The organism is Leptolyngbya sp. FACHB-261 (assembly GCF_014696065.1).
GTDB lineage: Bacteria > Cyanobacteriota > Cyanobacteriia > FACHB-261 > FACHB-261 > FACHB-261.
Genome location: NZ_JACJPL010000028.1, coordinates 1 through 56811 on the forward strand (window position 1 = coordinate 1; position 56811 = coordinate 56811).

General features: G+C 50.7%; 56 protein-coding genes and 1 rRNA gene (1 of these 57 only partly in view). 18 read left to right on the forward strand and 39 right to left on the reverse strand.

The window, feature by feature from the left end; genetic code table 11:
- Positions 1–93, forward strand: a 5S ribosomal RNA gene (gene rrf / locus H6F94_RS33745); the annotation flags it as partial.
- Between the two features lie 159 nt (positions 94–252).
- On the opposite strand, the gene H6F94_RS31795 is transcribed toward rrf, so the two are convergent.
- The 7 genes from H6F94_RS31795 to H6F94_RS23930 all read right to left on the reverse strand — a co-directional run bounded on the left by H6F94_RS31795 (position 253) and on the right by H6F94_RS23930 (position 3608).
- Entirely contained in the window at positions 253–576 is a 324-nt protein-coding gene (locus H6F94_RS31795) for a glycosyltransferase (RefSeq protein WP_313949370.1), read from the reverse strand.
- 504 nt (positions 577–1080) lie between these two features.
- Positions 1081–1365 carry a hypothetical protein gene (locus tag H6F94_RS31800; RefSeq protein ID WP_199320639.1) on the reverse strand — a complete coding sequence of 95 codons (285 nt, stop codon included), beginning with the start codon at positions 1363–1365 and terminating at the stop codon, positions 1081–1083.
- A 168-nt stretch (positions 1366–1533) separates the two neighbouring features.
- A complete protein-coding gene (locus tag H6F94_RS23915; RefSeq protein ID WP_199320640.1) occupies positions 1534–2295 on the reverse strand; it encodes a glycosyltransferase family 9 protein in 762 nt (253 codons plus the stop codon).
- A gap of 30 nt (positions 2296–2325) precedes the next feature.
- Positions 2326–2469 carry a hypothetical protein gene (locus H6F94_RS31805; protein WP_199320641.1) on the reverse strand — a complete coding sequence of 48 codons (144 nt, stop codon included), beginning with the start codon at positions 2467–2469 and terminating at the stop codon, positions 2326–2328.
- 19 nt (positions 2470–2488) lie between these two features.
- Positions 2489–2776 carry a hypothetical protein gene (locus tag H6F94_RS23920; protein WP_190804793.1) on the reverse strand — a complete coding sequence of 96 codons (288 nt, stop codon included), beginning with the start codon at positions 2774–2776 and terminating at the stop codon, positions 2489–2491.
- On the reverse strand, positions 2718–2954 hold the full coding sequence (locus H6F94_RS23925; RefSeq protein WP_190804794.1) for a glycosyltransferase family 9 protein: 237 nt from the start codon (positions 2952–2954) through the stop codon (positions 2718–2720). Before H6F94_RS23925 ends, H6F94_RS23920 begins: the two co-directional genes overlap by 59 nt.
- Before the next feature lie 327 nt (positions 2955–3281).
- Positions 3282–3608, reverse strand: a complete 327-nt coding sequence (locus H6F94_RS23930) for a hypothetical protein (RefSeq protein WP_190804795.1) — start codon at positions 3606–3608, stop codon at positions 3282–3284.
- A gap of 992 nt (positions 3609–4600) precedes the next feature.
- Here H6F94_RS23930 and H6F94_RS23935 point away from each other — a divergent pair.
- The 3 genes from H6F94_RS23935 to trpE all read left to right on the forward strand — a co-directional run bounded on the left by H6F94_RS23935 (position 4601) and on the right by trpE (position 7785).
- Positions 4601–5392 (forward strand): phosphodiester glycosidase family protein, encoded by a 792-nt coding sequence (locus H6F94_RS23935; protein WP_313949371.1) that lies wholly within the window; start codon positions 4601–4603, stop codon positions 5390–5392.
- 188 nt (positions 5393–5580) lie between these two features.
- Positions 5581–6000 carry a photosystem I reaction center subunit II PsaD gene (locus H6F94_RS23940; protein WP_190804796.1) on the forward strand — a complete coding sequence of 140 codons (420 nt, stop codon included), beginning with the start codon at positions 5581–5583 and terminating at the stop codon, positions 5998–6000.
- A 282-nt stretch (positions 6001–6282) separates the two neighbouring features.
- Positions 6283–7785, forward strand: coding sequence for an anthranilate synthase component I (gene trpE, locus H6F94_RS23945; RefSeq protein ID WP_190804797.1), 1503 nt, complete (start codon positions 6283–6285; stop codon positions 7783–7785).
- 33 nt (positions 7786–7818) lie between these two features.
- On the opposite strand, the gene H6F94_RS33345 is transcribed toward trpE, so the two are convergent.
- From H6F94_RS33345 to H6F94_RS23970, 5 genes are all read right to left on the reverse strand, one after another.
- Complete coding sequence (locus H6F94_RS33345) at positions 7819–8289, reverse strand: SH3 domain-containing protein (protein ID WP_190804798.1); 471 nt, start codon at positions 8287–8289, stop codon at positions 7819–7821.
- Positions 8290–8421: 132 nt separating this feature from the next.
- Positions 8422–8844, reverse strand: a complete 423-nt coding sequence (locus tag H6F94_RS23955; protein WP_190804799.1) for an FHA domain-containing protein — start codon at positions 8842–8844, stop codon at positions 8422–8424.
- A gap of 159 nt (positions 8845–9003) precedes the next feature.
- Positions 9004–9885, reverse strand: coding sequence for a fructosamine kinase family protein (locus tag H6F94_RS23960; RefSeq protein WP_190804800.1), 882 nt, complete (start codon positions 9883–9885; stop codon positions 9004–9006).
- Positions 9885–10367 (reverse strand): low molecular weight protein-tyrosine-phosphatase, encoded by a 483-nt coding sequence (locus H6F94_RS23965; RefSeq protein ID WP_190804801.1) that lies wholly within the window; start codon positions 10365–10367, stop codon positions 9885–9887. The genes H6F94_RS23960 and H6F94_RS23965 overlap by 1 nt, the downstream gene beginning before the upstream one ends.
- Before the next feature lie 65 nt (positions 10368–10432).
- Positions 10433–10786, reverse strand: a complete 354-nt coding sequence (locus H6F94_RS23970; RefSeq protein WP_190804802.1) for a phenylpyruvate tautomerase MIF-related protein — start codon at positions 10784–10786, stop codon at positions 10433–10435.
- Positions 10787–11056: 270 nt separating this feature from the next.
- Between H6F94_RS23970 and H6F94_RS23975 the strand changes: the two genes are divergently transcribed.
- The 3 genes from H6F94_RS23975 (at position 11057) to H6F94_RS23985 (ending at position 12656) form a co-directional block, all read left to right on the forward strand.
- On the forward strand, positions 11057–11227 hold the full coding sequence (locus H6F94_RS23975) for a hypothetical protein (protein ID WP_190804803.1): 171 nt from the start codon (positions 11057–11059) through the stop codon (positions 11225–11227).
- A gap of 11 nt (positions 11228–11238) precedes the next feature.
- Positions 11239–11469, forward strand: coding sequence for a phosphate-starvation-inducible PsiE family protein (locus tag H6F94_RS23980; RefSeq protein ID WP_190804804.1), 231 nt, complete (start codon positions 11239–11241; stop codon positions 11467–11469).
- Between the two features lie 92 nt (positions 11470–11561).
- Positions 11562–12656 carry a tetratricopeptide repeat protein gene (locus H6F94_RS23985; protein ID WP_190804805.1) on the forward strand — a complete coding sequence of 365 codons (1095 nt, stop codon included), beginning with the start codon at positions 11562–11564 and terminating at the stop codon, positions 12654–12656.
- Between the two features lie 48 nt (positions 12657–12704).
- Here H6F94_RS23985 and H6F94_RS23990 read toward each other — a convergent pair whose 3' ends face one another.
- Positions 12705–13097 carry a hypothetical protein gene (locus H6F94_RS23990; RefSeq protein WP_190804806.1) on the reverse strand — a complete coding sequence of 131 codons (393 nt, stop codon included), beginning with the start codon at positions 13095–13097 and terminating at the stop codon, positions 12705–12707.
- Positions 13098–13350: 253 nt separating this feature from the next.
- Between H6F94_RS23990 and H6F94_RS23995 the strand changes: the two genes are divergently transcribed.
- Positions 13351–13731 (forward strand): signal peptidase I, encoded by a 381-nt coding sequence (locus tag H6F94_RS23995; protein ID WP_190804807.1) that lies wholly within the window; start codon positions 13351–13353, stop codon positions 13729–13731.
- 45 nt (positions 13732–13776) lie between these two features.
- Here the strand turns inward: H6F94_RS23995 and H6F94_RS24000 are convergent, their stop codons facing one another.
- Both H6F94_RS24000 and H6F94_RS24005 read right to left on the reverse strand, forming a co-directional pair.
- Positions 13777–14085 carry a hypothetical protein gene (locus H6F94_RS24000; protein WP_190804808.1) on the reverse strand — a complete coding sequence of 103 codons (309 nt, stop codon included), beginning with the start codon at positions 14083–14085 and terminating at the stop codon, positions 13777–13779.
- A gap of 425 nt (positions 14086–14510) precedes the next feature.
- A complete protein-coding gene (locus H6F94_RS24005; protein WP_190804809.1) occupies positions 14511–16586 on the reverse strand; it encodes an erythromycin esterase family protein in 2076 nt (691 codons plus the stop codon).
- 637 nt (positions 16587–17223) lie between these two features.
- Here H6F94_RS24005 and H6F94_RS33635 point away from each other — a divergent pair.
- Positions 17224–17415, forward strand: coding sequence for a histidine kinase dimerization/phospho-acceptor domain-containing protein (locus H6F94_RS33635; protein WP_199320642.1), 192 nt, complete (start codon positions 17224–17226; stop codon positions 17413–17415).
- A 123-nt stretch (positions 17416–17538) separates the two neighbouring features.
- Here the strand turns inward: H6F94_RS33635 and H6F94_RS24015 are convergent, their stop codons facing one another.
- Positions 17539–17919, reverse strand: a complete 381-nt coding sequence (locus H6F94_RS24015) for a DUF1830 domain-containing protein (protein ID WP_190804811.1) — start codon at positions 17917–17919, stop codon at positions 17539–17541.
- Positions 17920–18764: 845 nt separating this feature from the next.
- Here H6F94_RS24015 and H6F94_RS24020 point away from each other — a divergent pair.
- The 3 genes from H6F94_RS24020 to H6F94_RS24030 all read left to right on the forward strand — a co-directional run bounded on the left by H6F94_RS24020 (position 18765) and on the right by H6F94_RS24030 (position 22904).
- Positions 18765–19001: an RNA recognition motif domain-containing protein gene (locus tag H6F94_RS24020; protein WP_190804812.1), complete on the forward strand. Its 237-nt coding sequence runs from the start codon at positions 18765–18767 to the stop codon at positions 18999–19001.
- Positions 19002–19065: 64 nt separating this feature from the next.
- Positions 19066–19272 (forward strand): hypothetical protein, encoded by a 207-nt coding sequence (locus H6F94_RS24025; protein WP_190804813.1) that lies wholly within the window; start codon positions 19066–19068, stop codon positions 19270–19272.
- A gap of 686 nt (positions 19273–19958) precedes the next feature.
- Positions 19959–22904: a hypothetical protein gene (locus H6F94_RS24030; RefSeq protein WP_190804814.1), complete on the forward strand. Its 2946-nt coding sequence runs from the start codon at positions 19959–19961 to the stop codon at positions 22902–22904.
- 354 nt (positions 22905–23258) lie between these two features.
- On the opposite strand, the gene H6F94_RS24035 is transcribed toward H6F94_RS24030, so the two are convergent.
- The 3 genes from H6F94_RS24035 to H6F94_RS24045 all read right to left on the reverse strand — a co-directional run bounded on the left by H6F94_RS24035 (position 23259) and on the right by H6F94_RS24045 (position 26092).
- Positions 23259–23636, reverse strand: a complete 378-nt coding sequence (locus H6F94_RS24035; RefSeq protein WP_190804815.1) for a hypothetical protein — start codon at positions 23634–23636, stop codon at positions 23259–23261.
- Positions 23637–24438: 802 nt separating this feature from the next.
- Entirely contained in the window at positions 24439–25098 is a 660-nt protein-coding gene (locus H6F94_RS24040; RefSeq protein ID WP_190804816.1) for a class I SAM-dependent methyltransferase, read from the reverse strand.
- Positions 25099–25621: 523 nt separating this feature from the next.
- Entirely contained in the window at positions 25622–26092 is a 471-nt protein-coding gene (locus H6F94_RS24045) for a hypothetical protein (protein ID WP_190804817.1), read from the reverse strand.
- Positions 26093–26569: 477 nt separating this feature from the next.
- Between H6F94_RS24045 and H6F94_RS24050 the strand changes: the two genes are divergently transcribed.
- Positions 26570–27190, forward strand: coding sequence for a hypothetical protein (locus H6F94_RS24050; protein ID WP_190804818.1), 621 nt, complete (start codon positions 26570–26572; stop codon positions 27188–27190).
- Positions 27191–27269: 79 nt separating this feature from the next.
- On the opposite strand, the gene H6F94_RS24055 is transcribed toward H6F94_RS24050, so the two are convergent.
- A complete protein-coding gene (locus H6F94_RS24055; protein ID WP_190804819.1) occupies positions 27270–27503 on the reverse strand; it encodes a hypothetical protein in 234 nt (77 codons plus the stop codon).
- A 616-nt stretch (positions 27504–28119) separates the two neighbouring features.
- Here H6F94_RS24055 and H6F94_RS24060 point away from each other — a divergent pair.
- A complete protein-coding gene (locus H6F94_RS24060; RefSeq protein WP_190804820.1) occupies positions 28120–29352 on the forward strand; it encodes a tetratricopeptide repeat protein in 1233 nt (410 codons plus the stop codon).
- Positions 29353–29447: 95 nt separating this feature from the next.
- Here H6F94_RS24060 and gvpJ (H6F94_RS24065) read toward each other — a convergent pair whose 3' ends face one another.
- The 5 genes from gvpJ (H6F94_RS24065) to gvpJ (H6F94_RS24085) form a co-directional block, all read right to left on the reverse strand.
- Positions 29448–29837 carry a gas vesicle protein gene (gene gvpJ / locus H6F94_RS24065; protein ID WP_190804821.1) on the reverse strand — a complete coding sequence of 130 codons (390 nt, stop codon included), beginning with the start codon at positions 29835–29837 and terminating at the stop codon, positions 29448–29450.
- Between the two features lie 18 nt (positions 29838–29855).
- A complete protein-coding gene (gene gvpN / locus H6F94_RS24070; protein ID WP_190804822.1) occupies positions 29856–30761 on the reverse strand; it encodes a gas vesicle protein GvpN in 906 nt (301 codons plus the stop codon).
- A gap of 24 nt (positions 30762–30785) precedes the next feature.
- Complete coding sequence (locus H6F94_RS24075; RefSeq protein WP_190804823.1) at positions 30786–31946, reverse strand: DNA recombination RmuC family protein; 1161 nt, start codon at positions 31944–31946, stop codon at positions 30786–30788.
- Between the two features lie 99 nt (positions 31947–32045).
- On the reverse strand, positions 32046–32264 hold the full coding sequence (gvpJ, locus tag H6F94_RS24080) for a gas vesicle structural protein GvpA (RefSeq protein ID WP_190804824.1): 219 nt from the start codon (positions 32262–32264) through the stop codon (positions 32046–32048).
- 64 nt (positions 32265–32328) lie between these two features.
- Entirely contained in the window at positions 32329–32547 is a 219-nt protein-coding gene (gvpJ, locus tag H6F94_RS24085) for a gas vesicle structural protein GvpA (RefSeq protein WP_190804824.1), read from the reverse strand.
- A gap of 571 nt (positions 32548–33118) precedes the next feature.
- On the opposite strand from gvpJ (H6F94_RS24085), the gene H6F94_RS24090 reads away from it, so the two are divergent.
- The 3 genes from H6F94_RS24090 (at position 33119) to H6F94_RS24100 (ending at position 36437) form a co-directional block, all read left to right on the forward strand.
- Positions 33119–34927 (forward strand): ABC transporter ATP-binding protein, encoded by a 1809-nt coding sequence (locus H6F94_RS24090; RefSeq protein WP_190804825.1) that lies wholly within the window; start codon positions 33119–33121, stop codon positions 34925–34927.
- 154 nt (positions 34928–35081) lie between these two features.
- Positions 35082–35726, forward strand: a complete 645-nt coding sequence (locus H6F94_RS24095; RefSeq protein WP_190804826.1) for a pentapeptide repeat-containing protein — start codon at positions 35082–35084, stop codon at positions 35724–35726.
- Between the two features lie 84 nt (positions 35727–35810).
- On the forward strand, positions 35811–36437 hold the full coding sequence (locus H6F94_RS24100) for a rhomboid family intramembrane serine protease (protein ID WP_190804827.1): 627 nt from the start codon (positions 35811–35813) through the stop codon (positions 36435–36437).
- Between the two features lie 76 nt (positions 36438–36513).
- On the opposite strand, the gene H6F94_RS24105 is transcribed toward H6F94_RS24100, so the two are convergent.
- From H6F94_RS24105 to H6F94_RS24170, 14 genes are all read right to left on the reverse strand, one after another.
- Positions 36514–37440 (reverse strand): glutathione S-transferase family protein, encoded by a 927-nt coding sequence (locus H6F94_RS24105; RefSeq protein ID WP_242041390.1) that lies wholly within the window; start codon positions 37438–37440, stop codon positions 36514–36516.
- Between the two features lie 565 nt (positions 37441–38005).
- Positions 38006–38284 carry a hypothetical protein gene (locus H6F94_RS24110; RefSeq protein ID WP_190804829.1) on the reverse strand — a complete coding sequence of 93 codons (279 nt, stop codon included), beginning with the start codon at positions 38282–38284 and terminating at the stop codon, positions 38006–38008.
- 129 nt (positions 38285–38413) lie between these two features.
- On the reverse strand, positions 38414–39049 hold the full coding sequence (locus H6F94_RS24115) for a hypothetical protein (protein WP_190804830.1): 636 nt from the start codon (positions 39047–39049) through the stop codon (positions 38414–38416).
- Positions 39050–39137: 88 nt separating this feature from the next.
- The gene (locus H6F94_RS33640; RefSeq protein ID WP_190804831.1) at positions 39138–39290 is read right to left on the reverse strand and encodes a CGNR zinc finger domain-containing protein; all 153 of its coding nucleotides are present in this window, start codon (positions 39288–39290) and stop codon (positions 39138–39140) included.
- A 299-nt stretch (positions 39291–39589) separates the two neighbouring features.
- Positions 39590–40303 carry a diacylglycerol/polyprenol kinase family protein gene (locus tag H6F94_RS24125; RefSeq protein WP_190804832.1) on the reverse strand — a complete coding sequence of 238 codons (714 nt, stop codon included), beginning with the start codon at positions 40301–40303 and terminating at the stop codon, positions 39590–39592.
- A gap of 128 nt (positions 40304–40431) precedes the next feature.
- Positions 40432–40725 (reverse strand): hypothetical protein, encoded by a 294-nt coding sequence (locus H6F94_RS24130; RefSeq protein ID WP_190804833.1) that lies wholly within the window; start codon positions 40723–40725, stop codon positions 40432–40434.
- Positions 40726–40861: 136 nt separating this feature from the next.
- Complete coding sequence (locus H6F94_RS24135) at positions 40862–43516, reverse strand: MGH1-like glycoside hydrolase domain-containing protein (protein WP_190804834.1); 2655 nt, start codon at positions 43514–43516, stop codon at positions 40862–40864.
- 24 nt (positions 43517–43540) lie between these two features.
- Positions 43541–44500, reverse strand: a complete 960-nt coding sequence (locus H6F94_RS24140; protein WP_190804835.1) for an NAD-dependent epimerase/dehydratase family protein — start codon at positions 44498–44500, stop codon at positions 43541–43543.
- Between the two features lie 167 nt (positions 44501–44667).
- Complete coding sequence (locus tag H6F94_RS24145; RefSeq protein ID WP_190804836.1) at positions 44668–45519, reverse strand: cold shock domain-containing protein; 852 nt, start codon at positions 45517–45519, stop codon at positions 44668–44670.
- A 13-nt stretch (positions 45520–45532) separates the two neighbouring features.
- Positions 45533–46909, reverse strand: coding sequence for a dihydrolipoyl dehydrogenase family protein (locus tag H6F94_RS24150; protein ID WP_190804837.1), 1377 nt, complete (start codon positions 46907–46909; stop codon positions 45533–45535).
- Between the two features lie 308 nt (positions 46910–47217).
- On the reverse strand, positions 47218–49464 hold the full coding sequence (locus H6F94_RS24155; RefSeq protein ID WP_190804838.1) for a CHASE2 domain-containing protein: 2247 nt from the start codon (positions 49462–49464) through the stop codon (positions 47218–47220).
- A gap of 34 nt (positions 49465–49498) precedes the next feature.
- On the reverse strand, positions 49499–50260 hold the full coding sequence (locus tag H6F94_RS24160; RefSeq protein ID WP_190804839.1) for a DUF928 domain-containing protein: 762 nt from the start codon (positions 50258–50260) through the stop codon (positions 49499–49501).
- A gap of 290 nt (positions 50261–50550) precedes the next feature.
- Complete coding sequence (locus H6F94_RS24165; protein WP_242041391.1) at positions 50551–53355, reverse strand: CHAT domain-containing protein; 2805 nt, start codon at positions 53353–53355, stop codon at positions 50551–50553.
- 19 nt (positions 53356–53374) lie between these two features.
- Positions 53375–55873, reverse strand: coding sequence for a beta strand repeat-containing protein (locus H6F94_RS24170; RefSeq protein ID WP_190804840.1), 2499 nt, complete (start codon positions 55871–55873; stop codon positions 53375–53377).
- Positions 55874–56475: 602 nt separating this feature from the next.
- Between H6F94_RS24170 and H6F94_RS24175 the strand changes: the two genes are divergently transcribed.
- Positions 56476–56811, forward strand: partial view of an NB-ARC domain-containing protein gene (locus H6F94_RS24175; RefSeq protein ID WP_190804841.1) — the 5' portion only. It continues 1053 nt past the right edge of the window; 336 of the gene's 1389 nt are visible here — the first part of the coding sequence; it begins with the start codon at positions 56476–56478; its stop codon lies off the right edge, out of view.

Genomic DNA, 56811 nt, shown 5'->3' on the forward strand with positions numbered 1-56811 from the left:
CCACTCTGACCCATCCCGAACTCAGGTGTGAAACGTTGTTGCGGCGACAATACTTGGAGGGTCACCTCCTGGGAATATAGCTCGGTGCCAGGCTGTTTTTAAACAAAAAGAAAAGCTCTCTCCAACTACGGGGAGAGCCTTTCTTTTTGGATATAGGTCATCTGCATAAGCAATTAAGCGCGAGGAGTTGAAACCCTAAGCCGGGGAACTGAAGGGGTGGCTTTTAGCTGATGCCATAGAGCCTCATAACGATTAGTCAATATGCTTCACTGTGAACTGGCTTAATGCAACTTCGCGACCTCGTTGACCAAGACGAACCCGTAGCTCCGGGGCATCGCGCATACGACGTAGGGCAATAGCAAGACCGGTAACATCATCTTTATCAATTAGAGGGCCTGTTTCCCCATCGATTACAGCTTCAGGTACACTACCTACCCGGGTTGCGATAACTGGGCGAGCGCTAAGCATTGCCTCAACTATGGTTAAGGGGAAGCCTTCGGACCGAGAGGTCAAGGCTACAACATCGAAGTACTGTAGATGATCCCTTGGGTTATCTACCCAACCGGCTAGCTCCACTCGATCAGTAATCTAAAGCTCAGCTGCAAGCTTTTCTAGAGCGGTGCGCTGCTCACCCTCACCGACGATGACAACCTGTACTCCATCTCATCTACTTGTGCTAGTGCCCGTAGCAGAACATCATGGGCTTTCATGGGGTCTAGCCGACCAATACTACCGACAATCAGCTCACCAATCTTTAGTTGTGATTGTGGTTCATTAGTGATGTCAGGAACACAGTTGGGAATAGAAGAACAGTACCTCGGCCCAGTGCATAGAAGTCTTCCATTCGACGAGCACTAGTCTCGCCTACAGCGATATGCGCGTCTACTCGTAGTGACAGTAAGCGTGTACGCCACAGCATGAACGAATCAGTTGTGCGCAGGGGTAGCTGACCAACTCGCACTACACGCCCTTTAGGTAGTGATAGCGCTGCGAATAACCCTATCGAACCTGCCCAAGGAGTGCAAAGGTTGATATGCACTATATCTGGCTGTAGCTGCCACAGTCTTGCAAAGTGTGCAGCTACAGATGTAGACCGGTTGGAGGTAGGACAATGCGGACAACTTGTGGTCGCCCAGCGGCGATGATATCAACTACCTGTTGAGAGACACCTACAACAGTCAGGTCAATGTTATCTGATGCATGAGCGATGAGGTGGCCAAGGCTGATCTCAGCTCCGCCAATACCTGTTGAGTCTGTGTAGGTTACTACGCGCAAGGAACGGTCAAGCTTGGACAGAGATGTGTCAGCCTTGCGGGCATCGATTGCTGGATTACTTTGAATCTCATTGCTTTCGTATAGTCGCATAGAGTTCCAGGTGGCTCTGGTTGATTGCAGGCCATGTGAAGCAGTGGGCGAATTTTTGACCGGCAGCAGCTAAAAGACGCGCTATTGGCTCAGCGAGTAGCTTGGCTGGTGCGGCTGCTAAACCATCAACATCACGAGGTGTAACCAGGCGAGCAATCTTCTCGTTATCTAGATCTGGGTCTGGCGGGTTGTGGAGCTTATCCCAGTACTGGTTAGCTTGCTGATCACAAGCGCTGATAGCAGCACCTCTAATCCCTTAACAGGATGAAGAAAACCAAAAAACACAACTACCATCGCATCATCAAGCCATCGGCGGGTTTCACGCAGGGCAGTAGCAATCGGCGCTCGCCAACCTGTCAATCTTAAGAGTAGGGGCAGCAAAAAAATGGCTTGTTCAAATCCATGAATTGTCAACAGGTCATCACTGCGTTCCCGATCTTTGGCAACGCCAGTCACCACAACAGGCCAACCCGTTGTTTCGGCAAGCTGCTGTGCCGCCGCTGCAAAACGGTCCCAGGCGTAGGTGCAAACTTGGCAACTGGCCCAAGGGTTGAGTAGCAAATACGGGGACTGAAGGCTGAGGCCATGCTGGTTGAGCAGCGCTGTTGTAGCTTGACGGGTGGCCTCGGAGACTTCAACCTGGAGGCTGCGATCCTCTACCGGGAAGCCAGCTGCCTCAATCAGCTGCAGGTTCCGCTCTACCTGATGCGTCTGGTCGGGAGCGGAGACAACTTCGGTGGTGAGCACGCCGCCGCCCCACTCTTTAGATTCGCCCAAGCGTAGTGGAATTCCTGCTAGATAGCACAGGTAACCGGCTGGGTGAGGTGTCTGGCTAAAGCTTGTGAAAATGATAGCGGCATCAAACTGACGCTCGCGTAGGGTCTTGACCAGTTCCCACTCCCGATCCGGGTCAAAGGAGAGTCGGCCCAAGTCCTGCCAGAGTACTCGCCAAGTCAGAACCTAATCGACCCAGGGCAGCAGAGCTGCAGCCTGGGCTCCTGCAGGGCTAGCCATAAGCGTGATCTGGGCCTGGGGTAATGCTGCTTTGAGGGCTCGTAAAGCAGGGCTGGTCATAATTACGCCACCGATATTATCCAGCCGCATAACTAAGAGCCTGCTGACCTCAGCCCAAGGCCCCTTCAACATAGGATTTAACGGCATAAGCTTTCAGTAAAGGTTCAGCGGCAGCCAAGACATCAGTAATAGGAATCGCTTCTAAACAAGTGGACCAGGAACCCAGCGGACACAGACCGCTATACCAACAGGACTGTGACGTGAAATTACTAATGATGCGCTCTGGACACTCAGGATGGCCTTGCAGGTTAACGTGCGGGTGTGGTTGGCCATAGCGCTCATGCCAATAAGGACCAAACAGGGTGATCGCGTTGCCGGACTGCTCCACGCTCGACATTGATAACTTGATGAATTAGTGGATCACCTAGCAGGAGTTCACACCCTGGGTCAAAGGTCAAGACGGTAAGCTGTGCCTCAGGATATGAGCGTCCTAAAGCTTGAATTGCGCTCAGAGCAATTAACACATCGCCAATGCCACCCAGAAGATCTATGAACAGAATCCTATTAATGTGCATAAGAATCATCTGAGCATGGCTTGATTAGGTATAGGCGTTACTTAAAAATCAAGTAGCGCTATTTCCTAAGCAAGAGGTTGTCTAAGCAGGAGACTGATTTCTAATCACCCTTAACTCTTAAAAGTGGACGAATTGAGTGAACTATGCATTGGGCAATTGCCTAGAGGATATTAGCTCTGCTCAGAATTTATTGGGCGTCTGCACAATTGTCGCCACCCTGATCTAGACGCAATTCGCTTCCCTACACAACAGGATGGGAAGCGAATTGCGTCTAGCTTGAGCTATGTAGCTTCAGGTTCGAGGATTAGCTCTATCCAAGCCACTACCCTAACCCGGCATACGACCGATAATGCCTAGTTGGCTATCTGGAGCAGTGATGATGTCATCTTGGTTCTCTTTGGGAATTGGGACATCGACATTTTCATCATCGTGAAGAGCGCCATTTCGGTCTGTGTGCCCATTATTGGCATAGTCAGCTCGCGAAGTATCAGGACCAGCATCAAGTTCAAGAAAACTATCGCCTCGTTTTGCTGTGCCAGATGTCGCGGTTTGTTTACTCTCGTCTGAGGCAAGTTTCTCTTGCTCGGCTCGCAGGGTTTCGCTAGGAGCAGCAGCGTCAGATACATCAATAAATTTCTTTTTGTTCGAATCCACTTTGCAAATCTCAACTCGTTTTAATTAGGGGCACTATCTAAGCTTAACGAAACAAAACATTTAAAACAAGGATCCTCTTATTAGTACCAATATTGGATCTGCGTAATATAGATTCATCCATCCGAAGATGTAGGGCGTTAAACAATCGTCAGCAATGATTTCTTGATAAGGAATCAGAGAAACAAATGGCGTTCACATCAATCAATAGATTGATTAAATATAGATTAGGTATTTATTAAGAAACCACTAATGGCTAGGAAATCACTAATAATCATTTAGAAATTTTGTCGAACACACCCATCAGGAGGTACAAATTATTGCTCTTCACAACCTGGAGACAGTTATTTCAGGCAAAGGCACCTACAGCCTGGGGATGAGCAGGCTTCTGGCAGCAGCCTACCGATCGAGTGCTGGAACGGAGTTGTCTGCACAATTGGAATTTCCTAGCCCCGCTAGCGCCATCTGAGCGAAGACATCATTACAGAGACTCTTATAGGAACTTCAGCTCAGCCAGCACGTCAGGCAGGAGGTCGAGCTCCATCCTAAAAAATGGGCCGAGCTCTAGGGTATTCTGAATCACTATGTCCTAAGGAGTATTTCAACGGTGGCATCCGGACTAGTCAGCCTGCTTCTGAATTGGGTACTGATTCAATCGAGTCACTTGAGGTGTGAGGTTCAAAGATATTGAAAGTTCCAGATCCACGTAGTAGAAACTTTTTGCAGCTTTGGGGTGGCGTGTTCGCCCTATTAGGTCTGCTTGCCCTAGTGTTCATGGCAAACAGCATGAATCGCACAAGTAGCCCATCTCTACTGCCCAGTGAGGCCGAAAATAATGGTGTACGCCCCTAGCTGACCTGGAAACTTCAGTGAGGAAAACCTGGTTATTAAGCTTATTGAGCTTGGCCGCTGTTAGTTTAGTAGGAGTGGGTTTCTGGCTGTTCCTAATTCCTCACTTCGCGTTTTCTTCTGCGCCATCTCCAGTCCCTGTAGCTGTGGCATCTCCGCCCGCGCAAACTCTTCAGTACAACACCCATTCTCTAGAACAGAGCCTTATCCATACCCTCTTGATTCCATCTGGGAGTCGCTTTTCAGTCCTTCCCGCTTTGTCACAAAGCGTAGAGCCACTGGCAGATTTTGCGCAGAAGTATCAGGCTGTAGCTGTCTTGAATGGAGGTTTTTTTGACCCCCAGAATCGCAAATCTACGTCTTATCTTGTTCTACAAGGCCAAATAGTTGCAGACCCAAGGCTGAATGAGCGCCTCATGAATAGCGATCGCCTAGCGCCTTATCTGCCTAAAATCCTAAACCGAAGTGAGTTTCGGCGTTACCGCTGTGAAGCAGTCATTCATTACGATATTGCACTACATTCAGAGCCCCTGCCGCTAGGTTGTCAGTTAGTGGATGCTATTGGCGGTGGTCCTCGCTTATTGCCAGAACTCACTTCAGTTGAGGAGGGGTTCACCGATTTCGCGAATGGTCAAATGATCCGCGACGCGATTGGCAGCAGCCAACCCAATGCCAGAACTGCAGTGGGCATCACTCAAGACGGCAGTGTTCTTTGGGTGATGGTCGCACAAACACCAGAGGCTCCTGCAACCTCTGGTTTATCCCTACCAGAACTGGCTAATTTCATGAAGAGCTTAGGAGTTCAAAAAGCCATGAATCTGGATGGGGGCAGTTCTTCGTCTTTGTATTACAACGGTCAAACTTTCTATGGAAAAGTAAACCAGCAGGGAGAACCGGTGCAACGTCCGGTTAAATCCGTTTTACTCTTGCAAAGCTAAGGGTTAGAACTCAGTAGAGCCCCCTTTGAGCATGATTCCTAAAGCAATGGCACGGCCTAAGCTCGGACCTCCAAGGGTTTACATGTCTCAAACTGTTACAGTTCCTCACAACCTCACCTGAGAGGGGACAGCCGAGTGATACGATGCCTGCTAAAGATTTGAAGACCACAGGATTCGGAGAGAACCTCATGGTACAAACGCTTACAGGGCAAACGCCTCTCTTTGGTGGAAACACAGGCGGTCTGCTCCAGAAGGCCGAAGTCGAGGAAAAATACGCAATTACCTGGACTAGCAAAAAGCAACAGGTTTTTGAAATGCCCACCGGTGGAGCTGCACAAATGCTCGCTGGTGAAAACCTTCTGTACTTGCCCCGCAAGGAGCAGTGCATTGCCATGGGCGCTCAGCTACGGGGCTTTAAGATCACGGACTACAAAATCTATCGCATCTTCCCCAATGGCGAAATCCAGTATCTGCACCCCGCTGATGGTGTCTTCCCTGAGAAGGTCAACGCAGGTCGCCCCTACGTTGGCAAGAAGGATCGCAGGATTGGTCAAAATCCCGACCCTGCTAAGGTCAAGTTCTCCGGTCAGTACCCCTACGAAGTATGAGCTTCAAACCTGATCTCAGCAGAGGCCGATGGCGCCAGTCCTTAAAAAGGGCTGAGGTGGCGGCTATGCTGAGGTTAAGGATTTGCAGGATGGGCTAACATCCCCATCACTACTGCAATCAAAAACTCCCTTAGGCACTGCCTAAGGGAGTTTTTGATTGTTGGCTCATTGGTGTTTGGCTGATTGGTATGAAGTCGCCTGCGCTTGCCCTCGGTATAGCTTTACGGCTCTGAGGTATCTGCTGGTTTTTAGCTGCGTCTTTCCATTGCAAGATCTAAGGTCATGAATCCCAACTACTCCGAGTTCCTCTCACTAGCTGCTCAAGGCAATTTTGTCCCGATTTATCAGGAGCTAGTCGCTGACCTAGATACCCCTGTTTCAGCCTGGTATCGAGTCTGTGCTGGCCAGCCCTACAGCTTCCTGCTCGAATCCGTTGAGGGGGGCGAGCGCTTGGGCCGCTATAGCCTGTTGGGTTGCGACCCCCTTTGGGTACTAGAAGCCAGAGGTGAGCAAACGGTGCAGCGCTTTCGTGATGGCACTGAGGCTCACTTCAGTGGCGATCCCTTCCAGCATCTAGCTGCCTGCTTGGAACCTATCCAGCCTGTGCGCCTCAGCCAACTGCCTGCTACGCTCAGTGGTTTGGTGGGCTTCTGGGGCTACGAGCTAATTCACTGGATCGAGCCCCGCGTTCCCGTTTACGGCTGCGGCGCCGAGGATTTGCCAGATGGCCTATGGATGCAGGTTGACAGCTTGCTAGTCTTCGACCAGGTCAAGCGCAAGATTTGGGCGGTTGCCTATGCCGACCTGCGCGAGTTGCCGCCAGAAACCGCCTACGCTCAAGCCTGCACCCGCCTGCAAACCTTGGTCAGCAAATTGCAAACGCCCCTCAGCCGTGAGCGCACGGCTCTAGCCTGGGCTGACCAACCAGGACCACCGATCGAGCCCAACAGCAATTTCACCCCAGAGGACTTCTGTGCAAGTGTGCAGAAGGCTAAGGAATACATCAGAGCAGGCGATATCTTTCAGGTAGTGCTGTCACAGTGTTTAAGCACCCCCTATAGTGGCGACCCTTTCAACCTCTACCGGTCGCTGCGCCAGATTAACCCCTCGCCCTACATGGCCTACTTGCATTTTGGCGAGTGGCAAATCATCGGCTCCAGTCCTGAAATCATGGTCAAGGCCGACAAAGTTGAGAACAAAACCATTGCCACTGTGCGACCTATTGCTGGCACCCGTCGACGGGGCCAAAGCCCTGAAGAAGACCTGGCTCTAGAGCAGGATCTGATGCAAGACGCTAAGGAGCGGGCCGAACACGTCATGCTTGTGGACTTAGGCCGCAACGATTTGGGGCGTGTCTGCCAGCAAGGCAGCGTCCAGGTTGACGAGCTGATGGCGGTGGAGCGTTACTCCCACGTTATGCACATTGTCAGCAATGTCGTCGGAGAATTGGCCCCTGGTAAAACGGCCTGGGATTTACTCAAGGCTTGCTTCCCAGCCGGGACCGTCAGTGGCGCACCCAAAATCCGAGCGATGGAAATTATCCATGAGCTAGAACCGACAAGGCGTGGCCCCTACGCTGGCGCCTACGGCTACTACGACTTTGAGGGACAACTCAACACCGCAATTACTATTCGCACTATGGTTGTGCGTAGCATTAATGGTCAACGGACCCTTAGCGTTCAAGCCGGAGCGGGGGTCGTGGCCGATTCTGTACCCGAGCTGGAGTATCAAGAAACCCTCAACAAAGCCCGTGGCATGTTGGAGGCTATCCGGCGCTTGCTCTAGGTCCCAGGCTGATCCTTTAGCCCTGGGCTAGTCCTAAGGAATCTTCTCCAGGTTGCCGCCACTGACCCAGCCTTCCTCCCCGGTGCTTTCCTGGCGTACTCGTTGCCAGCGGCCATCTGGGCTTTCCTCTAGCACAACAACCGATTCCTCATAGGCAACCCCGCCGATCCGTTCAGAGTCTCGGGCAGGCCGGTCACGCAACTGCAAGCCAATTTCTTCGGTGACACTCGCGCGATACTGGCCTGGGGCTAAATCAGGCGTTGGGGTTGCGGTCGGGGTTGGGGTTGCAGTTGCCCTTGGTTTAGAGGCAGCAACAGCTGGACTGGGAGCCGGTTTCGTAGCCGCTACCGGTGTGTCATTGGGAAAAGTGGGTCGCGGCGGCGGTGCTGTGAAGCGAGATACCAAAAAACTCACGAGGGCCAGCCCTCCAGCGGAAACGGTGCCCACAGCCAGCAGCACCACTAAAACCACTGTGGCAACACTCCGCCATTTCACACTTGCCACAGACTACCCTCACATCTCTCTGAGCCGAGTTTATCAGGGACAATCCCCCTCAGCGATCCTATTGGGCTGGTGAATTTTGTTGGGGGTCTCAATGTGTCAGAGCCAATCCTTCACCCTGACTATAAACTCTCGCTAGAACTCTGGATCGCCAGCCATGTTGGGGCTGATTAGCGTAATGTCGAACTCATCAGGCGGGACGGTTATGATGGCGTCGCGCTCCAGCAGAAAGTAAACTGCCTGAACTTGAGGACCAAAGACAACGACATCTTCATTTTGTAGGTCGTGGGCTTGCAGCTTTCGACCGTTGATCAGCAACCCATTGGCACTGCGTCTACCAGCCGAGTTGCCATCAATAATCTGATAGCGATAGTTGCCATCCTCTTCAGGCTTTTGGATGAGAGTAGCGTGGTGACGAGAGACGAACTGAGAAACCAAGCGAATATCGCATTTGGGATCTCGACCAATGGAATAGGTGGGATTCTCTAAAACGAACTCCCGCCGTCCTTTGTCGTCCTCAATAATCAATAGGTGGTTCTGATGAGGTTCTAGCGCCATCGAAAGATAGGGGAGGAATTGATAGAAAACTGCTGTTCTTATTGGCTACAGCACACTATGCCACGGGCCTTGCAAGCTTCATCAAGTGCTTATCTTAAATCTATAAGATCAGACCTCCTAACAATTTAGCGAATTTACCCCTTGAGCTGATTTAAACTACTAAATCTCGCTTAACAGACGGTCAATCATGTTGTCCGCTTGAGATAGATAGTTGCCCCCGAATAAATTCAGGTGATTGAGAACGTGATAGAGATTGTAAAGGATTTTGCGGACTGAATAGCCTGAATCAAGCGGTAACTCTGCTTGATAAGCTCGATAGAACTGAGCCGTGAATCCCCCAAATAACTCTGTCATTGCCAGATCAGTCTCTCGATCTCCATAATAGACGGCTGGATCAAAGATGACTGGATTGCCCTGTGTATCTGTTCCCCAGTTGCCTGACCATAGATCTCCATGTAACAGCACCGGATCCGGACTGTAGTCTACAAAAAGTTTATGAAGTTCTGCCAGCAAGCGTTCACCCTTGCGTTGTAGTTCGCCCCGATGTCCCTTGCTAGCGGCCAAACTTAACTGATAGCCCAAACGGTGCTGCCGCCAGAACTCGGTCCACTTGTCAGAGTAAGTATTGACCTGCGGGGTCGCGCCAATCGTATTGTTGATGTGCCAACCGAAGCAGGGGCCTTTTACCTGATGCAATCGGGCCAGTTGACGGCCTAGTTCTTCCGAACTGCTCGCCTTACCGCTACCTAATTCCAGATACTCCAGCACCAAATAAGCAGAGTCAGCCTCTGTGCCCCAGCAGATGACTTGGGGTACCCGAATGACCCCAGCCTCAGCTAATTCGTTCAGGCCTGCTGCCTCTGCTTTAAACATATTGAGCTGGGCAGCTGCATTGAGCTTGACAAAATAAGCTTCGCTCTTGCTCCGAGCGACATAGGCCGCATTGATACTGCCCCCACCCACTGAACGTTGTCTTTCGACTTCAAAGGGACGGCCCGTTGTGGCTTCAATCTGTTGACTAATTGCGGCCCAAACAGACATCAGGCTTTGCTCTCGACTGGTTTGAGCGTTTGTAGTAGCCCCTCACAGGCATCGAGTAACAGATCAATCACGTAGCCGAATCCTGCTTCGCCTCCATAATATGGATCCGGTACCTCTTGATCCGGATGACGGCTGCAAAATTCACACATCAGGCGTACTTTGTCCCGATACTGCCCGTTGGGGTCGAGTCGCAGAATGTCCCGATAATTGTCTCGATCCATCGCCAGAATCAAGTCAAATTCTGCAAAATCAGTAACCTGAAATTGACGAGCTCGTCCCCGCAGGACAATACCCTGCTGCTTAGCTGCTTTAGCCATCCTCGCATCAGGCGCGCTACCAACGTGGTAACTTGCAGTCCCTGCCGAATCACAAATAATCTGATCGCCCAGATTGGCCCGTTGGATTAAATGATTCATGATGTTCTCGGCAGAAGGAGAACGACAAATATTACCTAAACACACGAATAGCAACTTAGTTGGCATAGCCTTATTCTCAGAGTTAGTTTTGCCCAAGTGATTTTGAGGCTGAATAACGGAACCTTCCCAAACTATCCAAACGTGAAGCCGTTCCAGCCCCAGAGTTCACCCCTAGCATTGGTAAATTCGATATAAATTCGATTCTTGGGAACTTCCAATGCCTGCTCAATCTGCTGACAAAAATCTTGGCTCATTGAGCTAGTTTGAGCAGCGGTCATGTTGCCAACACTCTTGACTTCAACGTAGCAGCTTGGCTCAAAACTGCCTGCAAAGGTCATAGCTGTATCCGGCTCAAATACCGTCATCACATAAGACTCTGGTTTACTCAAGTGCTTTGTAAGACTGGCAGAAAGGCTTCTGAGCAGATCTCCTATCTGGATCTGCTCCGGAGCAGGAACTGAGGTTTGAACTTTGATGAGTGGCATAATCTCCAGTTGGTTGGCCGACGGCTTCGAATTCCGCTCAACCTCGGTGCGGTTAGCCCAAGGGCTATGCTACATCAAGAGCTTTTCAAATTGGTTGAGCTAGATCGCCGGTCGTTTGCCGCAGCTACAGACTCAGCGGGCAGCAAATACTTAACTCATTTGCTTACCCACTGGAACTGAGGTACACCGAACTCAGACACCTGCAGTACGGGCATGGTTTGGCCGCAAACGATCAGGAGAGGGGATAACTGTCGGAAACCATTGAACAAGATGCAATGGCGAGCATCGTTTAATCGGGTTCGGATCGTAGATTGGCTAGAGAGCTTTCAGGATCTGATCGTGATTTCCCTGTGCCTTAGCCTGTTCGGGGTCATAGTGGTGCAACTCTGGGTCCTGGTTGTGACCATGATTTACGACGCCAGTTTTCAGGAAGTCTCTTAATCTTGATCCTGGTGGAGCTCTTCCAGCTCCTAATTATTTATCTGCGAGAGCATCGGATCTCTGTAAGTGTAGCGGTGGAGGTCGCGATGGTGTCTGTGCTGCGGGAGGTGATTGTGCATGAGGTACTCAAAACTGACTGGATTCAGCTGTTAGCCGTAGGGACTTTTCTGTTAGTTCTGGGCTGTTTGCTACTCATTCGCGCTTGGAGCTTGCTGAAGCAGCTGCCTGCTTTTTCTAGGTGATTGCTGCCAAGCTAGGCAGGAATTGTGTGAAGCCATGTAAACTGTTTAGCGGTCGCTGGTAAACACCCCCATGCGCTTGAGGAGGTTCGGTCATGCGTCGCGAAATCACAGCAGCAGTGCTGAGTTGTCTGTGCTTAGGTTGGGGCTCCCCCGCTTGGAGCCAAGCCAGATCTCCTCAAGCCACCCAGACTTCTCCAGAGCAACAGGCTCAGGTGCGCAACCTACTCAATCTGGGTCGCCAACGGACGCAAGCGCGTGACTTCAACGCTGCTCTCGCCGCTTACCAGGAGGCCGCCCTTCTAGAGCCGGATAGCGCCCGCTTGCAAGGAGCCATTGGCTTCATCCTGACCCAGCAGCAGAATTTTCGGGATGCTGTCATTGCCTATCGCCGCGCCATCGCCTTAGACAACAGAAATGTTAACTACCCAATTGCCTTGGGCTACTCATTGGCTCAGCTATCAGACCTAGCTGGGGCAGCAGCAGCTTATGAGACAGCTGTGCAGTTAGAGCCACGCAATACCAGAGCCCTAGCGGGCTTAGGCTACGTGCAGGTTCAGGCAAAAGACTATGCAGCAGCAGTGCCGACCTACCGTCGTCTACTGGCACTTAGGTCTCGGGATGTGACTGTGATGCAGAACTTTGCCTACGTGCTTCTGCAAGCAGACCAACCCGGCGCTGCGGTCACACTTTACCAACAGGCAGCACGCTTAGCTCCCCGCGATAGCGCCATTCAGTACAACATTGGCCAGGCTTTGGTCCGCCAAGGCAAAGACGCAGAGGGGATGTTAGCCTTCCGTCGAGCCAGTCAGTTAAACCCGCGCAACCCTGAGCCATTATTTGCGATGGGTAACCTGCTACAGGCCCAGGGCAATATCGATGCGGCCCTGACCGCTTATCAGCGGGCTGTCTCTCTGCAACCCAATTTCCTGGAAGCGCAAAAGGCTCTGGGCGATTTGCTGCTAATCCAGGATCGGCTGAGTGCTGCTATCGTCGCGTTCCGTCAAGCTGTAAACACTCAGCCTGATGATGCCGAGGCTCAATACAAGCTGGGCATGGCTCTGGGGCGACTAGGAGAACGAAGAGAGGCAGCTACTGCCCTAGAGCGTGCAGCAGCACTCTATACGGCTCAGGGAGATTCAGAAGCATCTAGCAAAGCTCAACAGGAATTACAGCGGGTACGGAGCTAGGTCACCCAAGAAACCGCTTTATCTGGCCGACAGTATTGGCTGACAAAACTACTGATCGCCCGTTACCTTATCCAACAGTTCCTTAGCACCCTCAACGATCCCCTGGCTGGGCTTAGACTCTCTGTACTCCTGAAGATCTTTTTCGTAGAGTTCTTCCTGAGTCTTTTCATTAGAAGCAGCTTCAACTGCTTCTTCATAGGCTTCCTCGCGATCACCAGTAGACTGGCTGTACTCGTAAGAGCGGTCGATCTTTTGGCTAGTCGCTGACTCAGTTGCTAAGTTCACACCTGCATAAGCAGGCTGGTTAATCGCAAGGTACAGACCGAGGGCACTGACCAGAATCATAAAGCCCAGGGTTAAAAGGTTTTGGCGGAACACCCGTCTCAGCACCTGCTCAATGGAGCGCAAAACTTGAGCAGCTGATTGCAGATTCGATTGCATAGTATTTTCCTCCTCGTTTTCTACAGAACGTGCAGGCTTGAACCGACTGTAGGTTGCAGCCACATCCAACAACCTGCCAACACAGAACTGTGAGGTATCCTACGGGAGACCAGATTGATAATGCTTCTGCCCAAGGGTGAGGATTTGCACCTACTGCATTGCAGAGAGTAAGAAACTGAAGCGCGAAAACCCAACACAGTAGCTTTAGACAAAGCTTTTGAGCCAGTATCAAAAGAACGTTCCAGGATGATTAATGCAGCCTAAAGTCGTGACAGGTCACGCTAGTTTGGAAGGTCAAAGCCGTTGGGGCTGGTTTATCGGGCACTTCATCACGCCAGCCGATGACCCCCGTTCGACTTCGGCCCTAGAGGTCAAGTGGGCCACTCATCCTGCTGGAGATGGCCGTTCTCAATGGGCAAGCAATGCTGAAGCCACGAGTCTGTCAGTTCTAATTCGAGGCCGGTTCCGTTTGCAGTTTCCTGAACAAGAGGTGATCCTGGCTCAAGAAGGTGATTATGTACTTTGGTTACCAGGGGTAGCTCACTACTGGCAAGCAGAAGAAGATTCTACTGTCCTGACCATTCGTTGGCCCTCAAAAGCAGGCGATAGTATCCCCACACCTCCAAACTCTTGAGAGCAGCTTTTTTTGCACTTCATCCAATGTTCTAGGATGAACAACTTACAACCCAATCGAAGGCCAGATATTGCTAAGTTCGCCAAGGCTTAGCGAAAATTGATGGTAGAGAGCATCATCCGGGATATCCGACCTGAACCGGTCAACGTTGCCTCGCCAAATACTTTTAACCTGAGCAATTAGCTCTTCATCGTAGTCTGTGGCAACCAGCAAAGCTTTGATGAGATAGAGCTGAGAAATTCGAAAAGCCTTGTAAGCTTGCTGTAAATCACTGGCTGTGTAATTACGATCGAGTGTTGCTTTTACGACTTGCTCAATCGCTGCTTCTGCCTCATTGGGGTTAACTTTGGACACAAGCGGATTCTCCTAGAGGTCGGTTCAGCCAACTTTGCCGTCTTAGGCAGTCAGTTGAGAACTGGTTTGCTAAAAGTCAGAATTAATTAAACCGGTTTTTGCTGCCTTTTGCCTATGTTAACAGTAGTTCTAAAGCTTTACAGCAGAGAGTATACAATTTACCAAAAACTAATAAATCGGACTTTAGAGCCATTGCCATACAATGGCTGCTAGCTACTGCACAGAGAATGAGATTCCGAATCATATCGGATCACCCTTGAATCAACGCGCTCCTAAGCTCTGCTTTGGGTACAGATGGCTGTAGTCCTTGCTACACTTTGTCCTCTTGCCACTTGTTCTGTACAGAGCTTTATGAAGCTGTCTGTTCTCTTGCAACTTGTAGCAGCTTACCGAGCAAACCAGCTATTAGTCACTTGACTGGTTCTTCACAGAGCAGAGGGAAATGTCTCTGGTGCTTCGTCAGTTTCTGAATTGGCTTCTAGATTAGTAGTGCGCTCAAGCGGCTCTACGCCTCGCGTTTCATCTAAGTGGAGCACCGCATCAAACTGTTCGGGTAATCGGGCATAAAAGTAGTGACTAACCCGCTCAGTTTCGGGACGGTAAATGACACCGATCGCTCGCTCCAAGTGAGGCTGTCGTAAGCTTGCCACCGCCGGATTATTCTCGCGCAAGTTTAGCCAGAAGCAGGGAACTTCCACCTCATGAAACAGTGCTTCGTAACTGCCTTTCAGCGCTGGGCGGACCCGTTTAAGTTGGGCCGATTCACCCCAATTGGAAGCGGCTGTGACTGTACCTGTGTAGGTGCTGAAGCCAATCAAAATTGCTTGATCACCATACCGTTCACGAACGAGTTGGCCAACATTGAGCTCCCCTTCTGCGCCCATGTCCGTTGCTCGCGCATCGCCTAAATGCGAGTTATGTTCCCAAACAACCACTTTGGAACATCCTCTCTCTTGGTCCAAATGAGCAACTAGCTGATCTAAGGTCTCAGCCATGTGACGGTCTCGCAGATTCCAGGAGGAAACCCGACCACGAAACATGGAGCGGTAGTATTCCTCAGCGTTCTTGACCAAACGAGCATTTTGCTCAGCGTAGAAAAACTCATCTTCAGCGACCTGGCTGTTGCGCTGAGTATACTCAGCTGTCCGATGCTGCAATTCCAAGAGCTGATTGACCACTTCATCCTCACACGACTCACTCAGGCCAAAATTGGTCGCGTAACCGTACTCCTGGCTATCTTCGCCGAAGTGCTCAAAGCACGAATAACGTTGGCGTGCCTGCTTAGCAGCCTCCGGATCGACCTTATCGAGGTAATCGAGAACCTCTGCCATCGAGGAGTGCAGGCTATAGAGATCAAGGCCATAAAAACCAATCCGGGTTTTCCCCTGGTCTAGGTTGTGGTTGTAGTCGTGTAACCAATTGACAAAGTCCAGCACATCCGTGTTGCGCCACATCCAGCTAGGAAAACGCTTGAAGCCGTCCAAGGCTTCAATGCTAGTGGCTGCATCGCTGCTTCCTTGCACATAGCGGTTAACCCGGTAAGCATCAGGCCAATCCGCCTCAACCGCTACCGCAGCAAAGCCTTTTTCTTGAATCAGGCGTTTGGTAATCTGGGCTCGTTCCCGGTAGAACTCGTGAGTGCCATGGGATGCATCGCCAATCAGCACAAAGCGAGCATCTCCAATCAGGTCCATTAGGCTGTCGTAGTCATTGGGTTTGCCTGTAAGTGGCTGTGCAACGCGGCGGATTGCATTGACCTGGCTCCTCATCACTTCTGGCAGGTCTGGCATAGCTTTAAACCTTCTAAAAAAATTGCCTAAGCTGGGCGCTTGAACCATTCGCTGGGATTCGTCAGATTTGCCCGACATAGCCCGTTTAAGTAGTTCGCAGACCTCTCGATCGCTGGTTTGTGGAAAGTTCTCATACCAATAACCAACGGCGTAAAAGGGTTGTGGCGTCTTAGCGCAAACGACCTCATCTACCTCTGCCTTAAACTCATTGCAGGTTTCAGGCGCTGAGACTGGGACAGCAACGATTAGACGAGCAGGCTGCTGCTGTCGTAGCGCTACGACAGCAGCCCGCATTGTTGAGCCAGTCGCAAGGCCATCATCTACCACAATGACTGTGCGCCCTTCTATCTCAAGGCGAGGGCGACCACCTCGGTACACGTGCTCTCGCCGTTCCAATTCCTGTTGTTCTACCGCAGTTACTTGTTCAATCGCAGCCTTCGAAATCCGCAAATCGTTTATTACTACCGAGTTGAGCACTCGGATACCACCTGTAGCGATAGCACCCATTGCTAACTCTTGCCGACCCGGTGTGCCTAGTTTGCGAACCAGGAAGACATCCAGCTCAGCATTGAGTGCCTCTGCTACCTCGAAGGCAATCGGCACACCGCCACGTGGCAAACCAAGGACCAGAACCCCTGGACGATTAGCATAAGATGCTAGCTTCAGGGCTAACTCCCTACCTGCTGCGGTTCGATCTTGAAATCGCATCATGCATTGTTTCTGTTCAGCCACTGCTTTAATTCAACTTCAAGTCAATCCTGGCTTGCCCGCTAGATGCGCTATTAGTTAAGCAGATTAGCTTACTTAACCAAGTCACGGCTCGAAGCATTTTTGAGCTAACTCCGCTCACTTGAGTTCTTTATCCCCCTTACAGATCCAAGTTATGAAAGCAAATCCTGGATCTTCTTCGCTCTAAAGAGAGATCTAAGCAGTGTTAGTAACCTAAGATATGTTTCTTCGATTGTAAACACAATCACAATAGCGAACTCTGTTATCTCAAGTTTCTGAAGTAGCATTGCTGCCTATCCTTCTAAACTGAGAACTCCTGCCAAATTCCCAAATAGCAAGCTGTGACACACTCTTTTAAAGACCTGTAAAGAATGATGTCACACCTTATGTTAAATACTTATATTTATTCCGTTAGGACTTGTCAACAACCCTTCCTCGCTACAAAATCAAAAACCTAGCGGAACTTGCTTCTGAGTTTCCCACTAAACTCCTGTGCTTATTAACACCAGCGATTATGTGAAGTGTAAGTGATTCAGTGTAAAGTTTTTCGGCAGAGACTAGTCTCAAGATTTAAGTAGGATTCTGCCTTCATGAGTGGTATTAGATGTAACTTTTGGGTTTGGCTAGCAAGGGAGCAGAACAGCTCAGTAACAATAACGCTGCGTCTCTTGCCAGTCTCTCTCACGAACTGCGCACTGCTTTGACCTCAATCATAGGCTGGGCTCAACTACTCCGTGCACAGAGGCTAGATGAAGTGCTCAAGAGCCAGGCTTTAGAGATCATTGAGCACAATGCCAGAGCCCACTCCTAATTAATTGCGGAAGCGCTAGGAGATTTGGGCTCTAGAACTTAAAAACAGACGCAAGACCAGCTCTGGCCTCCATGCCATCCTGCTGACGTGTATAGAGGAGTACCTAAAGTCTTGAAAATCGAGTTATAGGATAACCGCCGCTGCCGGTCCAATGAGGGGAGAATTCTGTAAAGTCACAGCTAAACCATGGTGCTGTGAGCTTCTGATTCTCTCAGTCTTATGTTCATGATTTGCTGTGCCTCCCGGATTCTCTTGAACTTGCAGTTGCGAACAGCAAATCGTATCTGAGAGGATGGAACTCATCACTGTGCCAGTATGAACTTCAAGGCTGGCCTGAGGAACGGATTCAAAGAGGAGATGCTGACCTGGAAAGACTACCCGTTCAAAATACCAGTGAGGGATGTTAGTGATGCGCACAATTTGAATTTTGCTGCTCGCATTAACATAACAACAAGTGATCTTTTCTGGGATTGCATTGGGAACCGGATCAAAAGTTTGAGACATAATCGTCTTTGCTGATAGAAGTTAACAAACAGTCAATGTGGTCATTCAACCCGTCCACTCCCTGACGAACCTCTGTCTACAGGTAGATGAATGACTCAATCTTAGGAAAGTATTGCTGGCGACATTCGTCCTACACTTTCCTTTTGAACACTCAGTATCTAGATTGACCACAGACACAGAATACAAATCACCTTCATGGCAAAGGAGATCTCATTGGACTGTCGCTTGGCAGAAGGTCTGCAGGCCAGTTATGTTTTCAGAACCAGAAAAATCGATCGTTAGAGGTTGAGTGCGTACACTATAGAGGCTGTTGGCGATGATGTAGGAGCTTTTTTCAACTGCTTAATCAAACTGTACAGTTGAGGAACCGTGAATAGCCCTAACAGTTTCAGCAGGCCTTGCATAAGGCAGAAACGCTTAACTGCGAGGAATCTAGACTTGCTTGGTCATTTACTGACAAACTCTTCACCTGATATATTCATATTCACTGTTCCTCTTAGTCCTGCTGGTTTTTCCGCACGTAACTAGCTTTATTACTAGTACCACACCAGCTTCTCAACCAACAAGCATCTACACCAATCCTATAACGCTTACTTTCCCAGTTCTCCGGACCCGCTGCCATGGTCACTTATATTCAACTTGTGCGAGTTTAGGCTCATCCATAAAGGCAGTGAATTGAATCTTAACGGTAATTAAGCATTTCGGTAGATATGATTACCTTCCCGTCCCGTTTAACCTTCAAACATGTGTTGGATATGTGGCGCATTCTTGGACGGCAATTCTTAGACAGTGGTTGGTTTAAGCAACAGTAAATTGAACAAGGGCCAGTACAGGAGAGTTAAGTGATGAGCATTTATATCGGTAATCTTCCTAGCAACGCAAATGAAGATGGTCTAAGAGTACTATTCAATCAGTACGGTGAGGTCAAGCGGGTTCAGTTTCCTACAGACGATGGAACCGACCAGGTCTTAGTGGAGATGCAGGAGGAGACTCAGGAAGCTGCTGCGATTGCAGGACTCAATGGAACTGCCTGGATGGGCTCAAACTTGCAGTTGTTCACTGGCCAGGCTTGGAGTAAATAGAGGCGCTGAGCCATAACGGCAATACGAAGCTCTCAGATCCATCACCCCATTGTCCTGCGTAACCATGTCTACCACCACGCTCACCTTTACCCCTACTCGAACCCCTTTGGAGCAGTCTCCAGAATTAGTACCGTCTCCCGAGCCAGATCCAGAACCTCCCCTTCAACCAGAACCTGAACCAACTCCCGAGCCAGATCCAGAACCCGTTCCTAACCTACCTCCTCAGGTCTTGCCTCCAGAGCTTGACCCCGAAGCTCCCTCTCAGACTTAGCTACAAGTAGTAGGTAACACCTCGCTGATGGGATGGTAGACCCGCTCTCCCTTCCGCCTGTCAGCTTAACTCCTCTGACCGGTTCCCCCTCCTCTGCCTGCTAGCAGGATTGCAGGAGAGAGCATCGCCATTAAAATCCACTCGACCAGCCAGGTGAATGGCTGGTCGTTTTGCTCTATACCCTTTCTCCTTCCAAGATCTATCCACAACTTATCTGCCTTTAATGCCTTCTTGATGCGAGACAAGGCTCAGATCTTTAGAACTAGTTTAAGGAGATAGCTAAGAGTAAAAACACTGGAAATTGATAAACTGAGGACTTGCGAAACCATTGATTTACCGTTCGACCTTATAGACAAATACTGAGAATTTAGAGATTTGTCTGTAGAAACACTTACGTTTCGCTTATTGAGTCTTTATAGAATTAGCGTATATTCACCAAAAGCCCTTCTACATAGAAAATCTACGGCTTTTCAAGTAGTCCTACGCTGTTGTGCTTGGGTTAACGCGATTTTATGCGTGTTCTCTCTGTAGAGGGTGAGCTAAGGGAGTGTTATTCATAGAGATAGGCCAAACGGAAATCCGCTATATAGCTGAGTCGCAACCTGATTAAATCTGGTTGCAGGGCAAATGTGGTGAACCGTTCGATTACCTAAAACACTCACTTACTAAGCACAGCACTAGTCATCATGACGCTACTCAGCAATTCTGTTCAAAATATCTCCACCGGTGCTTCTAACCTGAGTTCTACTAACACTGTCTCTACCTCGGGTGCGACTGTTACTACCTCAGCAAATATCAGTGCCGATTTATCAACGAGCAGTGTTGCTGTCGAGCCTGTTGTTGCAGCCACCTCAAATATTCTTGGTAGTACGATAACCACTGCTACAAATCTGCCAAATAACAGCACCAGCACAATTGGTGCTGTAGATGCTGTAGGCAGCGGAGTTGTCAATACAGCTATCAACACAATAGGAAGCGCCACAACTGAAGCCAGTGGCTTAACCAGCGGTACTACCAGTGCAGTTGACTCTGTAGCCCAGCAAGTCGTTCCTAATACAGGTAATGCAACTAGTGGTGTAGTGGGTGCCGTTACCTCTTTAGTAGGAGGAGCAACGGGTGCGACGGGTGAGGTAATCGGTGGTGTAACTGGTGCTATTGACTCTCTAACTGGTGGTATTGGTATTACACCTGAGACTGGCGTCTCAACAGGTGTGGTCACCGGTCCTGTTGATAATTCAGTAGGCGTCGTTGGCGGTGTCGTTGATGCTGTAACTGGGGGTTCCACTCCCGGCAGTGCAGTCGGTGGCGTAGTTGATGGTGTAACCGGTGGCGCTACTGGAGCAGTCGATGCCGTGACTGGTGGTTCAACCCCTGGCAGTGCAGTCGGTGGCGTCGTTGATGCGGTAACTGGCGTCGTTGGCGGTGCAGTTGACGCTGTGACTGGTGGTTCGACCCCTGGTGGTGTCGTTGATGGCGTAACTGGCGCCGTTGGCGGTGTCGTCGGCGGCGTAACCGGTGGTTCGACTCCTGGTGGTGTTGTTGATGGCGTAACCGGTGGTGCTACTGGAGCAGTCGATGCCGTGACTGGTGGTTCGACCCCTGGCAGTGCAGTTGGTGGTGTCGTTGATGGCGTAACCGGCGTCGTTGGCGGTGTCGTTGATGGCGTAACCGGTGGTTCGACTCCTGGCGGTGTTGTTGATGGTGTTATCGGTGGTGTAACGGGTGGTTCCACTCCTGGTGGTGTTGTTGATGGCGTGACTGGCGTCGTTGGCGGTGTCGTTGGTGGTGTAACGGGTGGTTCGACTCCTGGTGGTGTCGTCGGTGGTGTCGTCGGTGGTGTGACCGGTGGTTCGACTCCTGGTGGTGTCGTTGATGGTGTCGTTGGTGGTGTGACCGGTGGTTCCACTCCTGGCGGCGTTGTCGATGGCGTCGTCGGTGGCGTAACCGGTGGTTCGACTCCTGGTGGTGTCGTTGATGGCGTGACTGGCGTCGTTGGCGGTGTCGTCGGCGGCGTAACGGGTGGTTCGACTCCTGGTGGTGTCGTTGATGGTGTCGTCGGTGGTGTGACCGGTGGTTCCACTCCTGGTGGTGTCGTTGATGGTGTTGTTGGTGGTGTAACCGGTGGTTCCACTCCTGGTGGTGTTGTCGATGGTGTTGTTGGTGGTGTGACCGGTGGTTCCACTCCTGGTGGTGTCGTTGATGGCGTCGTCGGTGGTGTAACGGGTGGTTCGACTCCTGGTGGTGTCGTTGATGGCGTCGTCGGTGGTGTAACGGGTGGTTCGACTCCCGGTGGCGTTGTTGACGGTGTCGTCGGTGGTGTAACGGGTGGTTCGACTCCTGGTGGCTCAGGTGGAACTGGCGGAACTATCGGTGGTGTTGTCGGTGGTGTAGTCGATGGCGTAGCAGGTAATGGGACCGGCAGTAACGGTGGCTCGACTCCTGGTGGCTCAGGTGGAACTGGTAGTACCGGTGGTAGTGGTGGAACTGGAACAGGCAGTACCGGTGGTAATGGTGGTATTAGCGGTGCTAATGGTTCTGGAAATCCTGGCATTTCCAATAGCGTCCCAACTATTGCCAATCCAATTGCCGATCAAGCAGTAGAGGAAGGAACAGTATTCAACTTTGTTCTTCCCAGCAACAGCTTCGCAGATGCTAACGGTGATAGCCTTGCCTACACAGCTACCCTTTCAAATGGCGGTGCTTTACCAAGCTGGCTGAGCTTCAATGCAACAACCCGTACCTTCAGTGGCACTCCTCCCACCGCTGGTAATGGTGCTACCTTCAGCGTCAAGGTCACTGCTACTGATTCCTCCAGCGCCAGTGCCAGCGACATCTTTGACCTGACGGTTGAGAACGTCATTTTAGGAACAGGGCGCAAAGACCTACTACGTGGCACCTCCAACGCCGACGTCATCCGTGGATTCGGGCAAAACGACATCCTCAATGGCTTTGGTGGCAATGACCGGCTCTTTGGCGGCGCTGGCAACGACCGTCTAAACGGTGGGCTTGGCAATGACAAGCTGAGCGGCGATGCCAGTAACGATACCCTCATGGGTGAGGCGGGTGACGATCAACTCCTCGGCGGTGCGGGCAATGACCGTCTGCTTGGTGGATTTGGCAATGACCAACTCTTCGGTGGCGCGGGTAACGACCGTCTTGAGGGTGCTGCGGGTGATGACTACCTACAAGGCGATGGAGGCCAAGATTTCATTCTAGGTGGCGGCGGCAACGACACTCTCCTTGGCGGTGCTGGCAATGATCGCCTCGTTGGAGACACTGGGAACGACCAGTTAGACGGTGGTGCTAGCAATGATCAGCTCGTTGGTGGCGCTGGCAACGACCGTCTCATAGGCGGTGCTGGCAAAGATCAACTGACTGGCGGTGCTGGCAATGACTTGTTCGTATTGGCTGCTGGCCAAGGAGGCGACATGGTCTTCGACTTTAAGAACGGTCAGGACATGCTCTCTCTAGCAGGCACGCTCACCTTTGATCAGCTGAAAATTACTCAAGGCACTGGCGTTAACCTAAAAGACACCTTCATCGCTGTCGAGAGCACAGGCCAATTGGTAGCAATGCTCAAGGACGTAGATTTCAGCACAATTAACTCCGCTGACTTCGCTCCTCTTGCCTAAACTGCTTTCACTTGAAGGTTCTGTTCTAGCTGTTACTGTCCAGTAGCCTTGATCACAGAACCTTCAGGGAGATGACCTCTCATCCCCTAAACGTTACAAAAGTAGCAGTAAGGCATACTCTACGAAATCTTAACCCCTAGTGCTACAGTGCTAGGGGTTTTTGCTAGTTTCAGTGGTAGGAGTTTTTCAGGCTGGAATTCGGTTCTCTCACTCAGCTCCTGCGAAAGGACCTTTAGCAAGAGAATGCAGGCGATATTTGCTTGACTAGCGAGGTCAGCATAAAGGCTGGGTAGGCTGAAGCAAGCATGCCTGAATAAGCCTGATATGGTGTCAATGTCAGAGACAAAGAGCTAGCTAGCGGCTGAAGCGTGGCCAATTGCTGTTTTGCACGCTGGTACTATTTTCATTGTCTCCACCAGCAGCACCTGGAACGGATTGGAAAGCTGACTCAACTTTACTGTCTCTATCTACAGCAGAAGCAGAAAGTGGTTGTACTGTTACATGTTGCTCAACAACACCTTGATTAACAGTTGGACTAACAACACCTGAGCTAGCCGGAACTCCTGTTTCAATTCCAATAACTGCCTCAAGCTGTCTACTTTCACCACCAATCCTTAGGCTAGGAGAGACCGGTTCTCCCACGCGGATAGTTCCGTTAGCTTGAGGAACTACTTGGCTTTCTCCCATCTCTGCTTCAGAGTTCAAACGGTTTGGCACTGGTTTTTCAAACACAAAAGTTCTACCAACGACAGGCAGAGAGTCTGCTTGTGTCTCTGTGCTTGCCTTGTTGACCTCCACAGCTAGCAAATCGACTGATTCAGAGCCAGAAGCACCGTCAGCAATAGAGCTGGGAGTAGCGGTTGACTCCAGCTGAGCCTCGACAGGCTGACCATCACTGTTTAGCTGGTCGCTTAGCCTATCACTCGAATCAGAACTTGACTCGGGACTCGGCCTCATCGAGATGGCTTCTCTAACCTTGACCACTGGAGGAGGCGTGATCAGAGCGGGCCGCAGTTCCTCTGTTCTTCTCACACCACTTCCGAAGCTGCTGCGCTCCGAGCGATTTATGGGGGAGGCGACCCTATGAGCTGCTCTTGTTGCGGATGCCTGAGCTTGCGGCGGTCTTTGTGGCGCGGCTTGAGGGGCGCTACGAGACCATGTAGGTAAGAGAACCGCCGTAAGCATCAGGGGAAGTGCCAGAGGTTTAGTCAGGCTCCCAAGGTCGGGATTCTCAACCCACCAGCCAGAGTCAAAACTAAAGCTCTCTGGGTGCTGTAGCAGGAGAAGCGGCTCCATCACTGAGGCCCTCAAAACGACGACATGCTAACCAAACATTCAGAGCCCTGAGGCTCTGTTACATGTTACGTCGATCTGGCAGTGCTATCCCGACTCTTGACCGCTTTGAGGAAGGCAAAACTGGCTCAAGCAGTCAAAGCCCGAATCCCAATTATTGAATGCAACAGGTGAACGGTTTGAGGATGTCTTGAAAGGAGACACCTTGGTTCAGATGGCCGCATGGCTTTAGGGAGCTGCCTCACCCCGCTTGGCGCTGATAATTCAAAATTCGTCCTTTAAAAGGCAGACCTCGTATTTCTTGGGCATCACACCTGTGTGTTGTATGCGAATACCCGAGTGCGACCATCTCTCGGCTGAACTTTGCGTGATTGCCGCGGTCAGGATCTACAATCATCACCTCCACCTGCTCATTAGAGTGGAGATCAATAAATTTTGATAAGAGACCAGGATGATTCTGTTCGTACAACACGTCGCTACCGATGATGAGGTCAAACTTTTTGAGTAAGGGGTTTTGTGTAGACCAGTCACCTGCCTGAAAATTGATAGGGGAGAAATTATTGAGAGCTACGTTTTCTGCTAAAAAGGATTTCGCCATGGGGTGATGATCACTGGCCGTGATATCTGCCCCACGTTGATGGACCACGATACTGGCCAAAGCAAGGCCACATCCAATTTCTAAAACCCGTTTCCCTGCTACGGGAAAACTACTCATAATTTCTGCAAGAACCAGACCTGCCGGCCAAACAAGCCCAAATAGCGGCCAAAGGGCAGATGAAATGCCAAGCTTTTCCGCCTCTCCATCTGGGTCTGAAAATTGTTGAGAATCCTGAAGTGACCGGATTCGGAAGTCTACGTTACCGATAGTAATAGTCTCAAATTTTACTTGGTAATCTTGCATTGTCTGCTCTCCCCTTGGTCAAAGTATGTTTAAATGATCCGATTCAGATGAGCATGACTTATAAGACCTGAATAGCGGCGAAAATCATAACCCTACATAGCCCAAAAGATTTTTGAGCTTTTTTGTAGAAGTTGAGTAAAAAGTGATCACCTTTTGGCCTGGAAAAACAGAGGCTATCTCGGCACCTTGGTTTTGCCAGTCAAGTCATTCTTCAGACCATGATGCTTAAAGATCCTTACCTCATTGGTTACCAGCTAGGATATCAGGGTCGGGATCTCCCAGACGAATTGTTCACTTTCTTCAGCTGGGTTGGTTGGCTTCAGGCTTGAAGGCATGGACAGATGCCACTAACCTAACGGCATCAGTGCAGGGATACCCTCAGTGCAAGTTGAGAGATCAGGAGATTAGTTGGGTAAGGTCTTTAAATTATTTTTGAGTTCCAATTACTTATACAGAACAAATACAGATTATTAACAGTGAATACCCCTTTCAGAAACAATATTATTGATTATAACTCGTGTATTTACTGCGGCAATACAATTGTATTGGGACCAGAACGTTTTTGAATATGACAACCTGCTGCATCAGTTCCGAAAACAAATGTCTCCTTAAATGATGCTGTGCCTTTCTGCCCCATCACGTTAACCCGCACTAACTTTTGTCGAACCTCGTCGCGGAAGGCATCATTAAATATCACGTAAACTCCATTCCCTAAGTACGTTTCTGGGCTGAGTTTATAGACTCGCCCTGTCTGTCCATTGGTTGTGGTCAATTGCATTCCCTCCACTGCTTTATTTTGCGAGTCAACGACTTTAACCGTTGACCATGCAAATATACCTGTACAGGCGATCGAGCTTGCCGGCGGTGAGTTAGTGGGAGAGCTTGTAGCGTCATTAGAAGAGCGAGTATCATCCTTGTTAAGAGCACATCCATTAGTTCCATTAACAAGAATGAACAACACAACGAGCAAGCAAGAGCGTGAAATACTGAACACTTTGTTATTTCTCCTGTAAAGCAAATGAACAAGCCTCAGAACTGAGAGAATCTACAGACAAAGATAGTTTCGAGCAGCGAAGAGAATAAAAGGTTGGCCAACCTTTTATTCTCTTCGCTGCTCGATAGCCTATCAAGCACAGACTCTGAAACATATCTCAACAAAACATGCGTAGGCCTACCCATCAGAAGAGAGTAGATTCCCCCTAGGGCATAGCCAAGTTTCAAGCCAGAATAAAGACATTAAATCTCTCGCATAAACTCCCGCATAAAAACCGCTAGCTAGCACTTTAAATTACTTGCCCCGGTCAACTGACCGGGGCAAACTATTTTGAGGTAATAGTTGTCCTTGGGGCAAACTCTGACCAATTTCACTTGGGTCTCAGTATAGGCAAATCATCCGGATGGGCGAACCACTTAGAGGAACCCAAGGTGAATTTTTAGCGTCATGCTGGAGTATCGTTAACTGCTCTGTGCTATGTACGCTACCAATTCCTCCGGTCGTCAAGCCTCTCTGACCCGTCGGATCTTAGTGTTGATCGCAAGTTCTGTACTCTTAGGCAGCTCGCCCATCGTATTGCCAATGGCGGCGCAAGCCCAAAGTCGCTTTGACTTGGAACTCAGCCGGGGTACACCGATTCGCACCGCTAGCACTGAGGACAAAACCCTCTACCTCAATAACAACCGCAGCTACGATTACAACTTGCGGGTACGTCAGGCGATTCGGATCGGCAGTACGTTTGGGGGCACCAGTATTCCAGCAGGGTCAACGATTCGGGGCCGCTTTGAACCTGCTCGGGGTGGTCTGCGCTACGTTGCTCGCGAAGTCGAGATTAATGGTCGTAGCTACCGTCTTGATGCAACTTCTGACGTGATTGCAGATGTCAAAGACCCTCGCGATACCTCCGCTGGTGCCATTGCGGGTGATGCAGCGATTGGTGCTGCTGGCGGTGCAGCGATCGGTGCCATCTTTGGCAATCGCCCCAGTCTAGGCAGCATTCTAGGTGGCGCAGCAGCTGGGGTCGTAACGGGCAATGTTACTGCTGAGCGCATCGTGGTCATCAGACCCGAAACGACCATCACGCTCTACAGCCGTTAGACTAGAGCATCCAATCTGTTCAATCCAGTCCCTTCCCTGACCTCTCCACACAAAGCTAGGGAAGGGGCTTTCACGTTAGTTAGCGTAGGACATCCGATTGTGGGGGTGTAGCAACGTAGGAGTTCTGCTTCGCCGAAGTGCCTAGGTAATAGCCCAAACCAAAAGTCAAGGTAGTGAGAACAATGACACCTGCTGCCCATAAAAGGCGACGGCTCAAGGACGTCTTGCGGTAGGTCAGATAACGGCGATACTGCACTTCGTCAGTGAACCGATAGCTCAGCTTTTGGCAATCATCAGGCAAAGGGGAAGACATGCTCTACTCTCTGATTCAGTACTGGATGGTCAGCTGGCCCAACCCCACTTTGTGAGGGCCAGCATAGATTGGTCAGCCACTCAATAAGCACTGCTCCCACTGGTAAACACCTAAATTCTTAGACATTCTTAGACAGCTTTAGGAGAACTCAAGGTGAACCAGTGAGAGCAGCATCCTGCCAAGCCTTGAAATCCTCGAGACGGCTACATGCCGTTGTCCTTGAGCAATCGGTCGCTGGCCATTACCAAGCTGGTGCCGACCAAAACAATTAGGATGAGGGCAGACATAGGGGCTCCTGAAACTTCACAGAGAACAGAGTTGACCGAATGCTCAGGAGCTTAGGGTGGTCCAAGTGGGCATCGAGCACCGAAACACTCGAGGGACAGCAATGGGTTCCAGCTCTGGAGGTAACAGCTGACCTGAGCCATTTAGAGATCAGTCTACCGGTAGATGCAAGTTTGAGAATAAGTAAATTTCCCTATTTTGGGGAATTGACAGGCTATTAGAATTTTCTGGACCCAGAAGTGAGGAGCTCAGCCTCACGCTGTGAGATTCGAGTCGTTCCGAGTTGGCAAGCCACACGTTATTCTGGAACCGCGCCCCCTGACAATGCTCTATGCGCTTCTCCCTTGCTGTCCTGGTTACTTGGATCCTGCTTGCGCCTCTTGCCTCGGTTACTCTTGCTGACCCCGTACCAGTACGGAAACACCCCGTCCATCCTGAGCCTCTGCCGCCGGTCTACGTTCCGCCCAATCCCAGTCCGAACTATCCTCCTGACGTCCTACCTGTTGCTCGGAGTCTTAGTCCACTGGAGTTGAGGGCTCTTAGAGAACAAGCTGAGCGCCTTCAGGGCTTGGGAACTGCCCAGGTGCGAGCGAAAAATACCACCACTGCTTTCACAACCTGGCGAGAGGAACTGGCTATTCGTCACCGCATTGGTGACCGCACAGCAGTAGCCAACACACTAGGCCGCATTGGTGTAACCGCTAGACAAGCTCAGCAAAGCGTCCAGCTTCAGTTTGCGTCTCAAGGACTCCAACAGCTGCTCACCCAAGCTGATCAACAGGGGCCACCCTTAGGGCTAAACACACTTCGGGCTATTGCTAGTGCCTATGAGCAGATGGTTCTAGCCTTGCCTGCGATTGCTGTTCATGAGCGCTTACTGGCTCAGCAACGAGCTAGAGGCAACCGAGCTGGAGAGATTGCCAGTCTCACAGCTCTAGGCCGATTAAATAACGCTAGTTTTCGGTTTGCTGAGTCGGCTGCTGCCAACGAGCAGTTGCTCCAGTTGCTCCGTGGTCAGGATTCAGTTGGCGAGTTAGCTACCCTCAGGGAGCTAGAGCATTCTTATAGTGAGCTTGACGATCATCGTCGAGGTTTGGTTGTGCGGCAAGCTTTAGTCGCCCTCTATCAGCAACGCCAGGACTTAGCACAACTGCCGCCTTTACAAATTCGCCTAGCAGAAGACTACCTGGCACTTGATCAACCCGATCAAGCCCTGCAAACTTACCAGGAAGCCTTCGCACTGTCTCGCTCGCTTAGCCAGTTCTACCGCGCCAGCGAGAGTTTGGCCCAGCTAGCCCAACTTTACAGCGGCCAGAAGAACTACCCGCAAGCGCTTAGAGCTTACAATCTGCTGCTCCAAGTGCAACAGCAATCCGATAACCGCTTAGGCCTGCTAGACACCTATGCAGCCCTTGGGGATCTATACGCTGCCCAGGAGCAGTACACCCCTGCTCTTGCCGCCTACCAGCAGGGACTTGATATTGCTCAGAGTTTTGGCAATCATCGTCTGGCCCCTCTGCGCGACCGAATTGCCCGAGTGCAGGCAGCTCAGGACCAACCCTAAGTCCGCCCTAAGTTCTTAGAGCTACAAAATCATTGGCACCAAAAAACCTGCCGACGTATCAGCAGGTAGGAGAAGGAGCAAGAGGGCATAGAACCTCAATCTTGGGCAAACCGTTCGGGTTCAGCCAGGGACGGCTTTGGTTCCGGGACTTGGGACTCAGCCAATCTACGCTCAAGGCTATCAATGCGAGCCAAGAGTTGTTGGTTTGTCTGAACCAACTCTTGAGCCCGGGAGCTCAGGTGCGGGTCTGACTCCCACCAGTTAATGCCGATCTCTCGAGCTTTATCAACTGAGGAGATCAACAACCGGATACGGATGCTGAGTAACTCAACTTGGCCTACCGAAATCGTGACATCCCCAGCAATCACAATGCCTTTATCCAGAACCCGCTCAAGGATATCGGCGAGGCTAGAGGCGCTGGTTGCGGTCTTCAGAGGGCTGCCAGGACGGGGGGCAGGGGTATTGGGGAGAGTAGAGGCAGGCATGGGGGCACCGAAGACAAATTACGGCAGTTGATCGAGCAGGTTGCTCAAAACTTCTTTGGCATCCTCAAAGTTCCCCAAACTGTAGCGAGAGAGCAACACATCCTCGCACAGGTGACGGAAATCGTCATTTTTGCCCGAGATAATGATCTCGTGCTCTTTGGCGATCCGCCCAATCATGAGGCAGGTTCGCAGAGAAGACGGTTGCGATTGGCCTGCACCAGCCTTAACTCCATCGAACTTCTGACGATAGGCGCGGATTAGATGGGCAATCTTCAGCGCTTCCGTGGTGGTTAGACCCACTCGCGTCACCAGGATTGCTCGCTCTGTATCTAGATCAGGCAGACCGATATCAATGGTGATCATCCGGTCTAGCAGCGCATCTTGGGTTTTGTGCGCTCCACAATAATCTTCAGGATTCGACGTGAAGATTGCTCGGAAGTTTTGATCAACGCGCACATATTCTGACTGATTGCTATTGGGTGGTAGAACCAGCAGCCTTTCTTCCAAAACGCTCAGCAAGACGTTATTGGCTTCAGGACGCGAGCGGTTGAATTCGTCGTAGACCAGTGTGAAGCCTTCCCGTGCAGCCAGAGTTAAACGGGAATCTACCCACTTGTGGCGCATGTCATCTTCTACCTTCACTACCGAGTGAATGTAGTTATCAACAACGCGCTTGCGGGTGTAACCCGACTGCCCACCGATCAGGTCAGAGGAATTTAGGTCGTCATCACCGTACAGCAACATCATGGGGCGACCCATCAATCCGGCTAGATGCATCGCGATTGTGGTCTTGCCCGTCCCAGCAGGACCCCGAAGATGGACTGCAAAGCCTGATTGCAAGTAACGCAGCGCCCGACGGCAGATGCTATCGGTGAAGGCAGTGTTGACGAATTGACGCGGACGCGCCTGAAGCACAGTTGCCATGAGTAAATAAAGCGCCTTGGCTGCTTAGGGACTGGAAATCGTAACTTCTTCGGGATTGACCATCTGCCGCAGAACGATCAGGATTTCAAAGGGGTCTACGCGCAGCTCTTTGGATCCTTGAGCCAGCAAATCACGGACCAATTCGCGGTTACCGACGACTTGCAGCAAAGACACTTCACTCTCCAGACGGGAAATGAAGTTGTGCACAAATTCTCGGATCTGGGAAGTGGCTACCGGAGTCTGTTGGAGATCTTCGGTTCGGCTCAGGTTTGAGGTGATGGTTATTGGCAGTGAAGACCGGGACAGCTCAGCCATTGATAGCTCTTCGAAACCACTGGTCTCGCTGCTAGCGAATCGGGCGCTGCTGCCGCCATTGCTGTGGCCGTTAGTGGGATGACCATTGCTGGCTCCAACTGTCGGGCTAGTTGCCTCACCCCAAATGCTCTCATGCAAAGCAGTTCGAAAGATTCCCATCTCTTCGCGGAACAGTTGGAAGGCTGCTACCCGGCGCTCGCGATAGAGGACTAGCATTTGCTGGCACTCGTTCAGCATCTGCTGGATCTGCTGGGCTCGCTCTTGACGCTCTTGGGCGCTCATCACCAAGAACGCTTGAGTTTCTTGCTTAAGTTCGCTGACCCGTTCCTGTAAGGCAACGATGAATTGAGCAAAATCCCCCAAACGCTGCTGTTCAACTTGAAGCCGGAAGGCAATGACATCCTGCTGCAATAACTGGTGAAATTGAGCCAGTTGCTGGCTCAACTGCTCAGCCATCTCTGAACGGGTGGAACTGAAGCGAGAAAGCAGTTCAGCCGTTTCAGTTGATAGAGCTGCGTGAAACTGAGCGAGTTGCGCGGCGAGTTGCTCAGCGACCTCGGCACGGTTAGCTGTAAATTGGGCAAGCAAGTCACTAGCTGTGAATGCTAAAGATTCAATAAAAGCACGTCGTTCAGCCGCAGCAGTAGCAGCTTGGGCCAGACGATGCTCCTCAGTTTGTTGTAGAAATGTCTCCACCGTAATAGATCGGCAGCTAGCCTCAGCAGCCCGTTCGACCTGATCCTGAGCGGCATTGGCTAGGAACTCAGCGTGTTCCTGAAGCCGTTGAGCACGGGATGCCTCAAACATCGCCTGAAGTTCTGCCTGTCGCTGTTTGCGGGCTTCTGCCCACTTTTGCGCCAGAGAAGTCATGGCCCTTTACCCCAAATAGTGCATGTAGAGTTACGTCTGTGAGAGTAAAAAGAAAAGAAACGTAGGGGTATTGGTTTATATACCCCTACGCAAAATCTTTTAAGCAGCAGGGGCAGCAGCAGTGGCGGTGAGGCCAACGGCTTCGGCGTACTTCAAGTAGGTTTCGACAGAAGCAACGACAACACGGGCCTCAATAGCCAGTAGTTCGATACCAACTAAAGAAACACGGACCCAAGCATCAACAACAATTCCTTTGTCAAGAATGCGGTCGATAACTTCTGCAAGGCTAGAGGAGGAGTTTACTTTTTCAACAGCCATGATGTCTCCGGAGGATGATTGTAAGGGGCGAGTTAGAACGGGTCGAGTACTGTACGAGCTGCAATTAAGCAGCAGGGGCAGCAGCAGTGGCGGTGAGGCCAACGGCTTCGGCGTACTTCAAGTAGGTTTCGACAGAAGCAACAACAACACGGGCCTCAATAGCCAGTAGTTCGATACCAACTAAAGAAACACGGACCCAAGCATCAACAACAATTCCTTTGTCAAGAATGCGGTCGATAACTTCTGCAAGGCTAGAGGAGGAGTTTACTTTTTCAACAGCCATGATCATCTCCGAAGTATTTGTGAGCTCTGGAACTGAGGTAAATGCACGGTGTCTCGACGTGATATTTAACTCAGTTCTCTAGGTAGCATTCCCCCGGTTTTCTAAGAACTAACGCAATAGCTTAAGATTTTAATTTCGTATTAGTATGCGGATTTTGCCTTAAAAGCATGAATAATCTAGGCCTGCGCCTTCTATAAAAGCTAGTAAGATGCGGCTTGTAAAAGATCAGTTAAGTTAATGCACAGTTAATTAAAAGCAGCTTTAAGTCTTGGAAATTTTCCGGATTTCTACTGTATGACTTGTAGGGTCTTTCCGCTTCACGAGTGCGAGATTTGCCTCTGAGGATATGACGCTAGAAACCCCCCAGAGTTGCAGGAACCCCAGTTGCAGGAATCCTAATTGCAGAAATCCTGGGTGACGTGCCTGCTTCTGACCTGACAGATACAGTCCGAGACAGGCTGGTTAGCACGCCTGAACTGGATTCGAGTATGGCTTGGGCCTGAAGCAAGGATACGAGGACAGGGAACAGACATACAGTAAATAACGAGCCTGATGTTTGAGTTGCCCTGCCATGTCCGTTTCCACAACCTCCAAAAAAACCCCTACCAGAGACCTGCGACCTAGTAGGAGTGACTGGCGGCTCCTGCTCGACATCTGGCCTTATGCTCGCAAAAGCCGACGCCTGCTACTAATCTCTTTGATTCTGTTGGTGCCTCTGTCAGTGGCTGGGGCGATTCAACCATTGCTGGTGCAGAGAGCGATTGATGGTCCGATTAAGAACCATGACCTGGCAGGGCTGAATGGGTTGGCCATACTGTTGGCTGTGACAGTTCTGGTGCAACTGGCGTTTCAGTCGGTGCAGGGCTATTTGGTGCAAAAGGTCGGGCAGCAGATTACCGCCGCCATCCGGGAAGACCTCTTTGCCCATGTCCTATCCCTCTCTTCAAATTTCTTTGACCGTACTCCTGTGGGACGGCTGATCACGCGCTTGACTAGTGACGTGGAGGCGCTAGGCGATGTCTTTGCCACAGGTGCGGTAGGTATCGTATCGGACCTATTTTCGTTGGTTGTAATTGCGATCACAATGTTCAGCCTGCGCTGGGACCTAGCTCTGTTGCTGACGGTGATGCTGTTGCCAGTGACAGGCGTGATCCTTTACTTCCAGCAGCAGTACCGCAAAGCCAACTACAAAGCACGGGAGGAACTGTCCACGCTGAACTCGGTGCTTCAGGAAAATATTTTGGGCGTCGGAGTGGTACAGATCTTCCGCCGAGAACGCTTCAATGCTCGCCAGTTTCATCAAATCAATGAGCGCTATGTCCGGGAAGTTGATAAGACAATTTTTCACGACTCAGCGGTGTCAGCCACCTTGGAGTGGGTTGGGCTGGCTGCTATTGCTGGGGTGCTGTGGGTAGGCGGACTACAGGTCATTAACGGCAACGCCTCGGGCACTGTAGGTGGCTTGACCTTCGGCACGCTCTCAGCCTTTGTCCTGTTCTCGCAGCGTCTGTTTAACCCACTGCGCCAGCTTGCGGAGAAGTTCACGACTATCCAGGCAGGCTTCACTGCCGTTGAGCGGATCAATGGCATTCTGCATGAACCGATTGAGATCCGGGACCCGGAGAGACCTCGCTCATTGCCTGCGGAGGGTCGAGGTGAGATTCGGTTTGAGCATGTTTGGTTCGCTTATAAGGATGAAGACTACATCTTGAAGGATCTAGACTTCACGATCCGTCCTGGCGAGAAGGTTGCTCTAGTCGGACCAACGGGGGCTGGCAAGAGCTCAATTATTCGTTTACTGGGACGCCTCTACGAAGCCACTAAGGGCCGTGTACTAATCGATGGCGTTGATGTGCGCGACATTACTCAGACCGAGCTACGCAGCCATGTTGGTGTAATTCTCCAGGATGGCTTTTTGTTCACGGGTGACATTAAAGACAACATTGCCTTGGGCGAACCTTACTCCCTAGAAGAAGTGCAGGCAGCCGCTCAGCGCATGAACGTAGACGGCTTTATTCGTCGTCTGCCTAATGGTTACCTCACACCTGTGCGAGAGCGAGGCAGTAACCTCTCGGGCGGGCAGAAGCAATTGCTGGCCTTCGCCCGCGCTGCAGTTCGTAACCCTCGGATTCTAGTGCTAGATGAGGCAACAGCAAGCCTCGATGTTGGTACTGAGGTTCTGGTGCAAGAGGCGCTAGAAAAACTGCTGGAGGGCCGCACGGCTATTATCATTGCCCACCGTCTCTCTACAATTCGCAACGTCGATCGGATTTTAGTACTCAAGCAAGGGCAATTAGCCGAATCGGGCAATCATCGAGAGTTGTTAGAGAAGGGCGGCCTTTATGCCAGCCTTTATAAATTGCAAATGTTAGGTCAGTAGTGAAGGTATTGTTTCGTTTGGGGTTTAAGGATGGGCTAAGTTCTTGAGCAGGTAATTCTTGGATGGGTAATTCTTCTAGCGCGGCTACTCAACTCGTGTGGCGTAGCCTCCTCAGCTCTTGACGATCCAGGTGAGGCGAGTCAACTATGGGGACATGCAAGCTGAAGAACTGTTAAGACGGTATGCGGCAGGAGAGCGGAACTTCCGAAGTGCTGACCTCTCTGGTGCAGAACTCAGCGCAACCGACCTCAGTGGCGCTTACTTGAGCGAAGCCAATTTGAGGGGAGCCTTTTTAACTGAAGCCAATCTGGCCGGTGTCAATTTGAGCAAGGCAGACCTAAGCGGTGCCGATCTGGGCAACGCTTGTTTGAGCAGTGCCAATCTGACTGGAGCCTGTCTGAGCGAGGTTTACCTGGGCCGAGCACGCCTAAACCAGGCTAAATTAACCGAAGTCTCTTTGAGCCGCGCCTATGGCTGTAGCGCCAACTTAGCGGGAGCGTACCTAATGGGCGCAGACTTAACCGACACCGATTTTAGCAGTGCTGACCTGAGCGATGCCTATCTTAGTGGCGCAGGTCTAGCTGGCGCTAATCTTCGCCGAGCCGACCTGAGTCGGGCAAAGCTCAGTGGTGCCAGCCTGAGCGAGGCCAATTTGAGTGAAGCTCGCTTGGCTGGTGCTGACTTGAGCGAGGCATATCTTGGTGGCGCTGACCTCAGTGGTGCTGACCTGAGCAATACTAATTTGAGCGGCGCTTGCCTGAGCGGCACGATCATGCCGGACGGAACCATTCATTGGTAATCCAACTGAGTTTGAGCTAGCTCCTCACCACCTTAACCGCCCATCAGCCGCCCATCAGCTGCAGGAGAAGTCGAAGGCTAGAAGATGAGCAGTTACGAACTAGTTCAGATTTCTCCTGACACCATTGCGGCTAGCATCCCTGAAGTTTTCAAAACTCAAGCCAAAATTCTTGGCGGGTTTGTTGCCGTCCTATGGGTTTTAGAAATCGTTGACTCACTGCTGTTGCGAGGAGCGCTTAACCGCTATGGCATTCGGCCCCGCCGAGTAGTTGGTCTACGGGGAATTTTGTTTGCCCCTTTTTTGCATGGCGATTTAGGTCACCTAGCAGCCAACACGCCCCCTCTACTGGTTTTGGGCTGGTTCATCATGCTGCGGGACTTGAACGACTTCTGGATTGCCACACCTGTTGTCTGGTTAGTGAGCGGCCTAGGTGTTTGGCTATTGGGAGCATCTAACTCCAATCACATCGGCGCGAGTGGTCTGGTGTTTGGCTATTTGGGATTTTTGCTGTTGCGCGGTTATTTTGAGCAGAGCCCATTAGCAATTGCTTTTGCAGTGGCCGCAGGTTTGCTTTACGGTAGTTTGATTTGGGGTGTCTTGCCCAATCAACGGGGAAAGTCGTGGCAGGGCCATCTATTTGGCTTTATCGGCGGAGGTCTAGCTGCTCGTTTTTTACCCGAGTTACAGCAGTATTTTGCACGATTTCTATAGTTTTTTGGGTTCTAAAACTATTGAGGTTTTATACAGATAGACTAGTTTCCTGAAATCGATAGCCCTGGGGTCATTGTTACGCCGAACCAACCCTGTCTCGACCATGTGCTTCCAGTAAGTTAGTCATGTCTGGGCCAGCAGGAATAATGCCGCTCGGATTGAGGGGAAATAAGTTGCCGTAGTAGTCTTTCTTGACACTCTCCAAATCGCAGGTATTAGCAACGCCCGGAAGCTGATAGAGGTCGCGCAGATAAGCACCCAAGTGTTGATAGTCTTGAATTCTGCGGCGGTTGCATTTGAAGAGGCCGTAATAAGCGCTATCGAAGCGGAACAAAGTGGTGAACAGACGCACATCCGCAAGTGTGACTTGCTCCCCGCACAGGTATCGATTAGTGGCTAGAGCAGCATCAATTGCATCAAGAGTCGTGAACAACTCAGTGCAAGCTTGGTCATATGCTTCCTGAGTTTGGGCGAAACCACAACGATAAACACCGTTATTGACAGCGTGGTAGATCTTTTCGTTCCATTGGTCAATCTTTTCCCGCAGAGCCTCGGGGTATAGATCAAGATCGGGGTGCTTAGCAACCTCATTGAAGGCCGAGTTCAGAATCACGATAATCTCGGCACTCTCGTTATTGACAATGGTTTTGGTCTGTTTGTCCCAGAGCACAGGAACCGTGGAGCGCCCGTTGTAACCTGGTGCCGCCAACTGGTACAACTCAGCGAGGCTGCGACAACCTTCTTCTTCGTGGTTCCAGATCCACCCCCCTTCTAGTGGAGAGGGCGAGACGATAGAAACGTCAATTGCCTCTTCAAGCCCTTTGAGGGCCCGCACAACCAGGGTTCGATGCGCCCAGGGGCAACTGAGCCCAACATAGAGGGTATAGCGCCCCGTTGTGGCTGGGTAAGGGCTGATTGCCTCAGTGCCAATAACCTGCCTGAATTGGCTACTGGGGCGAATGTACTCGCCCGTTTGATTGCGCGGCGCCAGTTTCGACATCATTAGATGCCAGAGCGTTGTCCAGACAAATTTGCCGAGCCGAATAATAACCTTTGAAGGCAGCGTGCCTTTTCTCTTGGGTTCAGGCGACTGGGACTTCAAGCTCCCAAGATTTTCGTCTTTCGAAGCAAGTGTGGGCTGCGGCATGGCACCAGTGCACTAGGACTAGGGATTAAGCAGCTAAGACGCGAAGTTTAGTCTCCTAGCCGACTAGAAGTAATCTCTGGCATCTTAGCTACTTTCTCAATTGTGGCATACAAGCGATTTTGTCTAGTACAATGACTCGAACTAAATTTTTAGCTAAATAATCAATTGAGGTATTTAGAGCAGAGTTTTCGAAGTTGAATTAATAACGTTCTCAATGATTCAATACTCTAAAAGAGATCCTGAGCCTCAGATTGTGAATCTCTTTTTGATCAGCCTTGAGCTGGCCCAAGATCAATATATGAATCACGTTTAGACAGAATTTAGAGTTTGCCTTTCAGACGAGAAACGTGGGTTTCTGTGAGCATGAGAGAACTCTCCCTAAACGAGGGTTCTCTCATGCATAAACTCTCTGAATATCATCTCAGTCGAGGTTTGTCCAAGACCTTTCATCGAGTTCTGGTGCTCGAAAGATCAGGCCAACGGAGGTAAGACAGCCGAACTCTTGGTGCAATTCTTTATGCAGAGACAAGAGCAGCTTCTCACAGAAGCTCATGCGTCCATTGGGTAGTACGGCAAAATGCACTTCTGACTGCCATCCTAATTCTTCAAGCCGGGCAACTAGCTCACCTCGAAGGCTAATCCATGCTGTCCATACTGCTTCGTTATCAGGATGTTCGGGGTCAAAGAGAATGGCTTCCATACGCAAAGCAAAAATGATTACTTCTTTAAAGTTCCCCAGTTCTCCTCTAATACAGAGGTTAGATGTTTCAGCTGAGTTTATAGAATTGCTTCTCAAAAAAGCAGCGAGGGCTCAGTTCTGATACTTTCCTTAAAACTGAAGAGACTTCCAGTGCTCAGGAAACCCAAACTCTCGCTCGGGCAGCACTTCCCAAACCTGAGTCATGAGAGCTTCGTACCTTTGGGCGTCAAAAGAGTCGAGGTCACCCTGGAGCCACTCGAACTCAAGGCTCTTGCCAGCACAGTCACAGTAGAGGAGTGGAGGGGCCTCTCCTCCCTTGACAGCATGCTCGACCGAAAGCGTCGAACTTCTTCTGCGATACGGCTTGGGCAGTCTAGCCTTGTAAGTCTCATCTGGCTCCCAATCGGGCCAATTTTCCTGATCTGGCGTAAAGAAGTCCAAAGTCAGGTTCAATCTCTCGTTGGGGCTGTGAAGTTGTAAGGCGACAGTAATTTCATCCAGGAAGATGCCGCTGTTGCCCTGGCTGTCTGTGTCTGGATCCGCAAAGGTGTTGCCTCTACTTCTAGCTTCCTCGATTCGGAGCTCGACCGAGGCGACAGGCGTACATTCGTAGAGCACTGGTCCCAGAATGGCTTGCATCCCTGTGGCAGCTCCGATGTAGGGCAACCAGTGCTGGAAGTAAGCCTCAATGGCAACTCTGGGTTCTTGATCGATTTCGGCCATGCGCTTGAGATCTCTAAGGGGGTATACCTCTAGTTTGACCATGAGTCCGCTTCCTATGACGCAGAGACCTCTAGCCTTTTGCAGAAGAGCTATTTAATGCCTATGAGGTCTTCGTTCCTTTCGTGCACGCTCAGTGCGATGTAGCCTTGGCCCGGTTGCCGCAGATAGCCATACTGCACCAGCGGCGGGCGTGGCTTTTGGTTCGGTCGTGGAACCAGAATGTGCAGTTTGCCCCTTCGCAGCAGCGCAAGAGAGTTATTTGACCCAAGCCAGTAAAAGCCAAACAGCCCGGATCTGTTGATGTTGGCTCCGGATCCTATTTGAACAAATCTCGCTGGTTTGCGTAGGCTACCTCGTAGCTGCCCAACATTAAGCGAAGCCCATCAACTCCAAGCAACTCCGTTGAAACTCCTGCAAAACGTTCTCCTAACCGCAGTTACCGCAATTGCATTGGGCTGGTCCTGTGGCGTCTTGTCTACCTATCTGCCGCCCAGCGTCCCAACTCAGCAAACTCAATAGGCCAGCAAACTCAATAGGTTAGCAATGAGGTCAAGGCTTCGATTCAAGGTTATGCCCTTGAGATCATGCCCCTCTGCTGATCACAACCCACACCACCCCTGCTGCGACTAGCGGCACACTAAGGTTGTCTGTTCCATGAGGGGAGACAGCCTCAACTAGGGTTGCGGCACTCGCCCCCAACAGCGCAGCCAATAGCACTCGCCCCGTTTCTACAGGGATGGCCAGTGGGCAGAGGGCTGAGCCGGGTAACGCCAACAGTACCCAGGCCATAGCCACGGCACTGGAGATGAACATTGCTGCTGAGCCCTCCCAGGACCGTTCGCTTTGGCCGACCTGGTAGCGATGTCGCCCATAACTCCTGCCAATCAATGCAGCTAAGGCATCGCCCCAAGTCATCGCCATCACGCCAGCAGTTGCAATGGGTGCCTGGTCTATAGGACCTGCGGGTCGCCATAGTAGGCCAAACAGCAGAGTGACAGATAAAGCAAAATAGACCGTGCCAGGAGAACTGTCCTCGGAGTCCATGGCGCTAATCAGCCGGTAGCGGTAGAAGAGATAGTTAAGGCCAATAAATGTGGCGAAGGGCAAAATGCCAAGCTGCCAATGTTGAAATAGGGCTAGTACGCCGAAAACCCACATACCCGCTCCGATGTGAATGATCTTGCGCGTGAACCTCGGTTGAAGACCAACCAGTTTGCGTAGAAGCTCTCCAACTGCGAGCAGGGCAGCAGAGTAAATGTAGGAGGCAGCAAGCCCGAACCAATCGCTGGCCATCATCTCCTAGACATTAATCTGGACATCAATCCAAACACCAATAATGTTTCAGCTCTGTTGTAAGGGCTAGGGTTTTGCATCTCGTCTACTTTTGCATCTCGCCTACTAAGGACAAAGTCTCTATGCAAGTACTAAGATGCACTATCTCCGTTGCTCTCCAAGCGCTCCACCCGTTCCCTTAAATCAGCCACGTTGCCCAATAGCAAGCGGGCAATCTCCTGCAAATCCCCCGTCTGCTCAGCTTGCGTCCTTATGGCGTCAGCCAGCCGTTCTGATTCTTTCGCCTGAATTTCGACTGTAAGCTTGAGTTCTCCGATCTGACTTGACTGCTGCTGCAACCGTCTTTCGTGAATTAGGGCAACCCTGATTAGCTCAGTGACTACGGTCATGGCCTGCTCTATGCTTCGATCAGGGCTGTTCGTCATACCTTAATTTCCTACCACTACGAAAATCCCTAACCCTTGCAAAACTGGGTGATATCAGTTTTTTAGTGCTGCGGAGAAGTGTACACCAATGCCTTTTCTATTGACTACTGCATCAACTTGATGAGGTTTCTTGATGCTATCCGCATTGCTGAAGAAGTTCTGCAATTAGACCTGTCCAACCCGTTTGGTGACTTGCCCCTAATCCGGTACCGTTGTCTCCATGAAAGTACTCATGGAAGAGAATTAAGTTCTGCCAGTGGGGGTCCGTTTGAAACAACTGATTACCGCCATAAACAGGTCTAAATCCTGACGGATTTTGTAGAAAGATGCGCGAGAGCCGGTGAGCCAGTTCTGTTGCAACCTCTAAAAGCGTCATCATTTGACCTGAGCCAGTTGGGCACTCCACCTTGTAGTCATCGCCGAAATATTGGTGGAATGTATGCAGCGATTCGATGATTAAGTAGTTAATTGGAAACCAAATGGGACCTCGCCAGTTAGAATTGCCACCAAACAAGGCGGTGCTAGATTCGGCAGGTTCGTAATCAACTCGATACTCCTGTCCATCTACGTTCAAGATGTAGGGATGCTCAGCGTGGAATTTGGAGACAGCACGGATGCCATAGGGACTGAGAAATTCTGCTTCGTCCAGCATCCGACTTAGAATACGGGGAAATTTTTCTCGGTCAAGAATTGCCAGAAGCCTACGCTCAGCCACACCTTCACGCTGCATACAAGCAATTCCACTCGTGAGGTCATGTCGATTTTGGATAAACCACTCGGTTCGTTGCCGGAACCCTGAAAGTTTTTCCAGCATCTCAGGTTCCATAATGCCAACAGCGAATAAAGGAATTAGCCCGACGATTGACCGTACCTTTACCAAACAGTGTTTGCCATCAGGAAAGTTCATGGCGTCGTAATAAAATCCGTCGTCTTCATCCCAAAGGGTAAGCGCATCTTTACCAATGCCATCCATAGCACTGGCAATGCGCAGAAAATGTTCGAAGAATTTACTGGCAATGTCCTCGTATACTGAATCTGCTTCTGCTAACTCCACAGCAATTGTCAGCATATTCATGCAGTACATCGCCATCCAACTCGTGGCATCTGCCTGCTCCAGGTAACCACCCCTTGGCAGTGGTGAGCTGCGATCGAACACACCGATGTTATCCAGTCCTAAAAAGCCGCCTTGGAAGATATTTTTGCCGCCAACATCTTTGCGATTTACCCACCAGGTAAAGTTGAGCAGCAGTTTTTGAAACACCCGTTCCAAAAACTTGCGATCGCTGCGACCGTACATTTTTTGCTCCATCTTGTAAACGCGCCAAGCGGCCCATGCTTGCACAGGTGGATTGACATCGCTCAATGCCCATTCATAGGCTGGCAATTGCCCATTAGGATGCATGTACCATTCCCGTGTGAGCCGTTGGAGTTGGCGTTTGGCAAAGTCTGGATCAATCATTGCCAAGGGAATGAGATGAAAGGCAAGATCCCAGGCAGCAAACCAGGGGTATTCCCACTTATCAGGCATAGAGAGAATGTCATCGTTGAAGATGTGCAGCCAGTCGGAGTTCCTACCGTTCTGACGCGGCTCCGGCGGTGGTGGACCGGTAGGATCACCATTGAGCCAATCTTCTACTACGTAATAGTAAAACTGTTTGTTCCACAACATGCCTGCAAAAGCCTGTCGTTGAACATTGCGCATATCTTCTGATAGCGGAAAAGGAGTAATACGGTGATAAAATTCGTCTGCTTCGCGCTGGCGCAATTGTAAAGTTGCATCAAACTCATCACCAAACGGATCGCTTAGATCAGAAGCATCGCTGAGTCTCAAGCGCACCGTTTTAGTCTCATAGGCAGCGATGGTCAAAACATAGTGCGGAGAAACTTTCGTGCCAGTTTGCTCCGGATTCACCGCTGTTTTCTGCCCTTGGACTAAATAATCGTTAATTCCATCCTTGGCATAGTTAGAGACACTGCTAGTACCAAACAAGCGTTCACAATTCGTTTCATTTTCTGTGAACAGCAAGGGCATATCAACCTGCATTTCTGCATTTTGGCAATACAGCCAACGGGTACCCAAAGTGGGATGATAAGCTTCAATCATCTGAGACTGAGTGTCTGTTTTTGAAACTTTCAGAAGCGGTTTCTCTGGCTCAAATCTCCACGACCAAATGTTGCGGAACCAGAGAGTTGGCAGTAAATGCAGAGTTTTTGCTTCGTCCCCCCGGTTAACAATATTGATCTGAATCAGAATATCTTCTGGAGAACCTTTGGCATATTCAACAAAGACATCAAAATAGCGATCTTGATCGAACACGCCCGTGTCCATCAGTTCAAACTCCGGTTCCTGTTTGCCTCTACGGCAATTCTCCTCTAGCAGTTGGGCATAAGGGAATGATTGGTGTGGATACTTATACAGATATTTCATGTAGGAGTGGGTGGGTGTGTTGTCCAGGTAGAAGTAATATTCTTTGACATCCTCCCCGTGATTTCCCTCACTCCCTGTTAGACCAAATAGCCGCTCTTTAAGAATCGGATCTTCACCATTCCAAAGAGCGATTGCAAAACACAAGCGTTGATGAGTATCGGAGATGCCAGCAATGCCATCCTCACCCCAACGATAAGCACGAGAACGGGCATGATCGTGGGGAAAGAAATCCCAGGCAGAACCATCAGGGCTGTAATCTTCGCGCACAGTCCCCCACTGCCGCTCACTGAGGTAGGGTCCCCAGCGCTTCCAGTAGGCAACGCGGTTGAGATCTTCCTGTAGCCTTACTTCTTCTGGAGTCATCGTTTCCCCTCTATAGTTGGCTAATTACAGGACTGGCTTAACTTCGTTATGGCTCCATGTCTCCACTGTTTGCTGTAAGCCCTCCCGGTAGCTGGTATAGCGAGGGCTCCAGCCCAATTGTTGCCGGATTAGATCACTGTTCACGTGGGTTGAGAGCTTGAGCAACTCCACTTGTTGAGGTGTGACAACCAGCACAAGCGCCAAAGGGGTCAGCCATAGGGGAATGTGGCTAGGTCGTTTTCTGCCTAGCGTGAAGGCGAATTGATCGATGAAATTAGTGAAGGAGACCGGGGTACCATCCACAACATTAAACACCATACCGATGGGTTGCTGTTTTGCCACTTGCGCCAAGGCTTGAGCCGCATCTTCAAAGTGCAACCAATTCCCCAGATTGCTGACTGGGCCTGCAAAATAGGGGCGACCCAATTTGAACGATTTTATGTACAGCTTTAAGTCTTCAGATTGGGGACCATACAGGTATCCTAATCTCAATACACAGGTTGGCATTGAGCTTTGGGCAACTTGATTTTCAGCCGCAATCGCCGCTTTAAAAATCGGGTCATCGCCCGGTACAATCAGCGGTGAGTTTTCTGTTGCACTCGCTGTGTTGCCATACAGAAAGGCATAGCTAGCGTGAATCAGCAGCTTGATATCTGTGTCTTTTATCGCTTCTAGCAGAGCAGAAGTTGTGGCTGAAAGAGTTTTGTCAAATCCTTTCCAATCCTGCCCGTCACTCAGCAGCGTATTGGCGAACTGTGGCGTCAGGTTTAAAATTACCTCTGCTTTGGCAAGCCGGATGGCCTCCTTAAGTTCAGCAGCATTGGTCAGGTCGGTTTCTACGGCAAGTCCGCCGTTGGAACGCACAGTTGTTGCGCCATCTTTGCTCTTTACTAGTCCAGTGACCTGGTAGCCAAGCGCGACCAACTGCCGAACGGTTTCTTGCCCAAGTTCAGTATCGGCACCTGCAATTACAGCGCTTGGCATTGTGTCTAGCCTGAAATTTTACAATGTTTCCTCTACATCTCTACTACGCTGACTTGCTTCGAAGCGACCCTCTATTGATAGAAAGAGTGATTTGCTTAGAAGATTCATTGCCTAAGCTGGCTCTATAGCAGAGTGCAAATTCAGCTCTAAGGTCTACTTTGATACCCTCATACCCCATCCCGATGCCTGTTAATTCTTTGCACATTACGAGCTGTCCTGCCCCTGTTGTTTTCAACTAGCTCAAATGCGACTGCTGTACCTGCTTGTAGGGTGCGATAGCCTTCACCGGGAATGGCAGTGAAATTGAAAAAAATAGCTTCGCCGCTCCCGTCTATGACAATCATGCCGCTACCTGCTTTGAGATCAAACCAGCGCACTACACCCTGAGCTACGGGCAACCCACTTTCACCTAGAGGAGGCACACCGTCAACCCAGGCTTGCTGCGGGATTCGTATTTGTTTAACAGCGGGTGTATTGTATGCTTCGTAGTCATAATCTGAGCGAGTCTCGAGAATGGCCCGCAGGTCGTGTCGTAGTTCCTCAATCGTCGGTCGTCCCACGAAGAACCAACCATTGTAGACTTTGTCAATCGTCAGGTCAGGACGCAGTACAAAGGTGTAAGGTTGAGCACGAAAAGCATACTCACCCTCAGTTTCATCCAGAATATTGATTTGCTTAATTAGTTCTCGCTGCTCATCACACAGAAATTGCCATTGGGCTCCCAAACCTGCTCGAAATGCTGCTTGAACCAGGGGCGGGTCAACGCCAATCGTGACTAGCTTGCTATAGTTGACGGCCAATTCATTTTGGAATTGAACCAATTGGGAGAACTGCTGACGGTCGCGAGGACAGAAGAAACCTCGGTAAAAAACGACAATCAGCGGGTAGCCATCTAGAAACTCTAGATATCGGTCCATTAAGCTAGGTTGAGTGAAGCTCGAAAGCTTTACTAACTCATTCTCGTGAGTTCTTAACTCAACGTCAGGAAAGCGATCGCCTACCTGTAAATTAGTTGTCATCGCCAAAAGCTCCTTACATATTGGGACAACCTGGCATATCGTCGCCAATCAGTAACCGGGCTAGGCTAGGTAATGCCTCCCCGTAGGTGGGATGAATGTGGACCGATTGCTCTAACAATTGCCAAGTCGCTCCTGCTTCCATCAGGGACAGAAATACATGCACTAGCTCGGCGGTTTCATACCCTACCAACGTTGCTCCCAGAATTTTGTCTGTATCGCTATCGATGACCATACGATAGAAACCCAGGTCATGTCCCCATTCAATGGCACGAGCAATCTGGCTCATGGGTAAGGTGACAGCACGAGCGTTCATCCCTTTTTCCTGAGCTTGTTCTATGGTCATTCCCACACGTCCAACCTGAGGTTCTGTGTAAACGGCATAGCCAAGCACACGATCATGACGCGTCCGCTTCTCACCACACAGAATTGCTTTTAGGCGACGATAATCTTCCCAGGAAACATGCGTAAAGGCAGGCTGTTTAGCCGCATCGCCAATTGCATAAACACCAGAACAGGTCGTGTGAAACTGGTCGTTGATTTTGACAAACCCTTGGGCATCTAGCTCAATTCCACTGGCTGCTACCTTGAGTGCGCCTGTGTTCGGTTTTCGTCCAATTACAACCAGTAGAGCTTCTCCCTGAAGTTGCTCTCCATTGCTCAGACTCAGCGTGAATAAGTCATTCTCGTGTGCGACCTGCTCAACGTTGACGTCAAAGTGGAGCTGAATACCATCCTGCTTCAGTGCTTCCGCTAAGACCTCGCTCACCTCAGGTTCTTCCTGACCTAAAACGCGATTGCCACGCACAATCAAGTGGGTTTGACTACCTAAGCGAGCCAGCCCCTGTCCCAATTCCAAGCCGATATAGCCGGCTCCAATCACCAATAAGCGCGGCGGTAATGCTTTTAAGTCAAAGAAGTTGCGGTTGGTCAGGTAGGGTGTCCCTGCAAGGCCGGGAATATCAGGAATCAAGGATGACGTGCCGGTGTTGATTACAACTAAGGGCGACTGAACTGTGACATCGCCGCCCTTAACTGTACGTTCTCCGATAAACGAGGCTTCAGCACAAACGACTTTGACCCCAGCGCCATCCAGCCGTTTACGAGCACCCTGGTTAAAGCGATCACGGATCCCTCGTACCCGCTCCATGACAGCAGGGAAGTCAACTTCAACTGTGTTATGGATACCTAACTTTTTCGCTTGGCGGGCACGGCCTGCGGCGTGAGCCGCTGCCAAAAAAGCCTTGGAAGGAGTGCAGCCGTAGTTGATACAGCTGCCGCCCAAAGCATCCCGTTCAAACAGGACAACGTTTCGCCCCTCCTTAGCGAAATCAGCCGCTAACGGAATACCTCCCTGGCCGCTGCCAATCACGATTACATCTGCTGTTTCCATCAATATTGTTCTCCTTGGGATCGCAGCGCTTTTTTAAGGCTCTCATGTTTAAACTAGAGAACCTTGAAAGAAAGCTGAGTGAGAGATTAATCTTTCTGCCATTAAATCACCCACTTACGCATTTACCGTAAATTTGGTTCTCAAGCGAAGCTTCTTTGTCCTTTGAATTGGCTGAAACTCGGCATGGAATCTACACGAAACTGATCAGTCTAACCGAGTTGATTACTCATCTAGAAAGTGGAGTCACAATTGTGAATGCCCTTTCTGGATCTAGACAACGTCAACGCTGACCGTAGATTTAGGTAGGCTTAGGCTGAGACTGTAGCGATTACCTGGGTTCCTTGTCCTGGTGAACTGGTGATCATTAGCTGTCCGCCAATGCGTTCAACCCGCTCTTGCATGCTAATTAGCCCAAAGCAATCCTGTCTAGGTAGGGCGAGTTCCAGCCCCTTACCATCATCTTGAATGCAAAGGCGGACCTGATCAGCGGCGAAGCTCAACTCCACGCTGAGCCTGCTGGCTTGAGCATGTTTGAGAACATTAGACATCGCTTCTTGGCCAATGCGCAGCAGCTCGACCTCAAGGTCAGGAGCTAGAGGACGCGAGTTTCCCTGCACACAAAATTCAGCCCCGATTAGTCCATCTGAGGTGATCTGCTTGAGACAGCGTTGAAGCGCATCGGCCAAGTTACTGCCCTCCAAAACCCCTGGTCGCAGAGCGCGAACTGAACGACGAGCCTCAGCTAATCCTGCCCGAGCAAAATCTCCTGCCCGACCAATATGAACCTGAGCAGCCTGGGGTTGCTCCTCCACAATTTGCTTGGCGGCCTCTAGCTGGAGAATAATGCTGGTTAGAGTTTGCGCTAGAGTATCGTGGATTTCGCGAGCCATCCGGTTCCGTTCCTCTAGAACAGAGGCCAAAATCGAAGCTTCCTCAGCCTGTTTACGCTCGGTGATATCCTGCCCAATTCCAATACTGACACCATTACTTAATGGGATATTGGCCCAGGTAATGTTTAAGTAGTCGCCAGAACGGGCTTTGATTCTAAGGTCCAGCCACTTCCCAGTCGCACCGACCATATGCTCTAAATTTTGCTGACTTTGGTCTGGATCCAGATAACATTCTGCCAACCAATCAATGCTCTCTAGTTCGACTTGGGACCAACCCAAACACCGCTCCAGTTCTCGATTGATGAATAGAATCCGACCGTCTGCATCGTAAAGAGTGATCATCACCGGAATGTGATCAACAATCGTTTGCAGAAGCTCTTTTTGCTGCTGTAATGCTTCGGTGCGTTCAGCAACCTGTTGCTCCAAAGTGCGACTGTAATCTGCTAACTGTCGATGGGAAAGCTTGAGATTTTCCCAAAGCTGATAGCCGCTGCTCAGACTGGCAGCGGTGACTAGGGCAAGGCTCGGCGGAATGACAATCAACCACCAGCCTGCCAAAAACAGCAAATAGGCAACCCCAAACAGTACACCGCCACCCAGCAAGACAGCAATTGCTGTTCTTCGAGGCGATTGAAACCGCCATCCCCAAACGGCTCCAATGGCCGACCAGAGCAAAATCCATAAACCTTCTAATGGCTCAGACCAAGTGCGAAGTAAGGGACGTCCCTCAATGGCTGCACTCAATAATTGGCTGATCAACTGAGCATGAACCTCGACACCGGCCGAGGCAGTATCTGGGCTAACTGTAAAGGAGGTGTAGAAGCGGTCATTGACGCTCTCCGCCGTTGAACCAATTAAGACAATGCGATCCCGCACTAAATTGGCTGGCATCTGGCCTTGCAGAACTTCTGTCATGGAGATCGAGTGGAACCCGTGCCGCAGCCTGCGGAAGTTTGACAAGATCTGATAGCCACCAGCATCGGTCTGGCTATATCCTCCGTCATTCAGCTGTAACGGCGTAAACACAGCCTTTCCCAAGCGAAATTGGCTCTTATCCAGATTGATATCCTGGGGCGTAATGCCTGCTGAAGTAAGATAGGTAAAGGCTAATTTGGCTCCAAAACTGAGAATAACTTGATTGTTTTCAGTTCTTAAATACAGTAAATTACGACGAAGCCGACCATCGATATCCAGAACAAAATCGCTGGCGCTTACCTGGCCACGCTGTCTCAATATGGCGGGTCCTTCTATTGTGTTGCCTTCAGCACTGCTGACGACTTTCTCGATACCAATCAAGTTTTTGGTAGAAGCAAAAATCCTGAGCAATTCTTGATGACCAGGCTCTACGGGCATATTCCGAAATAGGTCGAAACCAATTGCCCTAGGCTGCTGTTGTTTGATTAAACTGATCAAGCGAGCCAGAACCGCATCTGACATTGGCCACCGTCCCAAACGCTTGATATCCGGCTCATCAATCGTGACAATGACAATTCGAGGGTCAGCAGCTTCCAGCGGACGCAGGCGAAAAAGTTGATCCAGCGCCACCAATTCCAACAATTGCAATGATCCTGCTAAACGTAGAGCAACTAATGCACCAGCAACAGCAGGGGCGACGATCAAGGCCCCACGCCACTGGTGAATGCGCTGTTTTACAGTTGCCCACATATCAGGGTTGGAATTGGGACTTTAGCTCTAGACTCTATTCGCTGCTGGTCACCTCAAGTCCACCTGATTCTAGGAGATCCCGCCAAGCTTGCCTTAAACCTAGATCATTGGGCTGAGAACGCTGTAGCTCCAATAGGATAGAAGACGTTTCGTACCAAATACCGGCCTCTCGATACAGCGAAACCCGCTCTCTGGGCGTTGCCTGCTCAATCTGACGCAAACGCACTGGATCGAGCCCAATTCGCTGAATTCTCCCTGACGTAAATGCGTCCTGGAACCGGTTGTTGGCAGTGCAAACCAGACTGAAAACCCAGATGTAATGTTTGCCAATCTCTAGGGGAGAAGTCGTCGGTGGCAAACTGACCGTGATGATACCAGGAGTGTTAGTCAAGGCAATAGTGGTGCGATAGACGCCACTGCCGTTGCGATTGCTTAAGCTAAACTCCGCAGTTTGGGCCCTGGTTTGGGGAACGTAAACCAGGAAGGTTGGACGCTCGGCTAAAGTTAAGCCTGGTTGGTTTGCGGGGCTTAAGGCGATCAGAGCTTGACCCGAATCTGGATCCTGCGGACAGGTATTGCTACCGCGCTGACCACCAGGCGCAGTGCTACTAGGATTGGGCGGTGGCGGTGGCAGGGGGGATTGTTTACGATTCTGAGTCTTAACTCTTGAAAAGTTGCCCTGGAGATTGGGCGGCAATTGAGTGTTCTTTGCCAGAAGGCCAGGAGCGAGGGCAAGTTCTAAAACCAGAGCCACTAGCAGGGATGCACCAGATAGTCGAGATTTTATCCGAGTCATAGGTCACTAGTTTCTTCCCAACTTCTATAAAACGCAGTTTTTAAAGGATGCCAATTCGTCAACTGCAAACATTTGTGGTGCGAAGACTTCACTCTACCGCATCACTCTAAAGAGATCCCTACGATGAGGCAGGTTGCTCTGCCCAGGTTGCTTTTCTGTTTTGCTGGGCACCTTGAGTGGGCGTTCACGGCCCACATTTTCTGTCCGCGTTTACTGTCGCGCGATTGCTGGTACGCATCCACGGCACCCGGTTACTGATACGCGGTTGCTGGCCTTAGCCATTTAAAAGCTCACAGCCAATTGCCCAGAAGAATGAACGGTGCCCAGTAATAGGGATGCGCATATTCATCCTGCTTCAGTAGGGTCAGTTGGGCGCGACGCAAAGCCTCAGCTTTATTCACGCTCAGCTTGCCTAGCTCTCGGTAAAACTCGACCATTAAGGCAGAAGTAGAGCGGTCATTGACTGACCACAAGGTTGCCAGGGTACTGCGGGCTCCAGAGCGTACTGCCACACCCGCCATACCGAGTGTGGCCCGTTTATCACCAGCAGCAGTTTGACAAGCGCTGAGAACTAGCAATTCAATTGGATTGAGTTCAGCTTGTTCTCTAGATCGCAGTAACTGATCCAGTTGTTTAACATTAATTCGACCGTCCCAAGTCAGGATGAACGTCTCCTCCGCGTTGGAACTAAACTGACCGTGGGTTGCTAAATGAACAATGGGAAATGGCGCTGAATCCACCCGACTTTCCAGAGCTGCGCTGGTAAATGTCTGATCTAACAGGACTTGCGCAGGTAGCTCAGCTCTAATTTCATTGATTTCGGCAGTGACATTGGGTAGGGCAGAAAAGCCCTGCCGCGCTTGACTCACTCCTGCCAATAAACCTCTCAATTGCTGAGGTTTGAGCGGTTGGGGTTGGAGCAGTTGTAGCCCTGGCGTCAGAACTACGCTGTACTTCTCGATCAGATATTGCTGACCGTCGTGGAGTGCTGCCATCGGCAGATTTTGCAGAGCCCCATCCAAGACAAATACCAGCGTAGTAACATCACTGCTGGCTAGTTTGGCCTCAGCAGGTCGCAGCAGCCAGTCATACACCTGCTGCGCAAGGGGCAACCGTTCTTCCAAGAAGGAATTAGGTGCAAGGGAGCGTAACATTTGGTCGAGAACCCGCTCAAGTTCCGCTTGAGGCAGAGGGGCTTCATAGTAGGTCAGGGGTTGATTCGGCAGAGACAGGATCACCGCCAACCGATTCGGCAAAATGATTGGGTAAACGACTGCTGCTTTGGGGTTAACCTGGTCAACTAAGACAGGCCGAGCATTTAAACAAGACTCCCGAAAGAAGTTGTCTAGCTCTGCTAATTGAAGCGATTCAATAACCTCGCGGGCCTGCCTGAGTTTTTGCTGATCAGGTTCACCTCCCTGTGGGTCTTGAAGAAGCAGTTCAACGAATTGCCGGTAAACGGGCTCTACACTCTCTCTAAAAGAGAATTGCACCTCTGAGTTCGTCGCGACTAGATCAGTGCGCAGTGATTGCAGGGTATTTACTGCCTCTGCATAGGCGGCGACTGCTGCCTCATGTTTTTGCAGTGGGATCGAGTCATTGCTTGCGTTTGGTTTAGAGTCTCCTGCTCTAGAAGGCGTGAGCGCGGTTTGCGCTTTCAACAGCCGTCCGAGCTGCCACTGCCACTGATAGGCAATGTCTGGTGCGTTAATCGCCTGCGCTAAGCTGAGCGACTGCTGCGTGAGTTCTTGGGCATTCTGCCATTGCTGAGTCTGTTCGTACAGATTGCCCAGGCTGCCCAAGGCATAAGATTCTGCCCGACGATCACCCAGGTTTCTAGCTTGCTGAATTGCAGTTGCTAGCAGTTGAGCTGCGGTCTGAGGTGTAGCAAGCTGTGACCTACTGCCACTGCCAGAACTCCCTCCATTGGCAAATTTCATCAGTGCCTGAGCGAGCTGAATTTCGGCATAGATTCCAGCACGACTGGCAGGGAGTTCAGCAAGCTGGGGCTGGATTTGCGCCCAGACCGCTTGAGCTTCTGCCCGTCGCCCTGTTTCAGTGAGCAGACTCAGCTGGGCAACTTCGGCTTGGATCTTGGAGGCAGGTACAGGGGCAATCGCTGTGGCCTGACGGTAAAAGCCAAGGGCTGTGTCGGTCTCGCCTTGGCTTTGGGTAAGTGTGCCTAAACTCAGCCGGATTCTGCTCAGGTCCAAGGCGGACTCAACTGAGGAAACTGGCGCTGCCTGATGCAATCGTTCGGCCACAGCCAAGCCTTGCTGCAAAACAGCCCGAGCTTGGTTCAAATTGCCTACCAGACGCAGAACATTGCCGAGGTTGCGCAGACCCGCGATCTTCAGAGAAGAGTCAGGCTGATTTTGCAGAGTCTGTTCCACCTGCTCTAGCAGGATCGCTGCTCGTCTGTAAAACCCTAAGGCTTGCAGTGCTCTAGCCTGATTCATTTGACTGCCGATGATCCCCTCGTCATCCTGGGCGCGTCGGTAAGTTGCTTCAGCCTGTTGCCAGGTTGTGAGGGCCTCTGACTCTTGCCCCTGCCGCAATTGCAATCGCCCTTGCGTGTTGAGGGTCTGGGCGAGAATTGGCAGCGCATCTGGCTGGTTATCTAAGGGTGAGGAGCGCAGGAGAGCCAGAGCCTGCGTCACTGCTGTATTGGCTTGCGGCCACTGCCCTAGCTGTTCTAAAGCGTTTGCGATCCAGCCCAAGACCGAGGCTTGGTTGAGCCGGTCACCTTGAGCTTCAAAGGTAGTTTCAGCTCGTTGCCACATAGCAACTGCCTCTGCGAATTGTCCTGCCTGATAAAGCGCCTTGCCCTGTTGAACCAGGTTCGTAAGCGTAGACGGCAAAGGCTGGGGCTGCGAAGAATTAAAGGTAAGGGGTTGCGTTGAAGTCAGGCTAACCACTGGCTTGTCCACAGCCATCTGTTGAGGCAGCCTTTGCGACAGAGCTACAGCAACTCCAGCATGTAGGCTGAGCGTGGTGAGCCAGCCCACTAGAACCAAAAGGCTGAATACTAGCCAGCCTGGTTGGAACCCGCGACGCCTTAAAAAGGACCTTGCCTGACGAACTAGCTTGAGCATGACAGGTTTAGGGGCGCGTTTAGGTTCCACGGCAGGCAAGCGGCGGTTGCAGTTGCGCTTGGAAGGAAAGCCTGGGCACAGCGGCAGTTAAGGTCACTTCGCCTTTGGCTCCGATCGTCCAACCGGTTGCTTCCACCAGAGCTGGTGTAGCGCCAGAAGCAGGATGAGTGGCAGCGGAAGGAGTAGCTGAAGTAACGGCGGCATTCTGCGGACGATGAATGACCCCTAGGTTCCGTTGGTCTTGCCAGGGTGGGTCATCTGCTAAAGCTTCTTGTGGCGTAGGTGGCAGCCCGCCTCGTCCAGTAATCGTGAAGGAGTTGCCCTCAGAAGCGGCACAGCCTTGAGCAATCAGACCAGAAGCATCGACTAAACCGGTGGGCAGTTCCACCAGACCAGAGGTCGGGTTTACTTCTGGCGTGATGATTTCGACTCTGCCGTTTAAGGCGGAGCTAGCCCCGGTTGCGGTGATGTCACTTAACAGGCTGTTTTGCTCTCGAAACTGAAGGCCAAACAGGCCATCGGTGCTGATGGTGACGTTGCCGCCTCGGGCGTTAACTGAGTCAGCTCGGATGTCGCTGTTTTCTGTATCAATGGCAAAGAGTAAAGCACTATCAATATTGATGTTGCCGCCATTGCCACTGCCGCCTGCTGAGGTGGTGATTTGGCCATTGCGACGGGTGAGCAATAGACTCCCGACTCCGAGATCAATGTTGCCTCCCTCACCGGAGGCTGTAGAGGCAGTAATCGCGCCTTGTCGGTCTAAAAGAATTGAGTCGGCATTGATGCGTAGAGTTCCAGCATCACCTGTTCCTTGGTGACTGACGTTGATGCTAGCCCCATTAGACACCTTCAACCGGGGCGTGTTAATGATGACATCCCCAGAGGCTCCACTCGGAATTGGTTGCCCTGGAAACGGATAGACGAAAGCATACGAGCTGATATTACTGGGAAAAGGAATGAGAAGTAGCGCTTGACCTTGAACTTCTACAGATTCAGTCGCATTAACCGTCAGCTTACCCGCGTCACCACTTGATCCCGCAGAAGTAGAGATTCCTCCTCCATCCTGAGCGACTAGCCTTGCTGTGTTGACAGTTACATCTCCAGCCCTGCCAGTTCCATTAGTGCCAGCACTCACATTGCTAATCGTGATGTTACTAGCGCCAGTTGTTTCTATTGATTCGCTCGCGTTTACTGTAATATCTCCTCCACGACTTGACAGGCTTGTTAGAGAGCCTATGTATGCACCGTCCTCAATGTTTAACCGCCGAGTAGAGACTAGGATATCTCCCCCATCTCCAGAGCCATAAGCCACAACACTGATTAGAGTCTGAACCGTAGGACGAATGGGCGACAGCCCAATGAGACGCACTTGATCAGAGGCAGAAACAGTCACATTGCCTGACCTACCAGAACTGAAGGAAGTCGCAAATATTCCTGCCCCATCTTTGGCAGAAAATTGCTGAGTAGAAACTGTAATATTTGCGCCACTGCCGCCCCCTAAAGCGTCGCTGCGCAAGCCACCTGGAAAATTAAGATCTGGGCTGTTACCGCTCAGTTCTACAGCAGAGATTGCATTGACATTAAGGCTTCCGGCTCGTTGATTGCTTTGATTCTGAATCAACAAAATGGAGCCATCAAGGAGCGATATGCGCTCGCCTTTGACGTGAATCGAACCACCGGGTGAGCCACTGGCATCCACTAATGCTCGCCCTGATAGACGAATATCTCCGAAGCTCGGTACGCTTGCATAAGAAAGCGCGAGGCCGGAAGCAATAGAACTGAGATTCACTACACCAGAGCGCACACTTCCTAGCTCAAGGCGTCCTTGCTCGGCTGTCAAAACCCCACCGATTAATTTGACATCTCCCCCAACTAAGGCAAGAGTCTTCCCTGAAACAACCTGCAACCCTGTTGAGCTAGCCTCTCTGGTTAGCGGTGATGCGAAGGGAATTGGTGCCGATAAGTTGTAGCCATTGCCCCGCACTGTTATATCGCCGGGACTGGGTCCAAACTGCAAGCCCACCGGCACACTAACTGTTAGCAAGGAGTTGGCTTGAGGGGCTTTGGCACTGAATAGACTGCCATCGGCAAAGTTGATGCTATTGGCTGTGCTGCCCACAAACGAGCCACCAATATTTAACCTGGCATTGGGACCAAAGATAATGCCATTAGGATTGAGCAGAAACAAGTTGGCGCTGCCATTGGCTCGGATTAAACCATCAATAGTTGAGCTTGCTCTACCAGTGACGCGGCTGAAGATGTTCTGAATGCCGGGTGCATTGTTGAAGTAAGCAGAGCCACCCGTGGGCACCGAAAAGCGGCTGAAGCTGTGAAATAAGTTGCTGCCTCGTCTTGCACCACCATCGATCTGAAAGTTGGGATTGCCGGAGACTTGGGAGCGTTCTGCCGCAGGTAAGCTTCGGTCTTGAACCACTTGGGCATTGGCAACTGGGTAGCAACACAATGCATAGAGAATACTGCCCGTCAAGAGCCATGATTCTGGGTAGTATTTGTTCATCCCAAGCTTCTGCTTTCTGCAAGACATGGCTCTATGACGGGTGGAAGGCGAATCACAGGTGGAATAGAAGATTCCTACTGTGATTACTGAGAATTGTCAACATTTGCTGAGGCCGATCCAATCAATCTTGATTTGAATCAAGACAGGCCCTTTTGTTGAAGATAAACGTCACTGGCTAATTGCCGTCGCGTAACTGCCCTTTGCTTTGAGGAGCGCTTTGGCGATTACTTTGGAGAGCTGACAGAAGTCAAGGAATTATGATCCCCTTAGAGCTACCTTAGATTTAGCTTAGAGCCAGCTTAGAAGTAATTTCCAATCAGTTTTTTAGATTCAAAACTGACTATTCAGCTAGTTTGAAAAGCGCCTTTATTCTATAAGCTGGTTCCATCGGCTAATCCCAGTTCTCGGCTTGAAACACCTAACTGGTGAGCCCAAAATCGTAAGCCCAGTGTCGTCTTTAAGACTCAGTGCTTCGATTCTCTTTTGGAAGTGAGCCCAGACAGACACCCAAACTAGATGCAAATCAACAACCCAATCAACCTCTAAAGCAACCACAAGCTCTGATTCAGACCCGCTCCCTCATGGACAACTCCCTGCCGCCTATGAAATCTGGGTCAAGCTCTTTTTCAGCCTCAGCTAGCCTGCATCAAGCCAGCAAGCGCAAACGTGGCGTCATCCTCACTGACCAGGGTTGGAGCAAACTGATCCGTTCTAGAGAAAACGCTGAGTTCGCTGAAAACGCAGGGGAGCCGTTCACTCTCGAAGAACTGAGCGAACGCACGCAACTGAGCCTGAATACTCTCTCGCGTGTGCTGACTCGTGAACAGGGTGTGGATAAGCAAACGCTGCTGTTCTACTTCCAATCCTTCGATCTGCAACTAGAACCGGGGGACTACACCAGGCCACCGTCGCCAATGGAACTGCTCAATTCTTATCAG

Bases quoted from the DNA above. Each gene is read 5' to 3' on its own strand.
- H6F94_RS24030 (WP_190804814.1), top strand. From the start codon at position 19,959: ATGACGCTACTCAGCAATTCTGTTCAAAATATCTCCACCGGTGCTTCT.
- H6F94_RS24125 (WP_190804832.1), bottom strand. From the start codon at position 40,303: ATGATGGCCAGCGATTGGTTCGGGCTTGCTGCCTCCTACATTTACTCT.
- H6F94_RS23965 (WP_190804801.1), bottom strand. From the start codon at position 10,367: ATGCCAACTAAGTTGCTATTCGTGTGTTTAGGTAATATTTGTCGTTCT.
- H6F94_RS24090 (WP_190804825.1), top strand. From the start codon at position 33,119: ATGTCCGTTTCCACAACCTCCAAAAAAACCCCTACCAGAGACCTGCGA.
- H6F94_RS24050 (WP_190804818.1), top strand. From the start codon at position 26,570: ATGTACGCTACCAATTCCTCCGGTCGTCAAGCCTCTCTGACCCGTCGG.
- H6F94_RS24145 (WP_190804836.1), bottom strand. From the start codon at position 45,519: ATGACAACTAATTTACAGGTAGGCGATCGCTTTCCTGACGTTGAGTTA.
- H6F94_RS31805 (WP_199320641.1), bottom strand. From the start codon at position 2,469: ATGCGGCTGGATAATATCGGTGGCGTAATTATGACCAGCCCTGCTTTA.
- H6F94_RS24170 (WP_190804840.1), bottom strand. From the start codon at position 55,873: ATGAACAAATACTACCCAGAATCATGGCTCTTGACGGGCAGTATTCTC.
- H6F94_RS23920 (WP_190804793.1), bottom strand. From the start codon at position 2,776: ATGTCGAGCGTGGAGCAGTCCGGCAACGCGATCACCCTGTTTGGTCCT.
- H6F94_RS24075 (WP_190804823.1), bottom strand. From the start codon at position 31,946: ATGACTTCTCTGGCGCAAAAGTGGGCAGAAGCCCGCAAACAGCGACAG.
- H6F94_RS24115 (WP_190804830.1), bottom strand. From the start codon at position 39,049: ATGGTCAAACTAGAGGTATACCCCCTTAGAGATCTCAAGCGCATGGCC.
- gvpJ (WP_190804824.1), bottom strand. From the start codon at position 32,547: ATGGCTGTTGAAAAAGTAAACTCCTCCTCTAGCCTTGCAGAAGTTATC.
- H6F94_RS31800 (WP_199320639.1), bottom strand. From the start codon at position 1,365: ATGCGACTATACGAAAGCAATGAGATTCAAAGTAATCCAGCAATCGAT.
- H6F94_RS23925 (WP_190804794.1), bottom strand. From the start codon at position 2,954: ATGCACATTAATAGGATTCTGTTCATAGATCTTCTGGGTGGCATTGGC.
- H6F94_RS24020 (WP_190804812.1), top strand. From the start codon at position 18,765: ATGAGCATTTATATCGGTAATCTTCCTAGCAACGCAAATGAAGATGGT.
- H6F94_RS24005 (WP_190804809.1), bottom strand. From the start codon at position 16,586: ATGATGCGATTTCAAGATCGAACCGCAGCAGGTAGGGAGTTAGCCCTG.
- trpE (WP_190804797.1), top strand. From the start codon at position 6,283: ATGAATCCCAACTACTCCGAGTTCCTCTCACTAGCTGCTCAAGGCAAT.
- H6F94_RS23995 (WP_190804807.1), top strand. From the start codon at position 13,351: ATGCAGCCTAAAGTCGTGACAGGTCACGCTAGTTTGGAAGGTCAAAGC.
- H6F94_RS23985 (WP_190804805.1), top strand. From the start codon at position 11,562: ATGCGTCGCGAAATCACAGCAGCAGTGCTGAGTTGTCTGTGCTTAGGT.
- H6F94_RS24100 (WP_190804827.1), top strand. From the start codon at position 35,811: ATGAGCAGTTACGAACTAGTTCAGATTTCTCCTGACACCATTGCGGCT.
- H6F94_RS24160 (WP_190804839.1), bottom strand. From the start codon at position 50,260: ATGACTCGGATAAAATCTCGACTATCTGGTGCATCCCTGCTAGTGGCT.
- H6F94_RS24095 (WP_190804826.1), top strand. From the start codon at position 35,082: ATGCAAGCTGAAGAACTGTTAAGACGGTATGCGGCAGGAGAGCGGAAC.
- H6F94_RS24025 (WP_190804813.1), top strand. From the start codon at position 19,066: ATGTCTACCACCACGCTCACCTTTACCCCTACTCGAACCCCTTTGGAG.
- H6F94_RS24015 (WP_190804811.1), bottom strand. From the start codon at position 17,919: ATGTCTCAAACTTTTGATCCGGTTCCCAATGCAATCCCAGAAAAGATC.
- H6F94_RS24135 (WP_190804834.1), bottom strand. From the start codon at position 43,516: ATGACTCCAGAAGAAGTAAGGCTACAGGAAGATCTCAACCGCGTTGCC.
- H6F94_RS24055 (WP_190804819.1), bottom strand. From the start codon at position 27,503: ATGTCTTCCCCTTTGCCTGATGATTGCCAAAAGCTGAGCTATCGGTTC.
- H6F94_RS24040 (WP_190804816.1), bottom strand. From the start codon at position 25,098: ATGCAAGATTACCAAGTAAAATTTGAGACTATTACTATCGGTAACGTA.
- H6F94_RS24060 (WP_190804820.1), top strand. From the start codon at position 28,120: ATGCGCTTCTCCCTTGCTGTCCTGGTTACTTGGATCCTGCTTGCGCCT.
- gvpJ (WP_190804821.1), bottom strand. From the start codon at position 29,837: ATGCCTGCCTCTACTCTCCCCAATACCCCTGCCCCCCGTCCTGGCAGC.
- H6F94_RS24140 (WP_190804835.1), bottom strand. From the start codon at position 44,500: ATGCCAAGCGCTGTAATTGCAGGTGCCGATACTGAACTTGGGCAAGAA.
- H6F94_RS24155 (WP_190804838.1), bottom strand. From the start codon at position 49,464: ATGTGGGCAACTGTAAAACAGCGCATTCACCAGTGGCGTGGGGCCTTG.
- H6F94_RS24150 (WP_190804837.1), bottom strand. From the start codon at position 46,909: ATGGAAACAGCAGATGTAATCGTGATTGGCAGCGGCCAGGGAGGTATT.
- H6F94_RS24105 (WP_242041390.1), bottom strand. From the start codon at position 37,440: ATGATGTCGAAACTGGCGCCGCGCAATCAAACGGGCGAGTACATTCGC.
- gvpN (WP_190804822.1), bottom strand. From the start codon at position 30,761: ATGGCAACTGTGCTTCAGGCGCGTCCGCGTCAATTCGTCAACACTGCC.
- H6F94_RS24130 (WP_190804833.1), bottom strand. From the start codon at position 40,725: ATGACGAACAGCCCTGATCGAAGCATAGAGCAGGCCATGACCGTAGTC.
- H6F94_RS24165 (WP_242041391.1), bottom strand. From the start codon at position 53,355: ATGCTCAAGCTAGTTCGTCAGGCAAGGTCCTTTTTAAGGCGTCGCGGG.
- H6F94_RS23940 (WP_190804796.1), top strand. From the start codon at position 5,581: ATGGTACAAACGCTTACAGGGCAAACGCCTCTCTTTGGTGGAAACACA.
- H6F94_RS23955 (WP_190804799.1), bottom strand. From the start codon at position 8,844: ATGGCGCTAGAACCTCATCAGAACCACCTATTGATTATTGAGGACGAC.
- H6F94_RS23975 (WP_190804803.1), top strand. From the start codon at position 11,057: ATGCAATGGCGAGCATCGTTTAATCGGGTTCGGATCGTAGATTGGCTA.
- gvpJ (WP_190804824.1), bottom strand. From the start codon at position 32,264: ATGGCTGTTGAAAAAGTAAACTCCTCCTCTAGCCTTGCAGAAGTTATC.
- H6F94_RS24110 (WP_190804829.1), bottom strand. From the start codon at position 38,284: ATGGAAGCCATTCTCTTTGACCCCGAACATCCTGATAACGAAGCAGTA.
- H6F94_RS23970 (WP_190804802.1), bottom strand. From the start codon at position 10,786: ATGCCACTCATCAAAGTTCAAACCTCAGTTCCTGCTCCGGAGCAGATC.
- H6F94_RS23960 (WP_190804800.1), bottom strand. From the start codon at position 9,885: ATGTCTGTTTGGGCCGCAATTAGTCAACAGATTGAAGCCACAACGGGC.
- H6F94_RS23990 (WP_190804806.1), bottom strand. From the start codon at position 13,097: ATGCAATCGAATCTGCAATCAGCTGCTCAAGTTTTGCGCTCCATTGAG.